The organism is Pseudomonas sp. LBUM1644, assembly GCF_059716195.1.
In genome coordinates this window covers 5,335,832-5,392,567 of the sequence record NZ_CP166812.1, presented here as the reverse complement: position 1 = coordinate 5,392,567, position 56,736 = coordinate 5,335,832, and the positions used below count along the sequence as shown (strand labels likewise).

The following is a 56,736-nucleotide window of genomic DNA, read 5'->3' as shown; positions in this document are numbered from 1 at the left end:
GGCAATAGCGAGTCGCTTTGATAAAACGCGGACACCCCGACCAGTTCAGTCTGCGGCAACCGGGCCAGCGCCTCGACGGCGCTGCGCAGTTGTTCGACGGGGGCAGCGAGATTGCTGCCCATGCCGATGTAGATGCGTTCCATGGATTACTCGCCCGTAGCGCTCGGTGCGCCGGCAGCGCGTTTGCGCTTGGCACCGCCGCTGCGACGACGTTTGCGGGGCGCGCCGGTGCCGTCATCCTTGCCGCTGAGGTCGCGGATCATGTCGCGGCGCTCGCTGTCGTTGGCGTCCTGATAGTCCGTCCACCATTCGCCCAGCCCATCGGTCTGCTCGCCCGCACTTTCGCGCAGCAGCAGGAAGTCGTAGCCGGCGCGGAACCGTGGATTGTCCAGCAACAGGTCGGCGCGCTTGCCGCTGCGGCGTGGCAAACGCTCCTGCATGTCCCAGATCTCGCGGATCGGCATGGTGAAGCGTTTGGGGATCGCAATCCGTTGGCACTGTTCGGCAATCAGTTCGTGCGCCGCTTCCTGCATCGCCGGAATCGGCGGCATGCCGCGCTCTTGCAGGCGCAACACGCGGGCCGGCAGGGCAGGCCACAACAGGGCTGCAAACAGGAACGCCGGGGTCACCGGCTTGTTCTGCTTGATCCGCAGGTCGGTGTTGATCAGCGCTTCGCTGATCAGGGTGTGGGTGTACGTCGGGTTGTATTCCAGCGCCTCGGCACTGGCCGGGAACAGCGGATCGAACAACTGCAAGTCGACCAGCATCTCGAAGGTGTCCGCGGCATGGCCGGAAAGGAACAGCTTGAGCACTTCTTCGAACAGGCGGGCCGATGGGATCTCGCGCAGCATCGGTGCCAGGTCGCGGATCGGCAGGGCGCTGTGTTTTTCGATGCCGAAATTCAGCTTGGCGGCGAAACGCACGGCTCGCAGCATCCGCACCGGGTCTTCCTGGTAGCGTTGCTTTGGATCGCCGATCAGCCGGATCAAGTGATTGCGAATGTCGTGTACGCCGTTGGCGTAATCGAGAATGCGCTCGCTGACCGGGTCGTAATACAGGGCGTTGATGGTGAAGTCGCGACGTTGCGCGTCTTCTTCCAGCGTGCCGTAGACGTTATCGCGCAGGATGCGTCCGCTCTCGTTGCGGGAAGACTGGTTGCTGTCTTCCTCTTCATCGTTTTGCGGGTGATTGGCGCGGAAAGTCGCCACTTCAATGATTTCGCGACCGAAGTGGATGTGCACCAGTTTGAAGCGGCGACCGATGATACGCGCGTTGCGGAATTCGGCCCGGATTTGTTCTGGTGTAGCGCTGGTAGCAACGTCGAAATCTTTGGGCGTGATGCCCAACAGCATGTCGCGCACGCAGCCGCCGACCAGATAGGCCTGGTAACCGGCGTTCTGCAGGCGTTCGACGATGTTCACCGCATAACGGCTGAATTGGCCCTTCTGCAGCGAATGTTGGCCGCTGTTGAGCACTTCAGGCGTACTGCGAATGTGTTGCGTATGACGCTTGGGAGAACGGAGTGACTGGAACAGCTTCTTCAGCATGGGATGCACTGTTTGAAGGAATGTTCGGCCAAAACGAAGAATGACCGCATGATGGGCGGGGATTCTAGCATTTAGTCAGGGGATGGTGTAGGAAGCTGCGCAAGCGCTTGAAGGGGATGTCTAAAAGATTTGGCTACTGTAGGAGCGAGCTTGCTCGCGAAAGACGTGAACGATAACGCGTGTTTCCTGAATGTACGCGGCGCGCCTGAATTCATCGCGAGCAAGCTCGCTCCTACAGTACGCAGGTTTTTCGAATCGCAGAAACTACAAGGGGAGCCGAAGCTCCCCAAGAAAGTAGTTGCATGTTCTATTTTTGTTATTGGTTTCGGGCTTTTTGTTTTTGTTGAGTGCCCGCGTCATGAAGTGTTTCTTTCATGACCCTCCCAATCGGGAGCCAAGAGCAAACGGATTGCTTTGGTCGCTGTGCTGCAGTGATCTTGCGATCCAACCAGTTCAGGCTCTGTCTTAAGACAGTTTTTTGTTGTTCTCGGCCTGGTCGTGGGGCAAGCCCCAAATACAACGCCTCTCCAAAAGAATCAGTTAGCTGCGCCTCTCGCCGTCTTGTTTTTATTGTGCGTGAGTCGATTCGTCTTATTTTTATTGTCTTGTGCATTACTTGTTATTGTTCTTGTACTGAACATATAGCAGGGTGCGTGCCAACTTTTGCGAACCCCAGTAAATAAAGGGCTTAGGTCGTATGGTGGCTTTGCAGGGGGCCAAAAAAAGCCGGGGCTTCGTTACCGTAAGCCCCGGCTTCTGTTACGTGAAAAAGCTGAGGTAACAGTTTTTTCACATTGTCACGTGTTACCCACACCTTCGACAGGCGAGGTTCAGCTCTCGCTGGCGACCCCTGTCTTGCGCCGTGGAATGCCCAGGCGTTGACGACGTTCCCACAGGCATTTGCGACTGACCCCGAGTTTGCGCGCCAACTCGGTTTCGGTCATATGGTCCTGATGCTCGAGTACGAAGTGCTGGAAGTAGTCTTCCAGTGACAGGTCTTCGGTGGGCTCGTGACTGTTGTTACTGGCGCTGTTGCCCTGTTGCGGCGCCAGGCCGATGAAGTCGTCGTCTTCCAGGTCGCTCAGCTCGATATCGATACCCAGCAGCTCGGCGGAAATCTCCGGGCTCTCACACAGGATGACCGCGCGCTCGACGGCGTTCTCCAGCTCACGAACGTTACCTGGCCAGGTGTAATGACGAATGGCCTGCTCGGCATCCGGAGCGAATTTCAGGTCGGTGCGGTTGACCCGCGCGCTCTGTCGCGCCAGGAAGGCATTGGCAATTTCGTTAACGTCGGCGCCGCGTTCGCGCAGGGCCGGCAATTTCAGGGCGATAACGTGGAGGCGGTAATAAAGGTCTTCACGGAACTGGCCAATCTTCGCCAGGCTCTTGAGGTCCCGGTGAGTGGCGGCGATCAGGCGTACATCGACTTTCTGCGATTGCACCGAGCCCACCCGGCGAATTTCACCTTCCTGCAATACACGCAGCAGGCGAGCCTGGGCTTCCAGTGGCAGTTCGCCGATTTCGTCGAGGAACAAGGTGCCGCCGTCCGCTGCTTCCACCAGGCCTGCGCGCCCGGCGCTGGCGCCAGTGAACGCACCCTTTTCGTGGCCGAACAGTTCGGATTCGATCAGGCTTTCCGGGATGGCCGCGCAGTTCACCGAAATCATCGGCGCCTTGGCGCGCTTGGACAGGTTGTGCAGGGCCCGCGCCACCAGTTCTTTACCGGTGCCGGATTCGCCCTGGATCAGGACATTGGAGTCGGTCGGTGCGACTTTGCGGATCTTGCTGTACAGATCCTGCATCGGCGGGCAGGACCCGATGATGCCGATCTCTCCGTTGCTGTTGTCGACGCCCGCCTTCGCGGCGCCATTGGTGGCTTTGCCAACGACAGGCTCGCCGCTGGCTTGCACCGATTGCCGGTCACGCAGGATTCGCGCGACGGCCTGAAGCATTTCGTCGTGGTCGAAAGGCTTGGCGATGTAATCCACCGCGCCCATCTTCATTGAGTCGACGGCAGAACGCAGGCTGGCGTAGCTGGTCATGATCAGCACCGGTGTGCCCTGGCCGAGTTTGATCAACTCGGTACCCGGCGCGCCCGGCAGGCGCAGGTCGCTGACGATCAGGTCGAACGTGGGAATAGTGAAGCGTTCTTGTGCTTCCTGCACTGAACCGGCTTCGCTGACCTGATACTGGTTACGTTCCAGCAGGCGGCGCAAGGCGGAGCGGATAATTGTTTCGTCTTCGACGATCAAAATGTGCGGCATTGATTCGATACTCTCGACGGTCTCAGTTCACAGCGGACGTCGCTTCGACATGACGCGGTAAAGTCACCCGGATACGGGTGCCGCGTTGGCTTTGAACATCAGCCGGGCTGTCGATGGTGATTTGTCCATAATGCTCTTCAACGATGGAATAGACCAGTGCAAGGCCCAGACCGGTGCCTTCACCAGGGTCCTTGGTGGTGAAGAAAGGTTCGAACAATCTATCCATGATGTTCTTCGGAATGCCGCTGCCTTCGTCTTCCACGATCAGGTCGACCGTGTGTTCGCCGGCTTCGCTCTTGACCCGTACCGCACTGCCGGGAGGCGAGGCGTCGCGGGCGTTTGAGAGCAGGTTGATCAACACTTGGGCGAGTCGTTGCGGGTCGCCTTCGACCCAGTGATCGGGGTCGCACAGGTTGTAGAACTGCACTTCGAAATTGCGTCGGTTCAGGGCCAGCAGGCCTATCGCATCCTGGGCCACTTCGGCCAGACAGACGGGCTCGTCACTGTGCTGATGACTGCCGGCATGGGCGAAACTCATCAGCGATTGAACGATGCGCGATACGCGTTTGGTCTGCTCAAGAATCTGCCCGCTGATTTCCTTCAGCTCGCCATCGTCTTCCCGTTCTTCGCGCAGGTTTTGCGCGAGGCAGGCGATCCCGGTGATGGGATTGCCGATTTCATGGGCTACCCCGGCGGCCAGTCGACCGATACTCGCCAGACGCTCGGAATGCACCAGTTTGTCTTCGAGCATCTGGGTTTCGGTCAGGTCTTCTACCAGTAACACCAGGCCGCTGTTACCAGGGGCGAGTGGTTCATCGATTGCCGCTTTGTGCAGGTTCAGCCAGCGGGTCTGGCCATCGAGCGCCAAGTGCTGTTTGTGCAGGTGTTCGTCCGGCAGATTGATGAAGCCTTGCAGCAGTTCTTTCCACGGATCGGCAATGGTGCTCAACCGCGAGCCGACCACACGCTGTGCGGCTATCCCGGTCAGTTCCTCCATGGCTTTGTTCCACATGAGGATTTCCTGATCCTTGGCCAGCGAGCAGACGCCCATCGGCAGTTCCTGCAAGGTCTGGCGGTGGTAGCGGCGCAGCGCATCGAGTTCGGCGGCCAGGCCGGTCAGGCGCGAGTGGTAATCCTCAAGGCGACTTTCGATGAAGTGGATGTCTTCCGTGACATAGTTTTCGCCGCCAGCCTTATAAGGCAGGAACGTCTCGACCATGTCCTGGGCCACGCTCGGCCCCATCAAGCCGGAGAGGTTGGCCTCGATCCGGTCGCGCAAGCGGCGCAAGGCATACGGCCGGCGCTCGTCGAACGGCAAATAAAGATCGCGCAAGGCCTGCTCGACTTCTTTCTGTGCCGCCTTGGCGCCCAATGGTTTGGCCAGTTGCGTGGCGAATTCCTGAGGCGACGCCGCGTGCAATTCGCGGCGCTGGGGGCGACGCACGTTGTCCACGGCGCAGGCTTCGGCGGCGCTGGCCTCTTCGGTGCTGGCGTTGGTGAACAGCGAGATCAGGGTGAACATCAGCACGTTGGCGGCCAGCGAGGCAATCGCTGCCATGTGCCAACTGGTGTCGTCCAGCACGTAGATCATGTTCAACAGTGGAATGTAGAAGCCTTGCAGATTGCCTACCAGCGGCAACAGCATGGTCACCAGCCAGACCAGAATCCCCGCCAGCAAACCCGCGATGAAACCACGACGGTTGGCGGTCGGCCAATACAGGACCGAGAGTACGCCCGGCAGGAATTGCAGGGTGGCCACGAACGCGACGATGCCGAGGTTGGCCAGGTCTTGTTCGGCGCCCAGCAACAGGTAGAAACCGTAGCCAGCCATGATGATGGCGACAATCAGCGCCCGGCGGGTCCACTTCAGCCAGCGGTAGATGTTGCCTTCGGCCGGCGGCTGATACAGCGGCAGCACCAGGTGATTGAGGGCCATCCCCGACAGCGCCAGCGTGGTCACGATGATCAGCCCGCTGGCGGCTGACAGCCCGCCGACATACGCCAAAAGCGCCAGGGCTTTATTGTTGGCGGCGATGCCGATGCCCAGCGTGAAATATTCCGGATTGGTGGTGGCGCCGAGTTTCAGGCCCGCCCAGAGAATCAGCGGCACGGCCAGGCTCATCAACAGCAGGAACAGCGGCAAACCCCAGCTCGCACTTACCAAGGAGCGCGGATTGAGGTTTTCGGTGAATGTCATGTGGTACATGTGCGGCATCACGATCGCCGAGGCGAAGAACACCAGCAGCAGTGTGCGCCAAGGGCCTTCCTGCAGAGGTGTGTGCAGGGCGGCGAGGGCGGTCTGGTTTTGCAGCAGCCACAGCTCGAGCTGTTGCGGGCCGTCGAATACACCATAAAGGGCATACAGCCCGACACCGCCAATGGCGATCAGCTTGATCACGGATTCGAAGGCAATCGCGAATACCAGGCCTTCGTGTTTTTCGCGGGTAGCGATGTGGCGTGAGCCGAAGAAAATCGTGAACAACGTAATCAGCGCGCAGAAGCTCAACGCCACGCGATGCTGCACCGGCTCGCGGGTCAGGATGCCAATGGAGTCGGCCACGGCTTGTATCTGCAAGGCCAGCAGCGGCAGCACACCAATAAACATGAAAATCGTGGTCAGTGCGCCCGCCCAGGTGCTGCGGAAACGGAACGCGAACAGGTCGGCCAGGGACGACAGCTGATAAGTGCGGGTGATTTTCAGGATCGGATACAACAACACCGGTGCCAGCAGAAACGCCCCGGAAACCCCGAGGTAGCTGGACAGGAAGCCATAGCCATATTGATAGGCCAGGCCGACCGTGCCGTAAAACGCCCAGGCACTGGCATAAACCCCCAGCGACAGGGTGTACGTCAGTGGGTGGCGAATGATCGCCCGGGGGATCATGCCCCGTTCGCTGACCCATGCCACACCGAACAGCACCGCCAGGTACGCGGCGCTGATCAGGATCATCTGGGTCAGGCTAAAGCTCATCGGCATCTTTTTGGCTCTGCAGGATGAAAGTCACGACGATCAGGATCAGCCAGAGCAAATAAGGGCGATACCAGGCGCCAGTGGCGTCGATCCACCAATCCATGATGGCCGGGGAAAACAGATAAATCCCCACTACCAGGAGCAGGACCAAGCGATAGATGTACATCCCGGCCTCTCTTTATTTATGCGCGTGCCCGAAAACGTGCGGCGATGGTAACGGATGGGCGCGCCACTGCAAGCGCGATCACTGCAGTTGCGCCTCGGGCAGGCTCAGTGTGCGCGGGATCTGCAGCGCATCCCAGTGGGTGATCCCCCAGTTCAGCACTTCCCGGGGCGTTGCGTATGCCAGTTCCGGCCCGGGATTCTGGCCCAGTGCGCGTAAGGCACGCAGCAACAACGGTGTCGCCTGATCTTCGGTCAGCGGCGGCGAGCGGTAGGATTTGCCAAGTTTGTTGCCATCGGGCTGGGTAATCAGCGGGATGTGCAGATATCGCGGCTGGCGCAGGCCGAGCAGTTCTTGCAGGTAAAGCTGTCGAGGCGTGGAGTCGAGCAGGTCGGCGCCACGGACGATATCGGTGATGCCCTGCCAGGCGTCATCGAGCACCACCGCCAATTGATAGGCGTAGAGCCCGTCGCGGCGGCGAATCACAAAATCACCGACTTCCCGTCCCAGGTGTTGGCGATATTCGCCCTGCACGCGATCGATGAAGTGGTATTCCAGCTCGGGGACGCGCAAGCGAATCGCGGCATTTTCAGGGCCATGACCGGCGTTGCGGCAAAGCCCCGGATAAATACCCTTATACGGCTCAAGTTGTTTGCGCGAGCAGGTGCAGGCGTAGGCCAGACCGTGATTGAACAGGCGATTGAGGACTTCGGCATAGGCGTCGTGCCGGTCGCTCTGGCGGACCATTTCGCCGTCCCATTCAAAACCGTAGCTTTCCAGTGCCTTGAGGATGGCCACCTGGGCGCCGGGCTCTTCCCGGGGCGGATCGAGATCTTCCATGCGCATCAGCCAGCGGCCGCCCACCGAGCGCGCGTCGAGGTACGAGGCCAGCGCTGCAACCAGAGAACCGAAATGCAGATGCCCACTGGGCGTGGGGGCGAAGCGACCGATGTATGAGGTGGCAGTCATAAGGGCGACGTTACTTTTCCAGGCTTGCGCCAGACCCCTGTGGGAGCGGGCTTGCTTGCGAAAGCGGTGGGTCAGGCAACATAGATGTTGACGCTGATGGCCCCTTCGCGAGCAAGCCCGCTCCCACAGGGTTCGCTGTGGTGGCAAATATCAGAAACAAAAACGGAGCGTTCGCACGCTCCGTTCTTCGTTCAAGTCGAGATTACTTGCCGACTTGCTTTTCCTTGATTTCCGCCAGGGTCTTGCAGTCAACACACATGTCGGCGGTAGGGCGGGCTTCCAGTCGCTTGACGCCGATTTCGACGCCGCAGGACTCGCACCAGCCATATTCTTCGTCTTCGATCAGCTGAAGCGTCTTGTCGATTTTCTTGATCAACTTGCGCTCGCGGTCGCGGGCGCGCAATTCGAGGCTGAATTCTTCTTCCTGGCTGGCACGATCTGCCGGATCAGGGAAGTTGGCTGCTTCGTCTTTCATGTGATCAACCGTACGGTCGACTTCCTGCATCAAGTCCTGCTTCCACTTGTTCAGGATCTTGGTGAAGTGAGCGCGCATGGGCTTGCCCATGTACTCCTCGCCCTTAACTTCTTTGTAGGGTTCGAAGCCGCTGATCGACTGGTTTTGCTGTTGCTTTGCTTGGGTGGACATGAAATAGACCGCCTCTACTCTTGTAATCCATTGCGCAGGATTGCTCCATCACCGACACCTGCCGGCCCTGCGGCTGCAAGCGGGCGAACTTACCAGATCAAATCGGACCGCGCTACTCCCGGATGTCGAGGTAGTGGCCCGGCGGGCTTGCAAATGATTGCAAAGCCTTGTCTGGTGGTGCTGGAGACCTGTTCAAATATTGATTTTAGTCAAACCTGGGGCACACGCTTGAGTCGTTTGAGACCAGAGTTATAAGGGTCTGACCGCTTTAGGTTCTCGCTCGTTCCTGCGCTTGGGTAGAATCGATTTTTTTCCCCGTTGAAGGAAGGCCAATGGCTCAGTCCTACAGTGCCCGCAGTCGCGCAATCGAACCTTTCCATGTGATGGCGTTGCTGGCGCGGGCCAATGAATTGCAAGCGGCCGGCCACGATGTCATCCACCTGGAGATCGGCGAGCCGGATTTCACCACGGCCGAGCCCATCATCCAGGCCGGCCAGGCCGCCCTGACGGCGGGTAAGACCCGATACACCGCTGCGCGTGGCATTCCTGAGTTGCGGGAAGCCATTTCGGGCTTTTATCAGCAACGTTATGGGTTGAACATCGATCCGCAGCGAATCCTCATCACCCCCGGCGGTTCCGGCGCACTCCTGCTGGCCAGCGCCTTGCTGGTGGACCCGGGCAAACACTGGTTGCTGGCGGACCCGGGTTATCCCTGCAATCGCCACTTCCTGCGGCTGGTCGAAGGCGCGGCGCAGCTTGTTCCTGTGGGGCCGGACGTGCGCTATCAGCTGACCCCGGATCTGGTGGCGCGCCATTGGGATCACGACAGTGTTGGCGCCCTGGTGGCGTCGCCGGCGAATCCGACCGGGACAATTTTGACCCGCGACGAGTTGGCCGGGCTGTCCGCCGCTATCAAGCAGCGCCACGGCCATCTGGTAGTGGACGAGATTTATCACGGCCTGACCTACGGCACCGATGCGGCCAGCGTTCTGGAAGTCGATGACAGCGCCTTTGTCTTGAATAGCTTTTCCAAATACTTCGGCATGACCGGATGGCGCCTCGGGTGGCTGGTCGCGCCTGAAGCGGCCGTGGGTGAGCTGGAAAAGCTGGCGCAAAATCTCTACATCAGCGCCCCGAGCATGGCTCAGCACGCCGCGCTGGCCTGCTTCGAACCGGCGACCATCAGCATTCTCGAAGAGCGCCGCGCCGAGTTCGGACGGCGTCGGGATTATCTGCTACCCGCCTTGCGTGAGCTGGGCTTCAACATCGCGGTGGAACCGGAAGGGGCGTTCTACTTGTACGCCGATATCAGCAAATTCGGCGGCGATGCCTTCGCATTCTGCCGGTATTTTCTCGAAACCGAGCATGTGGCGATTACGCCGGGGCTGGACTTTGGTCGCTATCAGGCCGGGCATCATGTGCGCTTTGCCTACACCCAAAGCCTCCCTCGCCTGCAGGAAGCGGTCGAGCGGATTGCTCGCGGCTTGAAGAGCTGGCAAGGCTGATGCGTTTTCATCCTCCCCTCGAAGAAGGTCGCCTGATCCGACGTTACAAGCGTTTTCTCGCCGATATCGAAACCGTTGACGGCGAGTTGCTGACAATCCACTGTCCGAACACCGGCTCGATGCTCAACTGTCAGGTCGAAGGAGGGCAGGTCTGGTTCAGCCGTTCCAACGATCCCAAGCGCAAGTTGCCTGGCACCTGGGAAATCGGCGAAACCCCACAGGGGCGCCTGTTTTGCGTCAACACCGGACGGGCCAACGGCTTGATTGAGGAGGCGCTGCGGGCTGACGTCATCACCGAACTCAATGGCTTTACCGAACTGAGGCGCGAAGTGGCCTACGGTCAGGAAAGTAGCCGCATCGATTTCCGTCTCGATTACCCGGCCGGACCGGCGTATGTGGAAGTCAAAAGCGTGACCCTGGGCTTCGATGGCTCTGCGGTGGCGGCGTTTCCGGATGCGGTGACGCAACGCGGGGCCAAGCATTTGCGGGAACTGGCCCATTTGGCCAGGGACGGGATTCGTGCGGTGCAGTTGTATTGCGTGAACCTCAGCGGCATCGATGCCGTGCGTCCTGCAGAAGAAATCGATTCGGCCTACGCGGCGGCGTTGCGTGAGGCGGTGGCGTGCGGGGTCGAGTTGCTGGCTTACGGTGTGCGCTTGAGCCACGAAGAAATGGTGGTCGATCGGCGGCTCGACGTGTTGATTTAAAGACTGATCCAGACCCCTTGCTCGTCTTCACGGCAGGCGACGGCGGTCAGGGATTGTCCGGCGCACGGACCGGAGACGCATTCACCGTCCTCGATCAGAAACAGTGCGCCGTGGGTGGCGCACTGAATCAGGCTGTTGCTGGGGTCGAGAAACTGGTCGGGTGTCCATTCCAGCCCGACCCCGCGGTGCGGGCATCGATTGATGTAGACATAAACCTGGCCGCCCCGGCGCACGGCAAAAAGCTTTTGACCGTCAATCTCGAAACCGCGACTGCTGTCGCCCGCCAGTTCGGCACCCGTGCAAAGCAACTTCATGTCTATCCTCAAATTTCGCCGCGTCGTAGGAAATGTCTGAGCTTGACGTTCAAATGCAAACAATTATCAAATGGCTGCTTCGCCCGTCGGCGCTAGTGCCGGATGCCAAGGATACTTGGCCTGTCATCTCGATGTCCGGGAAAACCTTTAAGGAAGCTGTTTATGCGCCTGAGTACCCGCGTTGTTGCGCTCTGTGTCGGACTCCTCGTCAGCCATCACGCCGCAGCGGCCGAGTTGCCACAACGCTGGGTCAGTGCCGGGGGCGCGCTGTCGGAGTGGGTCAGTGCGCTGGGCGGTGAGTCGAAACTGGTCGGGGTCGATACCACCAGCCAGCACCCCGAATCCCTCAAGGCGTTGCCGAGCATTGGTTATCAGCGTCAATTGTCAGCGGAAGGCATCTTGAGCTTACGCCCGCAGATTCTGGTCGGCACCGAAGAAATGGGACCACCGTCGGTGCTTTCGCAGATCCGCAATGCCGGCGTGCAGGTTGAACTGTTCTCGGCCCAGCCGGACCTGTCGGCGTTGCAGGGTAATTTGCAGCATTTGGGCAAGTTGCTCGGCGCTGAAGAGCGGGCTTCGCAGATGTACCAGACTTATCAGCAACAGCTCGAACAACAAAAGATCCGGATCACCAAAGCGCAACTGACACAAAAATCACCGGGCGTGCTGGTGCTGATCGGTCACGCGGGCGGCAAGCCGCTCATCGCTGGAAAAGACACCGCCGCCGACTGGCTGTTGCGACAGGCCGGAGGGCACAACCTGGCAACCCATACGGGTTACAAACCGTTCTCTGTCGAGTCCCTGGTCAGCCTGGACCCCGAGGTGTTGGTATTTGCCGATCGTGCATTGACCGGCGACGCTGCGCGTGCGGCGTTGTTCAAGGAAAATCCGGCTCTGTCCTCGACCCGCGCCGCCAAGGATGGACGCGTCATGGAGCTTGATCCGACGCTGCTGGTGGGCGGGCTCGGTCCACGGCTGCCGGATGCATTGAAGAACATCAGTGACAGCTTCTACCCCGGCACTGCCGCCCAATGACCGTCCTGGTAAAACCTCGTACGTTGTTCGTTGGTCTGAGCCTGCTGTGCTTGCTGGCGATCTGGCTGTCGTTGGCGCTGGGACCGGTGAGCCTGCCGCTGCTCGATACCTTGCACGCGGCGTTACGCATGATCGGCCTGCCCATTGCGCCTGACGGGTTGGAACAGGCTGAACTGATCCTCGGGCAGATTCGCCTGCCGCGCACCTTGTTGGGGTTGGCGGTGGGCGGTGTGCTGGCGTTGTCAGGGGTGGCGATGCAGGGATTGTTTCGTAATCCGCTGGCGGACCCTGGGCTGGTGGGCGTTTCCAGCGGTGCAGCACTGGGCGCGGCGATAGCGATTGTCGGCGGCTCGGCCTTCGGTGGTCTGCCTGAATCCTTCGGACCGTATCTGTTATCGCTCTGCGCTTTTCTGGGCGGGCTTGGCGTCACGTCGCTGGTGTACCGACTCGGCCGGCGCAACGGCCAGACCCATGTCGCGACCATGTTGCTGGCGGGTATTGCCCTGACCGCGCTGGCCGGCTCGGCTGTCGGGCTGTTCACCTATCTGGCAGACGACGCGACCCTGCGCACGCTTACGTTCTGGAACCTGGGCAGTCTCAACGGTGCGAGCTACTCGCGGCTCTGGCCGTTGCTGCTGATCAGCGTCGGTGTGGCGCTGTGGCTGCCGCGACGGGCCAAAGCCTTGAATGCATTGTTGCTGGGGGAGTCGGAAGCCGGTCACTTGGGCATCGACGTCGAAGGCCTCAAACGCGAGTTGGTGTTCTGCACGGCGCTGGGTGTCGGCGCGGCAGTAGCGGCAGCAGGGATGATCGGCTTTGTTGGCCTGGTGGTGCCCCATCTGGTGCGACTGCTGGCCGGACCCGATCATCGGGTGCTGTTGCCCGCCTCGGTGCTGGCAGGTGCGAGTCTTCTGTTGTTTGCCGATCTGGTGGCGCGACTGGCCCTGGCGCCGGCCGAATTGCCGATCGGGATCGTCACGGCTTTCATCGGTGCGCCGTTCTTTCTGTATTTATTGCTCAGAGGGCGTGCCTGATGTTGCGAACGCAGAATTTGCAGATCCGCCGGGGTCAAAAAATCGTCCTGGCGAATATCACGCTTGAGCTCAAACCGGGCGAAGTGCTCGGTGTGCTGGGGCCTAACGGCGCCGGCAAGAGCACCTTGCTCGGCGCTTTGTGTGGCGAGCTGCAGGCTGATCAGGGCAGTGTCTGGCTGGATGACCGCGAATTGAGTCATTGGGGCGGCATGCTGCGAGCCCGGCGATTGGCCGTACTGCCGCAGGTGTCGACGCTGGACTTTGCCTTTCGCGTGGAAGAAGTGGTCGGCATGGGGCGTTTGCCTTACCAGAGCGGTCGGGTCCGTGATGATGAAATCGTCGCCGCCGCATTACTCGCTGCCGATGCCAGGCATTTGAGCGGTCGCAGCTACCTGGCCTTATCCGGTGGAGAACGGCAACGGGTGCATCTGGCGCGGGTACTGGCGCAGCTCTGGCCGGGTGAAGCCGGGCAGACCTTGTTGCTCGACGAACCGACTTCGATGCTCGATCCGTTGCACCAGCACACCACCCTGCAAGCGGTGCGCGAGTTTGCCGGCCGCGGCGCGGCGGTGTTGGTGATCCTGCATGATCTAAACCTGGCGGCGCGCTATTGTGATCGCTTGTTGCTGCTCGAAGGCGGGCGCCCGGTGGCGCTCGATACGCCGGAGCAGGTGTTGCGTCCAGAACCGCTCAAGGCAGTGTTCGGGCTGGAAGTGCTGGTGCAGCAGCATCCGGAGCGTGGGCATCCGCTGATCATCGCCCGCTGAGCTTTTCAAGGGAGGTGAGTACATGCGTGGGATCCTGATGCTGGCCTTGCTGTTGTTGAGTGCCTGTCAGCACGCATCGGCGCCACCGCCGATTGCGGGCGAAATTCGCGACTTGCGCAGCGGACAGGTCCTCACGGCGCAGGAGTTGGTGGCCCGATTGGCCGAGCCTGCGCGGCTGATCGTGGGCGAGCAGCATGACAATCGCGATCACCATGCACTGCAATTGTGGTTGCTGAAGTCGTTGGCAGAGCAGCGACCACAAGGCAGTCTGCTGCTGGAAATGCTCACGCCGGATCAACAACTGCGCGTCGATGACGTTCGCCACGCGTCGACACCGCCAGTGGATTTGCCCGCTGCATTAGCCTGGCAACCTGGCTGGGATTGGGAATTGTACGGGCCGATCCTGCGGTTCGCCTTGGCTCAGCCATACCCGTTGCTGGCGGCCAATCTGGACACGGTTGAAGTCCGTAGTGTCTACGCCAAACCTCCGGCGCTGAGTGGGTCGCGCTCCAACGCTGCTTCCGTCAGGGACGAACTGTTGGAGCAAGTCAGCGAGTCTCACTGCGGCCTGCTGCCGCAATCGCAAATGCCGGCGATGCTAGCGGTGCAGCAGCAACGTGATCGGCGGATGGCTGAGCGTCTGCTGGCGGCGCCTACGCCGTCATTACTGTTTGCCGGTGCTTACCATGCGCGAAAGGATGTCGGCGTGCCGATCCATGCGCTGGATCTTGGAGCGACGCAGGCGCCAGTTGTATTGATGCTGGCGCAGCAGGGCGGTGAGGTTACGGCGGCGATGGCCGATTATGTTTGGTACACGCCTGCCACGCCCGTGCAGGATTACTGTGCGCAGATGCGTAAGCAATTCGGTAAATGAGCGGGTGTCGTTTCGACAGGCAAAAAAAGACCCGGCAAGAGCCGGGTCAAATAACCGTGATTAGCCTGATGAGGAGATATCTGAGAGTCCGAACCAAGGGCTTTTCAAATATCGACCAGTCTCGCGACCAGTTGTGATAATCATAGCGATTCTCATTACCAAGTCAACCGCTGATTTCTCAATTACTTGAAATTCGCCACCTGCTCGTTGGAAAGCCCCGTAATCATTGGGCGGCAGGCTGCTGTCTACAGCGCCATTCACCTGTTCAGTTTTTATGGCGCGAAGAAATCGCATCCAGTTGCTTGTTCAGTGCTTCCTTGCGCTCGGCGGGGATGTCGTTCCAATGCACATCCATCAAGGCGCCTTCAATCGCATACAACAACACCTTGGACGCTCTGAATCCGCGCGTGCGCACGGCCCGATAAGCATCCACCGCCCCCAGGCGACGCAAGTCCGAAGCGCTGTGAATGCCCACGGCATGCAGCCACTGCGCCGACGTCTTGCCAAGATTCTTCAGGTGTTGCAATTCATCATTCATCAAGCCTCCTTGCGACAGCCGAACGGAGCGTGGGCGAGCTTCTCAGGAGTGTAGCCATCAGTAGGAAAAGCGTGATTGTTTGGTCGGTTTCGGCGCAAAAGCTTCTAAGCGGCCAACCCTGGCGTGTCAGTAAAATCCGCGAGCGCTGTAGGAAAAGAGGAGAGGGAATCAGCTTTCAGGCGGGCGATGCACAGAGCCCAGCGCGAATCGAAGGGGCGCCGGACTTGTCGGTTGCAGGTCGCTTTTAGCGAGTGCGGTAACGCAGGCGTGTCCCGAAGTTCATCGACATCAGAATCTCATCGGCACTCAGCTCTGGCGGAAAGTAGGCACCGGATATCTGCGCATGGGCCAGGCTCGCGCCTTCAAGAGAGGCATTACGAAAGTCGATGCCGCGCAGGTCGGCAGAGCGGAAGTACGCATCGGTGAAGTCGACACCCTCGGCATTCAATTCGCGAAGATCCAGGCCCCGGAAGTCACCGCCGACCATGTCGATAGGGCCGTCCAAGGGACGCTCCTTGTTAAAACCTGTGATGTCGTCTTTGTGCAGCAAGGCATAAAGCGGAGTGTCGAGAAGTTTGGGCTGGCTCATGTCACATCACCTGATGGTTTTATGACGCCAGTATAGTGCCACTATTTGACAGCCGTGAAGCCGGCGAGGGCTACACGGCTGAAATACTTTCTCAGAGGCCCGGCAGGCGTTGGCGGATCTGTGCCACGACGGTGTCGAGAGTCCCGCTTTCATTGGTTTGCACGCGTTTGCTGCAGAGAATTTCTGCCGGTGTCAGCGCTTCGCGACTCGCCTGCTGTGCTTCGATAACGGCCAGGTTGGCGTCGGACGGATCCTTTTTGTCTGCCTGGCGCAGGGCCAGCCAGGTCTCGATCACCGCTTGCGGCGCATTGCAATCGAGGATCAGGAACGGCGCGCCGGTGGCCTCGGCAATTTTCGCTGCGCCATCGCGCTGGTCACGCTTGAGGTAGGTGGCATCGATCACGACCGGGAAACCGGCGCGCAGGATCACGGCGGCGATTTCATGCAGGCGAGTGTAAGTGGCGGCGCTAGCGTCAGCACTATAGATGCCGGCCTGTGGGTCGTTCGCGACGGTTTGCTCGCCGAACAGGCGTTTGCGTTCTACATCGGAGCGCAGGCGAATGGCGCCCAGCGCTTCAACCAGACGCATGGCCACGTGGCTCTTGCCGACAGCCGAAACACCGTGGGTGATGGCCATGAAGCGCGAAGGAATGGTGCTGTAGCTTTCTGCGAGGTTGGCATAGTTGCGGTACTGGCGCAGGGTGGTGGCGCGCTGCACGGGGTCGGCCTCGGCCGGCATGCTGAACAGGCTGACCTTGGCGCGAACCAGTGCACGGTAGGCTTTATAGAAGTTCAGCAACTCAAGACCCTGGTAGTCGCCGGTCAGCTCCAGGTATTGGCTGATGAAGCGACGTGCCAGGCTTTTCAGGCCGCGGTCTTCCAGGTCCATCGCGAGGAAACCGGTGTCGGCATAAACGTCGGTGAAGCGGAACGGTTCGTTGAACTCGATGCAGTCGAAGATCACGACCTTGCCATCGATCACGGTGGCATTACCCAAATGGATGTCGCCGTGGCATTCGCGGATAAAGCCGTCAGCCTTGCGTTGGGCGAACAGTGGCTTGAGGCGTTCGAAGCTGCTTTCAGCCCAGGCTTGCAGGGCGTCGAGTTGCAGCAGATCGGCCTTGTCGCTGAGGAATGGGCGGATCTGGTCGAAATTCTGGCGCACTGGCGCCATCACGCTGTCCGGAGTGCCGGCTTCGTGTTCGGCCGGTACTTTCGGGGCCGTAAGATGGAATTGAGCAATCTGTACCGCCATCTCGTCGATGTGCGCGGTGGTCAATTCGCCGTTGGCCTGCAGCGTGCTCAGCAGCTGGCTCTGTGGGAACTGGCGCATTTTCAGGGCGTAGTCGACGACCGGGCCATCACCGCCCAGTTGTGGCGCTTCGGCGCTTCCGGTGATCGGCAATACTTCGAGGTACAAATCATTGGTCAGGCGCTGGTTCAGACGCAGCTCTTCACCGCAGAAATGCTCACGGGCATCGAGGGTGGTGAAGTCGAGGAAGCCGAAATTCATCGGCTTCTTCACTTTATAAGCAAAGGGACCTGTGAGGATGACCCAGGAAATATGGGTTTCGATAACCTGGAATCCGTCTACAGGATGCGGGTAGAGGGCAGGGTTTTGCAGGGCGGCGATCAGGGACTGGCTCACAGGCGATCCTTCAGAGTCTAAGAAATTCGAGGCCGCCATTATGGCTGCAAGTCCGTCTGACGCAAACCTCGGAGGGCGCCTGTTGAGTATGAATAAAGTGCGTATAATCCGCCGCCATGACTCGTACTCGATCCCCCCGCACTCCCAAAAAACCACCTTCCAAGGGCCTGCGCCCTTGGCTGGGCTGGGCCCTTAAACTCAGTCTGGTCGGCCTTGTGGTGCTCGCCGGGTTCGCGGTTTACCTCGACGCCATCGTCCAGGAGAAGTTCTCCGGCAAGCGTTGGACGATCCCGGCCAAGGTGTATGCGCGCCCGCTGGAGCTGTTCACCGGCCAGAAGTTGAGCAAGGATGACTTCCTTACCGAGCTCGACGCGTTGGGTTATCGACGCGAAAGCGTGAGCAACGGCCCCGGCGCTGCGGCGGTCAACGGCAATACCGTCGACTTGAATACCCGTGGCTTCCAGTTCTATGAAGGTCTGGAGAAGGCTCAACCGGTGCGTGTGCGTTTCTCCGGTGACTACGTGGCCGAACTCTCGGCGACGAACGGTTCAAAGCTTTCCGTGGTGCGGCTGGAACCGCTGCTGATCGGCGGGATTTACCCGAAAAATCTCGAAGATCGCATTCTGATCAAAATTGATCAGGTCCCGCCGTATCTGCTGGAAACCCTGGTCGCCGTGGAAGACCGGGATTTTTATAGCCACTGGGGCGTGTCGCCCAAGTCGATTGCACGAGCCGTCTACGTCAACACCTCTGGCGGCAAGATGACCCAGGGCGGCAGTACGCTGACGCAGCAGTTGGTCAAGAACTTCTACCTCACCAGCGAGCGCAGCCTGACCCGCAAACTCACCGAAGCCATGATGGCGATGTTGCTTGAGCTGCATTACGACAAACGAGAAATCCTTGAGGCTTACCTCAATGAAGTGTTCGTCGGTCAGGATGGTCAGCGGGCCGTGCACGGTTTCGGCTTGGCTAGCCAGTTTTTCTTCGGGCAGCCGTTATCCGAGCTGAAATTACAACAGGTAGCCTTGCTGGTGGGCATGGTCAAGGGACCGTCCTATTACAACCCGCGGCGCAATCCTGAGCGGGCGCTTGAGCGGCGCAACCTGGTGCTTGATGTGCTTGAGCAGCAAGGCGTCGCCAGCGCCGAGCAGGTCGCTGCTGCGAAGAAAATGCCATTGGGTGTCACCACTCGCGGCAAACTGGCCGACAGCTCGTTCCCGGGTTTTATCGATCTGGTTAAACGTCAGCTTCGCGAAGACTACCGCGACGAAGACTTGACTGAAGAAGGCCTGCGGATCTTCACCAGCTTCGATCCGATCCTGCAAATGAAAGCCGAAGCGTCGGTCAACGACACCTTCAAGCGTTTGTCCGGGCGCAAAGGCGCGGATGATGTGGAAGCGGCCATGGTCGTGACCAACCCGGAAACCGGCGAAGTCCAGGCCATGATCGGCAGTCGTCAGGCGAGTTTTGCCGGTTTCAACCGTGCGCTGGATGCCGTGCGACCTGTCGGCTCGTTGATCAAGCCGGCGGTGTACCTGACCGCCCTTGAGAAGCCGAGCCAGTACACCTTGACCAGTTGGCTGTCGGACGAGTCGTTCTCGGTCAAGGGCGCTGACGGTCAGGTCTGGAAACCACAGAACTATGATCGTCGCTCCCATGGCACCGTTTTCCTGTACCAGGGCCTGGCCCATTCCTACAACTTGTCGACCGCGCGTCTCGGGTTGGCGGTAGGTGTGCCGAACGTCTTGAAGACCCTGGGGCGCCTGGGCGTGACGCGCGAGTTCCCGGCCTTCCCGTCGATGCTGCTGGGTGCGGGTGGAATGACTCCGATCGAAGTGGCCACCATGTACCAGACGCTCGCCAACGGTGGTTTCAATACGCCAATGCGCGGGATCCGCAGCGTGCTGACCGCCGAAGGAGAGCCGCTCAAGCGTTACCCGTTCCAGATTCAGCAGCGTTTCGATCCGGCCTCCATTTACCTGATCCAGAGCGCCATGCAGCGGGTCATGCGTGAAGGGACCGGCAGTTCGGTTTATAACGTCTTGCCGAAGACCCTGACGCTGGCTGGGAAGACCGGTACCAGTAACGATTCGCGAGACAGTTGGTTCGCCGGTTTCAGTCAGGATCTGCTGGCGGTGGTCTGGCTGGGCCGCGACGACAACGGCAAAACACCGTTCACCGGTGCAACCGGTGCGTTGCAGGTCTGGACCAGCTTCATGCGCAAAGCCGATCCGCTGCCGCTGGACATGCCGCAACCCGACAACATTGTTCAGGCGTGGGTCGATTCCCGTACCGGACAAGGCTCTGATGCCAACTGCCCAGGTGCCGTGCAGATGCCGTATATTCGCGGCAGTGAACCGCCTCCCGGTGCTGCTTGCGGTGGCGAAAGCCCTGTTTCCGGCGAAACGGTGATGGATTGGGTCAAGGGCTGGATGAATTAAGCAAAGAGGGTTTCAAGTGAACAAGTGGTTGATTCCAGCAGTTACCGTAGTGGCGTTGCTCAGCGGTTGCTCCAGCGTACAGCGCGGTTCGATTCCGGTTGTGGATTCCGGTAGCGCCGTTTCGAACAGTGAACGTGTTTCGGCAAATGGCGGTTACCGTCAGACGACGACCAAACGTCCTGTGCAAGCCCAGACTCAGGCGATCCCGCAAGGCGATACCGGCGTGGTTGTGATGGTGCCAGGTGGCGGTGCAGTGACATCGGCGCCAATCAGCACTGCGCCGATCACCCCTGGCCCGATTACCCCGGGGCCGATCGATACCTCGCCGGTCCAGTCCGCTCCGATCAATCAAGGCAGCTACAGCATGCCGTCGACGCCGAGTGGAATTCCTTCGGCCAGTACCGGCGGCGGCCTGTCTGCGGATGAGCAGCTCGATGGTCCGGTATTGGCGCTGTTGACCACCGCTCAGCAGCAACAGGCGGGCGGTGACCTCAATGGTGCCTCGTCCAGCCTTGAGCGCGCCCAGCGGGTTGCGCCGCGTGAGCCGCAAGTGCTTTATCGTCTGGCTCAGGTACGCATGGCTCAAGGCGATGCGGCACAGGCCGAGCAGTTCGCGCGTCGTGGTTTGACGCTGGCCAATGGTCGTCCGGATCTTCAAGCCAGCCTGTGGGGTTTGATCGCTCAGGCACGTGAGAAGCAGGGCGATTCCGCCGGCGCTGCACTGGCTCGTCAGAAGGCCAAGGTTTCGCTGTGATGGATGCTCGTTTTCCGAAGATTGCCGAGCAGCTGCTGTTGATCGAGCGCGAGCTGCGAATTCAGGGCTGGTGGGACGAAGTCTCGCCCTCCGCTGAGGCGCTTTCCAGTGTCGAGCCATTCTCGGTCGATACACTGGATTTCGAGCAGTGGCTGCAATGGATCTTCCTGCCGCGCATGAAGACTATCCTGGAGCAGGATCTGCCGCTGCCCAACGCATCGGGAATTCAGGAGATGGCCGAAATGGTTTTCGCCGCCCGCAATGTCCAGGGCAGGGATCGGCAATTGCAGGTCCTGCTCAAAGAATTCGATCTGCTGATCACCGCCTCCCGCTGACGCCGATAGCTGTGTAGGACTTGTAGGAGCTGCCGAGAGAAACGAGGCTGCGATCTTTTGATCTTGTTTCTTAAAAAGCAAAATCAAAAGATCGCAGCCTCGTTTCACTCGGCAGCTCCTACAGCTCCTACAGCTCCTGCACAGTTCTCCGCTATCTGTTTCTGTGCTTCGGTAATGCGCTCCTGACGTGTTTGGTCGGTCAAGCGGCGCATCTCGCCATCAACCTCTTCCCGTAGTCGCGGATTGTTCTGCAGTTGAGCCAAATTTGTCCGGGCCTGCTCGCAAAACACCTTTAGCTGGGCCTGCTGCTCGGCCACCTGTTTTTTCACAGTGTTATCGATGGCCCCTTGATCGCCGATGGCGCTGTCGCGTGGTGGCGCGGCCGGTTTGCCGGCAGGCGAGGAGGGCGTCACCAGCGTCGTCGCTGCCTGGCCTTGAGGTGGTTGTGCGTCGAAGTGGGTGACGCCTTGGGCGTCGACCCATTTGTAGATCTGGCCCGCCATGCACCAAGGGCTGATGAGCAGACCGACCATGAAGAGCTTTCGCATGTCATTTCCTTGCCATGAGTTGCGCAATTGAAGCTAACACAGTTGATGTTTAGCGGTTTTTTCTTGCTTTCTCATGTGCTTACTTCAATAAAGCACATAGACGACTTGACTTGCGGGGGACGAAACAGAAGAATCCAAAGTCCGCTGTAGAGGGACTGCCAGAAGCAGGCCCACTCGGCAGATCATGAGGCGCACATCCGCGCCGACCTGTTACACCCGCAACGCGTTACCTCGCGCTGGGTGGGAAAGGCCCGCAACACTTGGGACGATCCCAATACTTGCTCAGTCAGTGCTGACGTAGTCGGCGACCACCGTCGCTCATGCTCTGCTGAGAAGTAAACCTATTAAGACCCGTCCCCTTGTGTGTGGACGGTATTCTGGCGTTTTAGAGGTGAACAACGTGGAGCTTTTATCTGGCGGTGAGATGCTCGTCCGCTTTTTGCGTGACGAAGGCGTCAAATATATCTATGGGTACCCGGGCGGTGCCGCATTGCATATCTATGACGCGCTGTTCAAAGAACCAGCCGTTCAACATATTCTCGTTCGTCATGAGCAAGCAGCCACTCACATGGCTGACGGCTATGCGCGTGCAACCGGCAAGGCCGGCGTCGTACTGGTGACCTCCGGTCCCGGCGCGACCAACGTCATTACCGGTATTGCCACCGCGTACATGGACTCGATCCCGATGGTCATCCTGACCGCCCAGGTGCCTAGCACCATGGTCGGTACCGATGCGTTCCAGGAAACCGACATGATCGGTATCTCCCGGCCAATCGTGAAACACAGTTTCATGATCAAGCATGCTTCCGAAATCCCGGAAATCATGAAAAAGGCCTTCTACCTGGCGCAGTCCGGTCGTCCTGGTCCCGTCGTTGTCGACATTCCAAAAGACATGACCAACCCGGCCGAGAAGTTCGAATATATCTTCCCGAAAAAAGCCAAACTGCGTTCCTACAGCCCGGCGGTTCGTGGTCACTCCGGCCAGATCCGCAAAGCCGTGGAAATGTTGCTGGCGGCCAAGCGGCCGATCATCTACGCCGGCGGCGGCGTCATCCTGGGTAACGGCTCCGCGCCGTTGACCGAGTTGGCGCAACTGCTGAACGCGCCGGTGACCAATACGTTGATGGGCCTTGGCGCCTATCCGGGCAGCGACCGCCAGTTCCTTGGCATGCTCGGTATGCACGGCAGCTACACGGCCAATCTGGCGATGCACCATGCGGACGTGATCATGGCCGTAGGCGCGCGTTTCGATGACCGTGTTATCAACGGTGCGTCGAAGTTCTGCCCAAGCGCCAAGATCATCCACATCGATATCGACCCGGCTTCGATCTCCAAGACCATCAAGGCCGACGTTCCTATCGTAGGGCCGGTGGAAAGCGTATTGACCGAAATGGTCGCTACCTTCAAGGAGATCGGCGAGACCCCTAACAAGGATTCGGTCGCTGCCTGGTGGAAGCAAGTGGAAGAGTGGCGCGGTGATCGCGACATGTTCCCTTACAACAAGGGTGACGGCAGCATCATCAAGCCGCAAACCGTGATCGAGACCCTTCATGAAGTGACCAAGGGCGACGCCTATGTGGCTTCGGACGTCGGTCAGCATCAGATGTTCGCCGCCCAATACTACCGCTTCAACAAGCCAAATCGCTGGATCAACTCCGGTGGCCTGGGCACGATGGGCTTCGGTTTTCCGGCAGCAATGGGCGTGAAACTGAACTTCCCGGACGCTGACGTGGCGTGCGTTACCGGTGAAGGCAGTATCCAGATGAACATCCAGGAGCTGTCGACCTGTCTGCAGCATGACCTGCCGGTGAAGATCATCCTGCTCAACAACGGCGTGCTGGGCATGGTCCGTCAGTGGCAGGACATGAGCTACGGCGCGCGTCACTCGCACTCCTATATGGAATCGTTGCCGGACTTCGTCAAGTTGGCGGAAGCCTATGGTCACGTCGGTATGCGCATCACCGACTTGAAAGATTTGAAGCCGATGATGGAACAAGCGTTCGCCATGAAGGATCGCCTGGTATTCATCGATATCAAGGTCGATGCCGCCGAGCACGTCTACCCGATGCAGATCAAAGACGGCTCCATGCGCGATATGTGGCTGAGCAAGACGGAGCGTACTTAATCATGCGGCACATTATTTCCTTGCTTCTGGAAAACGAACCCGGTGCTCTGTCTCGTGTAGTCGGCCTGTTCTCGCAGCGCAACTACAACATCGAAAGCCTCACTGTGGCGCCAACCGAAGACCCGACTCTGTCGCGTCTGACGCTGACCACGGTTGGCCACGATGAAATCATCGAGCAGATCACCAAGAACCTGAACAAGCTGATCGAAGTGGTCAAATTGGTCGACCTGTCGGAAAGTGCTCATATCGAGCGCGAACTGATGCTGGTCAAGGTCAAGGCCACCGGCGCCCAGCGCGCTGAGATCAAGCGCACTACCGATATTTACCGTGGGCAGATCGTCGATGTCAGCGCTAGCGTGTATACCGTTCAACTGACCGGTACCAGCGACAAGCTCGACAGCTTCATTCAGTCCATCGGCACCGCCTCGATTCTGGAAACCGTCCGTAGCGGCGTAACCGGTATCGCTCGCGGCGATAAAGTACTCAGCATCTAAACCAAATTAGCGAATGGCCTGAACGGCCTGGATATATAGGGGAATTTCATGAAAGTTTATTACGAAAAAGACTGCGACCTGTCGATCATCCAGGGCAAGAAAGTTGCCATCATTGGTTACGGTTCCCAGGGCCACGCTCAAGCGTGCAACCTGAAAGACTCCGGCGTTGACGTTACTGTTGGTCTGCGTAAAGGTTCGGCGACTGTTGCCAAAGCCGAAGCTCACGGCCTGAAAGTGACCGACGTTGCTTCCGCTGTTGCTGCTGCCGACCTGGTCATGATCCTGACCCCGGACGAGTTCCAGTCTGCCCTGTACAAAAATGAAATCGAGCCGAACATCAAGAAAGGCGCCACCCTGGCCTTCTCCCACGGCTTCGCGATCCACTACAACCAGGTTGTTCCGCGCGCCGACCTCGACGTGATCATGATCGCGCCGAAAGCACCGGGTCACACCGTGCGTTCCGAGTTCGTCAAAGGCGGCGGCATTCCTGACCTGATCGCGATCTATCAGGATGCTTCCGGCAACGCTAAAAACGTTGCACTGTCCTACGCTGCTGGCGTGGGTGGCGGCCGTACCGGCATCATCGAAACCACCTTCAAGGACGAGACCGAAACCGACCTGTTCGGCGAACAAGCCGTTCTGTGTGGCGGTACCGTTGAACTGGTCAAAGCCGGTTTCGAAACCCTGGTTGAAGCTGGCTACGCGCCGGAAATGGCCTACTTCGAATGCCTGCACGAACTGAAACTGATCGTTGACCTCATGTACGAAGGCGGTATCGCCAACATGAACTACTCGATCTCCAACAACGCTGAATACGGCGAATACGTGACCGGTCCGGAAGTGATCAACGCCGAGTCCCGTCAGGCCATGCGCAACGCCCTGAAACGTATTCAGGACGGTGAATACGCCAAGATGTTCATCAGCGAAGGCGCTACCGGCTATCCTTCGATGACCGCCAAGCGTCGTAATAACGCCGCTCACGGTATCGAAATCATCGGCGAGCAACTGCGCTCCATGATGCCGTGGATCGGTGCCAACAAGATCGTCGACAAAGCCAAAAACTAAGTCGCGCACTTGTACGGAAAACGCGGCCTAGGCCGCGTTTTTTCGTTTGGGTGGCCGGTTCTGGTATAAAGCTGCATCGTTTGCGGCCGAACCGTCGTCCCAGACACCTGTCGAAACTTTCCACCCCGTTGCAAGGTAATGTCCATGAGCGAACGTCCCGAAGAGCCAAACCAGGCTTCTGACGCCGAAAGCCTGCTGCCCATCGATGAACACATCGAAGAAGGGCACGACGCTGAAGGCCGTAAAGTCCGGCATCGTGGTATCTATCTTCTGCCGAATCTGTTCACCACTGCGAACCTGTTCGCAGGGTTTTATTCCATCATCAACTCGATGAGTGCCCAGGCGGCGTTGAGCGCAGGTGATTCAGTCAACGCGAGCAAGTATTTTGCTTTTGCGGCGATCGCGATTTTCGTTGCCATGGTGCTCGATGGCCTCGATGGTCGCGTCGCCCGTATGACCAATACCCAGAGCGCGTTTGGCGCCGAGTACGACTCGCTGTCGGACATGGTCGCCTTTGGTGTTGCGCCGGCCTTGCTGGCATTCGGCTGGGCCCTGGGAGACATGGGCAAGGTCGGCTGGATGGTCGCCTTCATCTATGTCGCCGGCGCTGCGTTACGCCTGGCGCGCTTCAACACCCAGGTCGGCACCGCCGATAAACGCTACTTCATTGGGTTGGCCAGTCCGGCTGCCGCAGGTGTGGTTGCAGGTATTGTGTGGGCGTTCAGTGATTACGGGATCCAGGGATCCAAGATGTCTTTCCTGGTGGCGCTGATGGTTGCGGCTGCCGGTATGCTGATGGTCAGTAACATCAAGTACAACAGCTTCAAGGAGCTGGACTTGAAAGGGCGGGTTCCCTTTGTTGCGATCCTCGCTGTGGTATTGGTGTTTGCAGTGGTGTTCAGCGATCCTCCGCGTATCCTGCTGCTGGTTTTCCTCGCCTATGCGGCCTCTGGTCCGGTTCAATATCTGTTACGCCTTCGTCGGAACAAGAACGCGTAATTTCCCTCATACTCCGCAGTCTATTGGTGCATCTGTCCTCCAATGCTGCGGAGTTGCCATGCTGATCAAAGTCCCCAAGTCGTCTGACTGTCATGAGTCGGACGTCACGCCTGAATCCTTCTATCTGTCTCGTCGTAAAGTGCTCGGTGCTGCCGTTGCTGGTTTGGCCGTGGGCGGTCTTCCGGGTTGGGCCTCTGCCGATGATGCTGCGCGTTATGCCGATGTCGAGCCTGGCAAGGCGCCTTCCTGGTTTACAGAAAAGCTCCCTTCTACCAAGTGGGGTGCTATCAGCGTCAAGGATGAAGCGATCACGCCATTCAAGGACGCGACCCACTACAACAACTTCTATGAGTTCGGCACCGATAAAGGTGATCCGGCCGCCAATGCTGGCGCCCTGAAAACTGAGCCATGGAGTGTGGTGATTGACGGTGAAGTGGGTAAGCCGGGGCGGTATGCGCTGGAGGACTTCATGAAGCCTTATCAGTTGGAGGAGCGGGTCTATCGTCTTCGTTGTGTGGAGGCCTGGTCGATGGTCATCCCATGGATCGGATTTCCCATCTCGGCCTTGCTGAATGTCGTCGAGCCGACCTCCAAGGCGAAATTCATTCGCTTCGAGACACTGCAGGATCCAAAAGCCATGCCGGGGCAGCGCTCCGGTTTTGCCTTGATAGAGTGGCCTTATGTAGAAGGGCTGCGTCTGGATGAGGCGATGAACCCGTTGGCGATTCTTGCGGTGGGGATGTACGGACGAGAGTTGCCGAATCAGAACGGCGCACCTTTACGCTTGGTGGTGCCTTGGAAGTATGGCTTCAAGAGCGTCAAATCCATCGTGCGGATCAGTCTGGTTGCCGAGCAGCCGAAAACCACTTGGCAGAGCATTGCAGCCGATGAGTATGGTTTCTATGCGAATGTGAATCCTGCGGTTGATCACCCGCGCTGGACTCAGGCCCGCGAGCGACGGTTGCCGAGTGGTCTGTTCAAGCCCAATGTGCGTGACACGCAAATGTTTAACGGGTACTCGGATGAAGTCGCTTCTTTATATGCAGGGCTCGATCTGCGGAAGAACTACTGATGCGATATCCGCTCTGGCGCTTGGGTATTTTCATCGCGGCTTCGATTTGGCCTTTGCTCTGGTTGTATCAGGCTTGGGCGGATGTGCTCGGGCCTGATCCGGGCAAAGTGCTGGTTGATCGGCTCGGGCTGGGGACGCTTGTCCTCTTGCTTATTACATTGAGCATGACGCCTCTGCAGAAAATGACCGGATGGGCAGGGTGGATTGCTGTTCGGCGGCAGCTGGGCCTGTGGTGCTTTGCTTATGTAGTTTTGCATCTGAGCGGCTATACAGCGTTTATTCTCGGGTTTGACTGGTCGCAACTGGGGGTCGAGTTGCGCAAGCGGCCGTATATCATTGTCGGGACACTGGGGTTTCTGTGTTTGCTGGCAATGGCGGTGACCTCAAATCGCTACAGTCAGCGACGTCTGGGTTCGCGCTGGAAGAAGCTGCATCGGCTGGTTTATGTGATTCTCGGGCTTGGATTACTGCATATGTTGTGGATTGTGCGTGCCGACCTGAAGGAGTGGGCAATCTATGCCTCTATAGGGGCGGTGCTGTTGATACTGCGTATACCAGCGGTTACCCGCCGAATCCCGCGTCTAATGGCTAAAAAGGCACCCTCCACAAGAAAGGCATAATTAAGGCTTGACGGCAGATTCTGAACCTCTATAATTCGCCCCACTTCCGGCGCAGTCGAAACGGAAAACTCCTTGCTAAACAAAGAGTTACGCAGTTTTCGACAGTGAGTTGCTTCAGGTCATCGAAGCCGAAAGGGAGTTGAAAAAGAGGTGTTGACAGCAGCGAGTAACGCTGTAGAATTCGCCTCCCGCTGACGAGAGATCGAAAGCGCAAGTGGTTGAAGTTGCAGAGGAAACTTTGAAAACTTCGAAAAATAACCGCTTGACAGCAACAGAGGCTGCTGTAGAATGCGCGCCTCGGTTGAGACGAAAGATCTTAACCAACCGCTCTTTAACAACTGAATCAAGCAATTCGTGTGGGTGCTTGTGGAGTCAGACTGATAGTCAACAAGATTATCAGCATCACAAGTTACTCCGCGAGAAATCAAAGATGTAACCAACGATTGCTGAGCCAAGTTTAGGGTTTCTTAAAAACCCAAAGATGTTTGAACTGAAGAGTTTGATCATGGCTCAGATTGAACGCTGGCGGCAGGCCTAACACATGCAAGTCGAGCGGTAGAGAGAAGCTTGCTTCTCTTGAGAGCGGCGGACGGGTGAGTAATGCCTAGGAATCTGCCTGGTAGTGGGGGATAACGCTCGGAAACGGACGCTAATACCGCATACGTCCTACGGGAGAAAGCAGGGGACCTTCGGGCCTTGCGCTATCAGATGAGCCTAGGTCGGATTAGCTAGTTGGTGAGGTAATGGCTCACCAAGGCGACGATCCGTAACTGGTCTGAGAGGATGATCAGTCACACTGGAACTGAGACACGGTCCAGACTCCTACGGGAGGCAGCAGTGGGGAATATTGGACAATGGGCGAAAGCCTGATCCAGCCATGCCGCGTGTGTGAAGAAGGTCTTCGGATTGTAAAGCACTTTAAGTTGGGAGGAAGGGCAGTACATTAATACTGTGCTGTTTTGACGTTACCGACAGAATAAGCACCGGCTAACTCTGTGCCAGCAGCCGCGGTAATACAGAGGGTGCAAGCGTTAATCGGAATTACTGGGCGTAAAGCGCGCGTAGGTGGTTCGTTAAGTTGGATGTGAAATCCCCGGGCTCAACCTGGGAACTGCATTCAAAACTGTCGAGCTAGAGTATGGTAGAGGGTGGTGGAATTTCCTGTGTAGCGGTGAAATGCGTAGATATAGGAAGGAACACCAGTGGCGAAGGCGACCACCTGGACTGATACTGACACTGAGGTGCGAAAGCGTGGGGAGCAAACAGGATTAGATACCCTGGTAGTCCACGCCGTAAACGATGTCAACTAGCCGTTGGGAGCCTTGAGCTCTTAGTGGCGCAGCTAACGCATTAAGTTGACCGCCTGGGGAGTACGGCCGCAAGGTTAAAACTCAAATGAATTGACGGGGGCCCGCACAAGCGGTGGAGCATGTGGTTTAATTCGAAGCAACGCGAAGAACCTTACCAGGCCTTGACATCCAATGAACTTTCCAGAGATGGATTGGTGCCTTCGGGAACATTGAGACAGGTGCTGCATGGCTGTCGTCAGCTCGTGTCGTGAGATGTTGGGTTAAGTCCCGTAACGAGCGCAACCCTTGTCCTTAGTTACCAGCACGTAATGGTGGGCACTCTAAGGAGACTGCCGGTGACAAACCGGAGGAAGGTGGGGATGACGTCAAGTCATCATGGCCCTTACGGCCTGGGCTACACACGTGCTACAATGGTCGGTACAGAGGGTTGCCAAGCCGCGAGGTGGAGCTAATCCCAGAAAACCGATCGTAGTCCGGATCGCAGTCTGCAACTCGACTGCGTGAAGTCGGAATCGCTAGTAATCGCGAATCAGAATGTCGCGGTGAATACGTTCCCGGGCCTTGTACACACCGCCCGTCACACCATGGGAGTGGGTTGCACCAGAAGTAGCTAGTCTAACCTTCGGGAGGACGGTTACCACGGTGTGATTCATGACTGGGGTGAAGTCGTAACAAGGTAGCCGTAGGGGAACCTGCGGCTGGATCACCTCCTTAATCGACGACATCAGCTGCTCCATAAGTTCCCACACGAATTGCTTGATTCATTGAAGAAGACGATAAGAAGCAGCCCGAAATTGGGTCTGTAGCTCAGTTGGTTAGAGCGCACCCCTGATAAGGGTGAGGTCGGCAGTTCGAATCTGCCCAGACCCACCAATTTTTGTGTGGGAACCTGTAGCAATACGGGGCCATAGCTCAGCTGGGAGAGCGCCTGCCTTGCACGCAGGAGGTCAACGGTTCGATCCCGTTTGGCTCCACCACTACTGCTTCTGTTGTTGAAAGCTTAGAAATGAGCATTCCATCGTGATGATGGTGAATGTTGATTTCTAGTCTTTGATTAGATCGTTCTTTAAAAATTTGGGTATGTGATAGAAAGATAGACTGAACGTTACTTTCACTGGTAACGGATCAGGCTAAGGTAAAATTTTTGAGTTGCTCTTAATTGAGTATTATCGAATTTTCGGCGAATGTCGTCTTCACAGTATAACCAGATTGCTTGGGGTTATATGGTCAAGTGAAGAAGCGCATACGGTGGATGCCTTGGCAGTCAGAGGCGATGAAAGACGTGGTAGCCTGCGAAAAGCTTCGGGGAGTCGGCAAACAGACTTTGATCCGGAGATGTCTGAATGGGGGAACCCAGCCATCATAAGATGGTTATCTTAAGCTGAATACATAGGCTTAAGAGGCGAACCAGGGGAACTGAAACATCTAAGTACCCTGAGGAAAAGAAATCAACCGAGATTCCCTTAGTAGTGGCGAGCGAACGGGGACTAGCCCTTAAGTGGCTTTGAGATTAGCGGAACGTTCTGGAAAGTACGGCCATAGTGGGTGATAGCCCTGTACGCGAAAATCTCTTAGTCATGAAATCGAGTAGGACGGAGCACGAGAAACTTTGTCTGAATATGGGGGGACCATCCTCCAAGGCTAAATACTACTGACTGACCGATAGTGAACTAGTACCGTGAGGGAAAGGCGAAAAGAACCCCGGAGAGGGGAGTGAAATAGATCCTGAAACCGTATGCGTACAAGCAGTGGGAGCCCACTTTGTTGGGTGACTGCGTACCTTTTGTATAATGGGTCAGCGACTTATTTTCAGTGGCGAGCTTAACCGAATAGGGGAGGCGTAGCGAAAGCGAGTCTTAATAGGGCGTCTAGTCGCTGGGAATAGACCCGAAACCGGGCGATCTATCCATGGGCAGGTTGAAGGTTGGGTAACACTAACTGGAGGACCGAACCGACTACCGTTGAAAAGTTAGCGGATGACCTGTGGATCGGAGTGAAAGGCTAATCAAGCTCGGAGATAGCTGGTTCTCCTCGAAAGCTATTTAGGTAGCGCCTCATGTATCACTGTAGGGGGTAGAGCACTGTTTCGGCTAGGGGGTCATCCCGACTTACCAAACCGATGCAAACTCCGAATACCTACAAGTGCCGAGCATGGGAGACACACGGCGGGTGCTAACGTCCGTCGTGAAAAGGGAAACAACCCAGACCGTCAGCTAAGGTCCCAAAGTTATGGTTAAGTGGGAAACGATGTGGGAAGGCTTAGACAGCTAGGAGGTTGGCTTAGAAGCAGCCACCCTTTAAAGAAAGCGTAATAGCTCACTAGTCGAGTCGGCCTGCGCGGAAGATGTAACGGGGCTCAAACCATACACCGAAGCTACGGGTATCACTTAGGTGATGCGGTAGAGGAGCGTTCTGTAAGCCTGTGAAGGTGAGTTGAGAAGCTTGCTGGAGGTATCAGAAGTGCGAATGCTGACATGAGTAACGACAATGGGTGTGAAAAACACCCACGCCGAAAGACCAAGGTTTCCTGCGCAACGTTAATCGACGCAGGGTTAGTCGGTCCCTAAGGCGAGGCTGAAAAGCGTAGTCGATGGAAAACAGGTTAATATTCCTGTACTTCTGGTTATTGCGATGGAGGGACGGAGAAGGCTAGGCCAGCTTGGCGTTGGTTGTCCAAGTTTAAGGTGGTAGGCTGGAATCTTAGGTAAATCCGGGATTCTAAGGCCGAGAGCTGATGACGAGTTACCCTTTGGGTGACGAAGTGGTTGATGCCATGCTTCCAAGAAAAGCTTCTAAGCTTCAGGTAACCAGGAACCGTACCCCAAACCGACACAGGTGGTTGGGTAGAGAATACCAAGGCGCTTGAGAGAACTCGGGTGAAGGAACTAGGCAAAATGGCACCGTAACTTCGGGAGAAGGTGCGCCGGTGAGGGTGAAGCATTTACTGCGTAAGCCCATGCCGGTCGAAGATACCAGGCCGCTGCGACTGTTTATTAAAAACACAGCACTCTGCAAACACGAAAGTGGACGTATAGGGTGTGACGCCTGCCCGGTGCCGGAAGGTTAATTGATGGGGTTAGCTAACGCGAAGCTCTTGATCGAAGCCCCGGTAAACGGCGGCCGTAACTATAACGGTCCTAAGGTAGCGAAATTCCTTGTCGGGTAAGTTCCGACCTGCACGAATGGCGTAACGATGGCGGCGCTGTCTCCACCCGAGACTCAGTGAAATTGAAATCGCTGTGAAGATGCAGTGTATCCGCGGCTAGACGGAAAGACCCCGTGAACCTTTACTATAGCTTTGCACTGGACTTTGAATTTGCTTGTGTAGGATAGGTGGGAGGCTTTGAAGCGTGGACGCCAGTTCGCGTGGAGCCAACCTTGAAATACCACCCTGGCAACTTTGAGGTTCTAACTCAGGTCCGTTATCCGGATCGAGGACAGTGTATGGTGGGTAGTTTGACTGGGGCGGTCTCCTCCTAAAGAGTAACGGAGGAGTACGAAGGTGCGCTCAGACCGGTCGGAAATCGGTCGTAGAGTATAAAGGCAAAAGCGCGCTTGACTGCGAGACAGACACGTCGAGCAGGTACGAAAGTAGGTCTTAGTGATCCGGTGGTTCTGTATGGAAGGGCCATCGCTCAACGGATAAAAGGTACTCCGGGGATAACAGGCTGATACCGCCCAAGAGTTCATATCGACGGCGGTGTTTGGCACCTCGATGTCGGCTCATCACATCCTGGGGCTGAAGCCGGTCCCAAGGGTATGGCTGTTCGCCATTTAAAGTGGTACGCGAGCTGGGTTTAGAACGTCGTGAGACAGTTCGGTCCCTATCTGCCGTGGACGTTTGAGATTTGAGAGGGGCTGCTCCTAGTACGAGAGGACCGGAGTGGACGAACCTCTGGTGTTCCGGTTGTCACGCCAGTGGCATTGCCGGGTAGCTATGTTCGGAATAGATAACCGCTGAAAGCATCTAAGCGGGAAACTAGCCTCAAGATGAGATCTCACTGGGACCTTGAGTCCCCTGAAGGGCCGTCGAAGACTACGACGTTGATAGGTTGGGTGTGTAAGCGCTGTGAGGCGTTGAGCTAACCAATACTAATTGCCCGTGAGGCTTGACCATATAACACCCAAGCAATTTGTGAACTCGAAAGAGGCCAGATTGCGGTGTGTGAAGACGAAACGAACCGAAAGTTCGAGATACTCACAAAGCACCAAGATCTATCACATACCCATTCGCTGGAGCGTGATCCGCAAGGAGAACGAGCCGGCTACCGAATTTCTTGACGACCATAGAGCATTGGAACCACCTGATCCCATCCCGAACTCAGCAGTGAAACGATGCATCGCCGATGGTAGTGTGGGGTTTCCCCATGTGAGAGTAGGTCATCGTCAAGATTAAATTCCGAAACCCCTATCTGCGTACGCAGGTAGGGGTTTTGTTTTGCCTGGAATAAAAGCACGATCCAGGTACAGCAAAAATTTGCACAGTTATTTTCGATTCTGGACACTAGAATAGGTCCACCTTTTTCGGAGCCAGAGCCCTTATGCCAGATCCGGTTGACGCCCCTGGGCTGTCAGAATTACCGCTGGACGACTTGGTGGCGTGTCATGAGTGCGACTTGCTGATGCGCAAGCCCGAGCTCGCTCAAGGCGAGAAAGCCCTGTGTCCACGCTGCGGATACGAGCTCTACGCCCATCGACACAATGTTGTGCAGCGCAGTCTTGCCTTAGTCATTGCCGCATTATTGTTGTATATCCCGGCGAACTTTTTACCCATCATGCAGCTCCATCTACTCGGGCAATCGTCGCATGACACTGTCTGGACCGGCGTTGTCGGCCTGTTCGATACCGGCATGCAAGGCGTTGCAGTCGTAGTCTTCCTCTGCAGCATGGGGATCCCGCTGCTCAAGTTGCTCTGCCAACTGGTCGTGCTGTTGAGTATCCGTTTTGATATTGGCCGCAGCTATGGCCTTCTGCTCTACCGCATTTATCACCATCTACGAGACTGGGGGATGCTTGAGGTCTACCTCATGGGTGTACTGGTAGCAATCGTAAAGCTGGCAGATATGGCAGCAATTACCGTAGGCCTCGGTCTGGCGTGCTTCATCAGTTTGTTGTTGGTTCAGGTCTGGTTGGAGGTGGTGATGTCGCCTCATCAGATCTGGCAGGCTTTATCAGGAGAGGATGCCCATGCGGGCGATTGATGCAGGCATTCTGATTTGTACCGAATGCCACGAATTGAACAAGCAGGAAGCTGATAGCGATGAACAGACCTGCACCCGTTGCGGTGCGTTGGTGCACGCGCGTCGCCCGAACAGTCTGGCGCGCACGTGGGCACTTCTGGTCACCGCTGCCATTCTCTACATCCCGGCAAACGTGCTGCCAATCATGACGGTCAGTTCCTTGGGGCAGGGTGACCCCAGCACCATCATGTCCGGCGTCATTCAACTGGTTCAGCACGGCATGATTCCAATCGCTGCCGTGGTTTTTATCGCCAGTATCCTGGTCCCGACGTTCAAGTTGGTAGGCATCGCGCTTCTGCTGTTTTCGGTGCAGCGCCGCCAGCCGCTCTCGGCTCGTCAACGTATCTGGATGTACCGCTTTATCGAGTTCATCGGCCGCTGGTCAATGCTGGACATCTTTGTGATCGCGATCCTGGTGGCGGTCGTGAATTTCGGACGGCTTGCCAGCGTCGAAGCCAATCTTGGTGCTATCGCTTTCGCCAGTGTGGTGATTCTGACGATGCTTGCCGCAGTTACTTTCGATCCCCGACTGATTTGGGATAACACGGAGTCGGACGACGACTATGACTGATTTGCCTACAGCTAAAACCCGACCGGCTTCGAACTGGTCTGCCATTTGGGTGTTGCCCCTGATTGCCTTGATCATCGGTGGCTGGCTCGGCTGGCGTGCCTACAACGAAACGGGCATCGAGATTCAAGTGCGTTTCGAAAGCGGCGAAGGCATTCAAGCCAACAAGACTGAAGTCGTCTACAAAGGCATGTCGGTCGGTAAGGTGAAAGCCCTCAAGCTCGACGACGAAGGTGCCGCCAAAGGCGTGATCGCCACCGTCGAGATGAACAAGGACGTGGAGCAATACCTCAGGACCAGCACGCGCTTCTGGCTGGTCAAACCGAGCGTGACCCTGGCCGGTATCACGGGCCTGGAGACTCTGGTGTCGGGCAACTACGTGGCCATCAGCCCCGGCGAAGGCGAACCTACGCGCAAGTTCAAGGCCCTGGCCGAAGAGCCGCCGCTGTCAGATGCGAAGCCCGGCCTGCACCTGACTATCAAGGCTGATCGCCTCGGTTCGCTCAACCGCGGCAGTCCGGTGTTCTACAAACAGATCAAGGTCGGTCAGATCAAAAGTTACCTGCTGTCCGAAGACCAAAGCACGGTTGAGTTAAAAGTCTTCATTGAGCCCACTTACGCCAAACTGGTGCGCAAACACACGCGTTTCTGGAATGCCAGCGGCATCAGCATCGACGCTAACCTGTCGGGTGTGAAAGTGCGCAGTGAGTCTTTGGCCAGCATTGTCGCGGGCGGTATTGCCTTCGCCACACCGGAAAACCGCAAGGACAGTCCTCCCACCGATCCAAGCCTGCCGTTCCGTCTGTATGAAGACTTCGACGCAGCTGCTGCCGGCATCCGGGTCAAGGTCAAACTCAGCGACTTCGAAGGCTTGCAAGCTGGCCGAACCCCCGTGATGTACAAAGGCATCCAGGTCGGCAACCTGAAAGCGCTGAAGATCGATCCGGACCTGTCCGGCGCCACTGCTGAATTGACGCTTGATCCGTTGGCCGAGGATTACCTGGTAGAGGGCACGCAGTTCTGGGTGGTCAAGCCGTCGATCTCCCTTGCGGGGATCACTGGCCTGGAAGCACTGGTCAAAGGTAACTACATCGCCGTTCGTCCCGGCGACAAAGGCGCAGCGCCACAACGCGAGTTTGTAGCACGGCCCAAGGCCCCGCCGCTGGATCTGCGGTCACCAGGATTGCACTTGGTGTTGTTCACCGAAAATCTTGGTTCGCTGGAGGTTGGCAGTCCAATACTCTACAAGCAGGTCAAGGTCGGTTCGGTCCAGAGCTATCAATTCTCCAAGACCAAGAAACAACTGGTCATCGGTGTCCACATCGAGAAGGAGTATGAAGGGCTCGTCAACGCCTCGACCCGTTTCTGGAATGCCAGCGGAATTACGCTTACCGGTGGATTGACTGGCGGAATCCAGGTCAAAAGCGAGTCGCTGCAAAGCCTGATGGCCGGCGGTATCGCTTTTGAAACGCCGGAAGCCAAGGCACCGTTACAGAAGCGGATCCCACGTTTCCGTCTGTTCGCCAGTCATGATGATGCGACGCAAAAAGGTGCGGTGGTGACCATCAAGGTTGATCGCGCCGACGGCTTGCGAACCGGCACGCCGATTCGATTCAAAGGTCTGGATGTCGGCAAGATTGAAGACGTCGATCTCACTGACGACCTGCAATCGGTGATGCTCACCGCGCGGATTACCGAAGTGCCGGAGCGCATTGCTCGGGTAGGAAGTCAATTCTGGGTGGTCAAGCCTGAGCTCGGCCTGATCAAGACGTCCAACCTCGAAACCCTGGTTACCGGGCAATACATCGAAGTACAACCGGCTGCGAAAAACCTCGGGCCACAGAAGAACTTCGTGGCCCTGGCCAACCCGCCGGAGACAGCCAAGTCTGAACCCGGATTGAGTCTGGTCCTGAGCGCCGCTCGCCGTGGTTCGCTGAAAACCGGAGTGCCAGTGACCTACCGTGAGGTCACCGTGGGCAAGGTGACAGGTTATGAACTGGGTCAGACCGCTGACCGTGTGTTGGTGCATATTCTGATCGAGCCGAAGTACGCGCCGCTGGTGCGCAGCGGCACGCGTTTCTGGAATTCCAGTGGCTTCGGTTTTGACTATGACTTGTTCAAAGGTGCCACAGTGCGCACCGAATCGCTGGAGACGCTGATTCAGGGCGGTATCGCTTTTGCCACGCCGGACGGTGACCGCATGGGTAGCCCGGCACGACCGGAGCAGACGTTCCCGTTGTTCGATAAGTTCGAGGATGAATGGCTGACGTGGGCGCCGAAGATTTCGCTCGGTAAATAGTCTATCGGCGTCTGTGACGACGCCTTCGCGGGCAAGCCCGCTCCCACAGTGGCCAGCGTCGTAAACAGATTTTGTATACGACACAGATCAAATGTGGGAGCGGGCTTGCTCGCGAAGAGGCCCTAAAGCTCACTACAAATCCCACACCATGAAAAAGGCCGCGATCCATTGGGTCGCGGCCTTTTCGTATCTAACGGTTTAACTCAGACCGCATCGAGCTCCGGTTCATCCGCTTCAACATTCACGGAAGCCTTCACTTCATCGTGCCGGCGAATGTACTTCCAGTCCGCCTCGTCGATGTAAATCCCGTTCGGCCCGCTGCCGCCTTCCAGGTCAATCGCAACACTGGCGCAGACCTGTGGCTTCACACTCGCCAGGATCGGCACGAAGCCCAGTTGCAGGCTGGTTTCCAGCAGCGCGGCCTGGTTCTTCTCGTCGATGTCCGCCGCTTCGTCGAGGTAGTACGGCAAACGCACGCGACCGGCCTGGTCGCGGTCCATCAAGTGCAGCAACAAGTACATGTTGGTCAGCGCCTTGATGGTCATCGTGGTGCCGTTGGACGCAGCGCCGTCGATGTCGGTGTGGATAACCGGCTGGCCGTTGACCTTGGTGATCTCGAACGCCAGCTCGAACAAATCCTTGAGGCCGAGCTGGTTGTGGTTTGCCGCCACCAGGCGCGCCAGGTATTCCTTGGCTTCTTCGTTCTTGTTGTCCTGATCGGCGCTTTGGCTCAGGTCGAAGACCGAAAGGGTTTCGCCTTCTTCATACTGGCCGGCGCTGTGGATGATCTGGTCGATGTGCTTGAGCGCTTCCTTGTTCGGCGCAAGCACGATGCGGAAGCTCTGCAGGTTGGAGACCTGACGCTTGTTGATCTCGCGGTTGAACAGCGCCAGTTGATGCTCGAGGCTGTCGTAGTCGCTGCGGATGTTGCGCAGGGTCCGGGCGATGTCGGTCACCGCCGCACGGCGTGCCTTGCCAAGGGTCAGGGCTTCGTCGGTGCGGTGCGCGTACGCGTTGATCAGCAGTTGCAGGCGACGCTCCATATCGTCTTCGCTGTCGAACTTGGCCACGCCCTTGAGACGAACCTGCGCGTACAGCGCCTCGATCTGACCATCGCTGCGCTGCAAACCCTGCCAGCTGTCCTGATAGTCATTGAGCAGCGGCAGCAGGTTATCCATGGAATCGTCGATCGGGTCCATGAACGGCGTGCCGAACGGCAGGTCTGCCGGCAACAACTGACGGCGGCGCAGGGCGTCGTCGAGGGTGCGTTGCTTGGCTTCCATGTCGCCAATCTGCCGGCCGACCAATTGCAGCTTGGCCGACAACTGCTGGACGCGCTCGGTGAAGGCGTCGCTGGAACGCTTCAATTCTTCCTGAGCAGCTTCCATCTGTGCCAGTTGCTCAAGCTTGTCGTCTTCCTCGGCGCTCAGGGTTTGCGCGCGGCGGAAATCTTCCAGGGCTTTCTGCGCATCCAGCACTTGCTGGTACAGCGCTTCGGTCTGGGTTTTGCTGGCCGCGCGGTCTGCTGCCACGGCCGCTTGAGTTTTAAGCTGCTTGAGTTCTTTTTCCAGACGCTCTTTCTGATCGCGCAATGCGGCGCGATCGGCCAGGGCTTGCAGAGCGGGCGGCTCGATGTGCGAGATGTCGATGGACAACCCCGGCACTTCGAAGCGCTCGCCTTTGAAGCCGTCGAGGATCAGTTCCATGGATTTGACCCACCGGCCGTCCTCGTCCAGCGTAATGCCGTGCTCACCCAGCGGCAGGCTGAACAGCGCACTGTTGAACAGGCGCATCAGGCGCTCGACGTCTTGTTGCGAGAATTCTTCGCGCAGACGGGCGTAGCTGTTGTTGTCGGCGTGATCGAGTTGCTGCTTGACCGATTTCAGGCGCTTTTCCAGATCCCGCAGACGTTCTTCCAGGTCTTCGGCACTGAACTGTCGCGACTGCGCCAATGCGCCGGCCAGTTCATCGTGCGCGTCCTTGGCCGCGAGCAGTTGCTGCTCCAGGACTTTGACGTCATCGACTAAAGCGAAGCGATGCTTGAGCACCGCCAATTCGCCGAGCCAGCGCTGGATGCCGGTGATTTCCCGCTCCAGTCGCATCAGTTCCTGAGTGCCGCCGCGCTGGTCGTTTTGCAGCGCGTCTTGCTCGTTGCGGTAATGCTCGGCTTGAATCGTCAGCTCTTCCTTGCGTGCACTGGCGTAGTCCGACCAGGTGCCGAGCAAGGAATCGAGCAGCGGCGAGATCCGGTGCAGTTTGCCGCGCAGGATGTTGCGCTGGGTCACGCCGGCGGCGAGGGCTTCGACTAACGGGCCGGCCGTGACCAGCGAGTTGTAGTCCTGCTCCATGCGTCGTACATCGCGGAACGCTTCTTCGCACGCGGCGATGTAATCGACGCTACCGGAACGCAAACTGTGTTCGAACGCATCGAGGAACAGCTGCTTAAGCTTGGCCGCCGTGATTTCGCGCATGTGCAGCAGGTTGATGAACAACGCGCGGAACGTCTTCAGGCTTTGCTCACTGGTGGAACGCAGCGGGATCAGTGTCAGGTCCAGCGGAATCGAGGTGTGACCACCGACCAGCAAGCGACGCAGTTCATCCGGCTTGAGTTCGTAGGCTTTCAGGCCTTCGCGCTCAAGGTTGGTGAATAGCTCTTTCTGGCGCAGGCAGGTGTCGTTTTTCTGGTAGTGGGCCAGATCCAGTTTGCCGGCGTAGGCAAAGAACTGGTGACCGAAACCACCACCCGGGCCGCGACCGACCACGCCGATTACATGCGGACCGTGGGGCAGCGAGACCTCAACGAGGATGTAACTGGTGTCCGAGGCGAAGTAGAAACGCCGGGATTGTTCCAGGCTGTACTTGCCGAAGCTCATGTCCGACATGCGCGCCAGGATCGGGAACTGCAAGGCGTTGATCGAGGCGGATTTACCGAGGTTGTTCGCGCCGTAAACCGACAACGGCTCTTCCAGCGGAAACAAGCCGAGGCTGTAACCGGCGGTGTTCAAAAGGGCGAAGCGGCGAATGCCGTAGCGTTCCTTGCTCATGCGTCGGTCTCCTGTTCTTCGGCGATGGCGCGGGCCATGGCGTCTTCTTCGCTTTCTTCTTCGAAGTCGCTAAGGTCCAGCGGGTCATCGGTTTCCAACAGCTTTTCGTCGCTGTCGTCATCGATCAGCACTGGCGCTGGCAATGGCAGCACGCTGTGCAGACTGGCGGCCAGATCGCGATCCTGCTGAACCGACAGGCAGACATCGAGGAAGCGGTGCATTGGCGGCAGGAAACGGTAAACGCCGTTTTCTTCACCGGCGAAACCGAGTTGGGTCATGCGGCGCATGATTTTTTCTTCGAGTTCTTCGACGGTCTGCACTTCGGCCTGGATGAACAGGTCGCGGTACTTTTCCAGCAGCGACGGCAATTCATCGCGACCGAGGCTGCCGCCGTCGAGCACGGCGACCGGGTCACGGCCCTGATCCGCCAGGTGCTCGACGAGGATAAAGGTGAACAACGCCAGGCGCTGGGCAGTCTTGTTCACCGCCGCCGCGGCCAGATCCGGCACGAAGTAGTAGAAACCACGGGTGTCACAGACCAGTTCAAAACCCAGCGCCTTGAACAGCGTGCGGTACTGGTCCTGGAAGTTTGACAGTTGCGCGTACAGCTCGGGATCGCGGCGGCTGACGTGGTAGCCCTTGAACAGCTCGCGAAAGATCGGCGCCAGCTGGGACAGTTCGGATAGATCAAAATGCATGTGGAATGCTCGCAGAATTCTCGGCGGCGCTGTCGCCGGCCGAGAGCAGGGCGAAGGAGCGCAGGCTGACCTGGTGCTCATGAGTGTGGTAATCGCGGCGTTCCAGACGCTCGCGTTTGAAGCGTTTCTCGCGAGACAGGCGCGAGAACCAGTACAACAATTCGTCGGTGGCGCCGTTCGGTTCCTGCTCCAGCAGCCAGGTCATCAGGTCCGGCATCGGCAGGGCGTCTTCGCAGCGTTCGAGCATTTCCCGAACCGTACGCGGCGCGCGCGGTGTTTCGCCTTTTTGAGTCTTGTGGGCCTTGGGGAAACGTGCCGGTTTCGGCTCGAATCGGGCCAGCGCATAGACGTAGGCTTCGACCTGACTGGCGCTGCCAAGGAAGGTGCTTTGCGGGCGGGTGAACATCGGCATGGCGGCTTGCGGCACCGCATCGAGGCCTTTACGGCGGATGGCCGACAGGGCCAGCGCCGCGCCACGAGTCACAGCGTTATGACGACGGGCCTCTTCACGCAGCGGCAGTAGCAGCTCGCGGGCGTGGCGCAGGGTCAGTTGGGCGCTGGTCTGCATTTCGAGGATGCGCGCGTGGGTGCGCAACAGCATGTCGTCATCGACCAGATGGCCGAGGCGCTGCTGCTCGGTGAGCATTTTCAGCAGGACGTTTTCGACTTTGCGCACGCCTTGTTCGAAAGCGCCGTCGGCGTTCACCAGCTGGATCATCGGCTCGACGTATTCGTCCCAGGTCGCCAGCACTTCGGCGTAGCGCTGGCGCAGCGGAATCTGCCGGTCGCTGGTCTTGGCGCGTTCGGCGACGGCCACCAGTGCCTGTTCGTCGTTGGCGAGCTTCTTCAGAACATCGCGCACTCGCATGTCGAGCAAACGCAGCTGACGCGCAAGATCGTTGCCATCGCGAATGTCGAAGGCATCCTGGATGTAACCGGCCAGGCGCTCGAGGTGGCGCAAATAGGCTTCGATTTCCAGGCACAGGCCCAGACGGTGCTCACGGCGCAGGTAAGCGAGGAAGTCGTGGATCTGCGCGTTGAGCTCGAAACGGTTCGGGCTTTTCGCCACGGGAACCAGAATGTCGAGGCGGATCCACACGTCCAGCAGGCTGGTGATGTCCTGCGGCGTACTGTCGAGCTGCTGGGCGGCCAACTGTGAACGCAGTTCGTTGAGGCTCAGGGTGCCCTGGTCGAAATGCTCGCACAGTGGCTCCAGAAGTGCCCAGTGTTCAGCGAGGGCGCGCAAGACGCGCTTGGGTTCGATCATCGGAATGGCCGGCTGGTTGGCAATTAAAAGCCGCGATTGTACTGCATCGCGGCCGATGCGATTCACTCTCGGGACGGGCTGTCACATTTTTCATAGGTGGAAAGACTATCGGTGAAGTCTATCGATCAACAGCGCGGGCGATCTTGAGCGAAGGGCGGTAGAATCACCGCACTTTAGTTATCCACAAGTGGCCGACCTTTGCTTATCGAGTCCCGCCGCCGCGCCTATTTGACCGCCATGCAGGTGGTCAACTGGCTGCCGCGCACCGAATTGCCCTTCGCCGCGCCCTCGCGCCCAGAGCTGCTGGAGATGCCCGAGCCGTTGGTCGTCGCCCCGTTTGCGCCCGCGCCTGTGGCCGATGCGCCCGTGGAGCCTGTGGTCAAACAGGCCGAACGGGTGAAAGTCGAGGTGCCGCGCCCATCGCTGGCCAGCACACGCACCAATGCCAAGGTCGAAGAGGAGGCACCGGTCGCGGTCAAGGCGCCGGTCGTGCCACCACCGCGTTTTGCCCTGCAATTGCTGCGCGCCGGGCGCTGCCTGCTGCTGGTGGAGTTACCCACAGGCGAATCCTTCCAGACCCGCGATCCCGCCTATCTGTTGCTCAAGGACATGTTGCGCGCCGCCGGTCTGCCGGACAGCCCGCAAATCGTCGGCGAGCCCGTGCGCTGGCCGTTGCTGGCTCGGGGCACCATGGATCAAGGCCCGGAAGCGGCCCGCGATTTTGTGCAAGGTTTTCTCTCGGCCCGGCTGGAAGACGCTCCGTGCGTTTGCGTGTGGCTGATCGGCCTGCCGGCGGTGCGGTTTGCCGGTGAGGCGAACGCCGAGTCCTTCAACCGTGAACTCCAGGTCGAAGGCCTGGGCTCGGTCTGGGCCCTGCCGGGCCTGGAATTATTAATGGAAGAGCCACAGCGTAAGGCTGATGTCTGGCAAGCCATGCGTCGGCTGATGGCGCGCTGGAAAGAATCGAATGAGTGACGCTGTATCGTTTCGCCCGATGACCGAGGCGGACCTTGACGCTGTATTGAAAATAGAATTTGCGGCCTATAGCCATCCCTGGACCCGCGGGATTTTTCTTGATGGGCTGGGCAAGTACCAGATCTGGCTGATGTTCGAAGGCGAGCAGCAGGTCGGTCATGGTGTGGTGCAGATCATTCTGGACGAGGCGCATCTGCTGAACATCACCGTCAAGCCGGAAAACCAGGGCCGTGGCCTGGGCTTGACGCTGCTGGAACATCTGATGTCCCGGGCGTATGACGCCAAGGCCCGCGAGTGTTTCCTGGAAGTTCGCGACAGCAACCGTGGCGCGTTTCGATTGTATGAGCGCTATGGCTTCAATGAAATCGGGCGTCGCCGGGATTACTACCCCGCCGTCGGCGGCCGGGAAGATGCGGTCGTCATGGCCTGCACCCTGGTCGATTGAACACCTTGTAGGAGCTGCCGAAGGCTGCGATCTTTTGATCTTTGTTATCGCGATACAGAAAAATCAAAAGATCGCAGCCTTCGGCAGCTCCTACAGGCCGGTCCATCCGATAGATCAACGGTGTTCATTTACAGTCCGGTCCATCCGATAGATCAACGGTGTGCGTTTAGGCCGATTGTTCAACGATTACCGTCCATCGGATCCCGCTGTGCCATTTCGGCCTCATCCAACCCATTGCCCCCGCCAATGTCGTCTTCGTCGACAATGCTCAAATCCCAGTCCGCCGGCTCACTTTCCCCGGCCTCTTGGGCATCCCTTGCACCATCTTCATGGATCAATGTTTCCGGGCTCATGTCGTCATCGGTGGATTCATGGTCAGCGGTCGAGGCGCCTGTCATGCCCGCTTCACGCACGCGTTCGCTGGGCATAAGCTGTTCGCGTTGGTTTTCCGGCAGCTCGTCGCCGATTTTGGCGCTGGGTTCTTCCTCGTCGAAATCCAGCTCATGCATCGAACCCATGCGGTCTTCGTTGTCGTCGATGGGTTCGGGTTGCGTCGCATCGAAAGGACGTCGTGAATCATTCATGGCAATTCCTCATACTGTGGGCCTTACTAGGGTGGACCCACAGGGTTCTGCAGAATTCCAACGCAATGGAGCCCAGGTAACAGGCATCATCGGCAATCTGCATCGCGCGCGTGACCCCGACGGACGGTTGGCTGTCAAAGCAGCGCATCATTCACGAGGCTTCATTGCATGAACGAATTACAAGATCTGATTGATAACAACGAACGCTGGGCTGACGCGATCACCAAAGAAGATCCTGACTTCTTCGCCAAGCTGGCCCGTCAGCAGACGCCGGAGTTCCTCTGGATCGGCTGCTCTGACGCCCGTGTGCCGGCGAACGAGATTGTTGGCATGTTGCCCGGCGATCTGTTCGTGCACCGCAACGTGGCTAACGTGGTCTTGCACACCGACCTCAATTGCCTGTCGGTGATTCAGTACGCGGTGGACGTGCTCAAGGTCAAACACATCCTGGTCACCGGTCACTACGGTTGCGGCGGCGTGCGCGCCTCGATGCAGGATCGCCAGCTCGGCCTGATCGACGGTTGGTTGCGCTCGATTCGTGATCTCTACTACGAAAAACGCGAAGAGCTGGCGGAGTTGCCGACCGAAGAAGAACGGGTCGACCGCCTCTGCGAACTTAACGTGATCCAGCAGGTGGCCAACGTCGGCCACACCAGCATTGTGCAAAACGCCTGGCATCGCGGGCAGAAGCTGTCGATCCACGGCTGCATCTACGGCATCAAGGACGGCCGCTGGAAAAGCCTGAACACGACCATCAGCGGTTTTGAGCAGTTGCCACCGCAGTATCGCCTGCGTCCGGTCGAGGCCCAATAAGGTTTCGGGTTTTACAGCGCAGGTGCGGGAACCGCAGTCACCGGCGCCGGGGTCGCCAGCTGTTTGAGCTGGGACTTTATCGGCGCCGTTGCGCATTGGGCCACGGCCTGTTCGGGCGTCAGGTTGCGGATCGAGGTGTAGAACAGTTCGCAGGTTCTTTCTTTGCGGGTGACTTGCCAGGTCTGAGTGCAGCTTTTCAACTGGGCGGCGGGATCGCTTCCCGGTTTGCTGCCCATTCCGGCTTGCCAGCACGCGGCGCTCAAATCCTGTCCCATGACTTTCAGGCCTGCGGCGTCGGCCTTGGCTTGTGCATCATCACCGGTGTAAGTCGCAGGATCGGCGGCGTACCAGATATAGCTCGGATGATTGGAACCCAGCACGGGCACTTTCACCCCTTCGCTCGGGCTGATCGTGGCCAGTCCAAGCACATTGACGGTTGGCCCGTATTGCGCCTTGATCCAGTTACGCACCGGCGCACCGAAGGCGACCATGGGCAGTGTCGCGCCGCTGGCGGTCCGGCTGATTTCCTTGACCATGGTGGTCTGGTAGGCCTTGAAGTGGTCGTAGACGCCTTCCAGATCCTTGCCAGCGCTGGCCGGCGCCGCAATCGGTGCGATGTCGATGATGGTCTGGTAACCCGGCGTCTGATCGGCAGGGATGCCGTTGTCGGTGAGCAGCGTGGCCCAGCGATCCGTGGTGGCTGATCGCAGGTAATCCTGGGCCTGGGTCAGCGAATAATCTGGCGGGAAGTGCAGAAGTTCGACGCTTTTGCGGTTTTCCAGGGCCATGCCCAATGGCAGGAACAGGTACCAGTTGTAGGCCCATTTGCCGTCGGTATTCAGCTTGCGGGCACCGGAGTAGGCCAGGTCGCCTGCATCGAGCAGCGCTGCCAATGGCTTTTGATAGCCATGGGGCACGCCGCTGATTTCAGCGTAGAGATGATCGTTATCGGTTTTGACCCGGACTTTCGCCGCACTGTAGCCATCGCGTTGCACGCTTTGGGTCAGGTAGTGCTCGACGGTTTGTTCCAGCGTCCAGTCGCGAAAACAAATCACATTGCAGTTGTTGGGGTAGGCGAACAGTCGAGTGACACGTTCGGTACTGCCCAGGCTCACATCGACATCGGCGTGGGCGGCGGTACTCAGGGTGAGGGTGGCGAGAGTCAGTCCTGCAAGTTTGAACATGCTCAGATCCTTTTCAGCGTGTGGGCTCCTGGAAGGGAGGGGTACAGTGGGATGTGACAGGCGGGGTTACAAGTGGTGCAGTGTTTACCACTCTCAAGCACTGCTAGACTGGCGCAATACTGCACTCGGTAAAGGTGGAATATGAAGCCCTCCACCGCTCTTGATCTACAGCGAGCAGCCGTTCGCGAGGTTGTAGGCCGTTTTCGTACAGCCAATCCCCGTGTATTCGGTTCGGCACTGCTCGGTTCGGATAAGGAGGGGAGTGACCTTGATTTGCTGGTAGATGCTTTACCAGGTGCCACGCTTTTTGATCTGGGCGGACTTCAGGTTGAACTTGAGGATTTGTTGGGGGTGAGCGTAGACCTGCTGACTCACGCCGCGCAGAACACTCAAGTGCCATGGCGCAGCATGCGGGGTATGCGTAATCGCATTGCTCATGGCTACTTCGATATCAATCTAGACGTAGTTTGGGAGACCGTTCAGGCGGCATTGCCTGAGCTTCTGAAGGTGTTGCCCACCGATCAAGCCTGATTGCACCTGCTTCATAGCAGGTGCAATCAACTCTTTTTACGGCATCACAGGCGCCGTATACGTCAGCGTCGTCCCCAGCGCCCACAGCAGGAACAACACCAGCGGCGTGTGCACCAGCAACTGCACGAACGAGAATCCGATCAAGTCCCGTGCCTTCAATCCCAGTACGCCGAGCAGTGGCAGCATATAGAACGGGTTGATCAGGTTCGGCAGGGCCTCGGCGGCGTTGTAGATCTGCACGGCCCAGCCCAGGTGGTAATTCAGGTCGGTGGCCACTTGCATGACGTACGGCGCTTCGATGATCCACTTGCCGCCGCCGGACGGGATGAAGAACCCAAGGATGGCCGAGTACACGCCCATCAGCAGCGCATAGGTGTCATGGGACGCGATGCTGACAAAGAAGGTCGAGATGTGGTGAGCCAGGGTCTGGGCGTCGGAACCTTTGACGGTGGTCATCAGCGCAGCGATCGAGCCGTAAAGCGGGAACTGGATCAGCACACCCGTGGTGGTCGGCACCGCACGGGCCACTGCGTCGAGGAAGCTGCGCGGGCGCCAGTGAAGCAGTGCGCCGAGCATCAGGAACAGAAAGTTGTAGGTGTTCAGGCCCGAGATGGCACTGATCGCCGGTTTTGTCGAAAACTCATGGAACAGCCAACCGGCGGCCAGCAGCACCAGCAGAATGGTCAGCAGCGGACTGTGTTCCAGCCATTCGCCGGGCCGGGTGCGCGGTTGCAGCGGCGGCAGGTTGAAACTCGGGTCGATGCCACACGCTTTGGCATCACGCGCCGTGTTCGGGCCGGGGGCGGTGGCGTAGGCGATGATCAGCGAAATGATGATCAAGGCCAGCAACATCACGCCGGACTGCCAGAGAAAAATGGTTTGCGTGAAGGGAATCACGCCGGTGATCGACAGGATCGAGGGTGGCAGGCTGGCCGGGTTGGCCTGCAATTGCGCGGCCGACGACGACAGGCCCAGGGCCCACACCGCGCCGAGGCCAAGATACGCCGCAGCGCCCGCGGCGCGATAGTCCATTTTCAAATCGGTACGGCGGGCGAGGGCGCGTACCAGCAAACCGCCAAACACCAGCGACAGCCCCCAGTTCAGCAGCGACGCGACCATGGAAATCAACGCCACCCAAGCCACGGCGGAACGGCCGTTTTTCGGGATGCGCGCCAGACGATCGATCAGTTTCACCGCCGGCGGCGAACTGGCCACCACATAACCACCGATGACCACGAACGCCATCTGCATCGTGAACGGGATCAGGCTCCAGAACCCGTCACCGAAGGCCATGGCGGCATCGGTGGGCTTGGCGCCCATGGCCATGGTCGCCACCGCGACAATAATCACCGCCAGCGCGGCAAACACCCAAGAGTCGGGAAACCACTTTTCAGCAAAACTTGAACAGCGCAGGGCAAAGCGGGCATAGCGGCTATCTTCGATGTCAGCGGCCACGGGAATACCTCGAGTTTTTATGTTTGTAGTGGTCTTCAGGGCGGCAAACGCCCATTTGGACAGGTGCCCACAGTAAAACAATAGGATGCTTTTTGCGGCGCCGTTTCAGGCGTTTAGGACTATGGTCTAACGGGTTGTTCGTGGGCGCGTTTGCGTAGACCATGGACGCCTTGGTTTTTTGCCTATGCCAGAGTTCTCTTCATGACTGCCAACACCCACTCGCGCCCGACGCCCTTCAGCCGCTCGGACTACAAAACCCTGGGGCTCGCGGCCCTCGGCGGGGCGCTGGAAATTTACGATTTCATCATTTTCGTATTTTTCGCCCTGACCCTCAGCCAGCTGTTCTTTCCACCGGAAATGCCCGAATGGCTGCGGCTGCTGCAAAGCTTCGGGATCTTTGCCACCGGCTATCTGGCGCGGCCACTGGGCGGGATTCTGATGGCGCATTTCGCCGACAGACTGGGGCGCAAGAAGGTTTTCAGCCTGAGCATCTTGATGATGGCGCTGCCATGCCTGCTGATCGGCATCATGCCGACCTATGCGCAAATCGGCTATTTCGCACCGCTGTTGTTGCTGGCGCTGCGCATTCTCCAGGGCGCGGCGGTCGGCGGTGAAGTACCGAGCGCCTGGGTGTTCGTCGCCGAGCACGCGCCGGCTGGCCATCGCGGGTATGCCCTGGGCTTTTTGCAAGCCGGGCTGACCTTTGGTTATTTGATCGGCGCATTGACGGCGACGTTTCTGGCGCAGGCATTTACCCCGGACGAAATCCTTGATTACGCCTGGCGTTACCCGTTCCTGCTGGGAGGCGTATTCGGCGTGATCGGTGTCTGGTTGAGGCGCTGGCTCAGCGAAACGCCGGTGTTCATGGCCCTGCAGGCTCAGCGTGAAGCGGCCGTCGAATTGCCGCTACGCACTGTCCTGCGTGAGCATCGACTGGCCATGCTACCAGCGATCATCCTCACCTGCGTGCTGACGTCAGCGGTGGTGGTGTTCGTGGTGATCACGCCGACCATGATGCAGAAAACCTTCGGCATGACGGCCGGCCACACGTTTGCCCTCAGCGCCTTGGGCATTGTTTTCCTGAATATTGGCTGCGTGTTCGCCGGATTGCTGGTCGACCGCATCGGCGCCTGGCGTACCGTCATGTTGTATAGCCTGTTGCTGCCGCTGGGGATCGGCGTGCTCTATAGCTGCCTGATTGGTGGAGGCAACTGGATTGGCCTGGCGTACGCGGTGGCGGGTCTTGGTTGTGGGGTCGTCGGCGCGGTGCCGTCGGTCATGGTCAGCCTGTTCCCGGCGCGGATTCGCGTCTCGGGCATTTCCTTCACCTATAACATTGCCTACGCCGCGTGGGCGAGTATCACACCGCTGTTGTTGATCGGTCTGATGCCGTGGAGTCCGTGGATCTGCGTGATTTTTTGCGCGGTGATGGGCGCGGTGGGCGTGGGCAGCGCCGCGTATTTTGGCGCGCGGATGCCCAGAGCGGGAGGCTGCCCGGCCGCTGGCGCGATCTGATTGAAGGCGGCAGCGTGCTTGCCGCCATTATTTTTGTAGGACAAACCGCAGACGCTCTTCAGAAAATATGTTCAGCGCCGATGGCTAGGCTGCATTCCGCTTTCTATCCCTGTCCATCGGTGCTTTCCCATGTTCAACAAACGCTTGAAGCAAGAGTTGTCGGCTCTTCGCGAAGAACTCTCCAGCCTTCAGCAAGTGAAGGAAAGTCTGGAAAGCGAGATGCTGGTTCTGACCCTCGATCCCGATGGCCGGATTTTATCGGCCAACCAGAATTTTACCGGCGAGATGCTCTACAAGAGCGGCGATCTGATCGGTCGACAGCTCGAAGACATCGTCCCGGCCCACGTAAAATCCGACGACTTTCACCGCCGCTTCAAGACCGCGCTGACCCGCGGCGAGCACTTTGCCGGCGCAGTGCGTTTGTTGCGCGGCAATGGCCAGGAAGCCTGGTTGCGTTCGATAGTGCAGCCGGTGCGCGGCGCGGACAGCCGGATCAGGCACTTCTCGGTCTACTCCAGTGACCTGACTCGCACTATCGAGGCCTCCCGTGAACACGAGAACCTGATCGGCGCGCTGGTGCGCTCGACGGCGGTGATCGAGTTCGATCTCAATGGCAACGTGCTGACGGCCAACGACCGGTTTCTCAACGGCATGGGTTACAGCCTGGCGCAGATCAAGGGCAAACATCACCGTACGTTCTGCGTACCGGAAGATTACAACAGCGCCGAGTATCAAAACTTCTGGCGCCGCCTGAACGCCGGCGAGTTCGTGGCCGCACGTTTCAAACGCGTCGACAGCCACGGTCGTACGGTTTGGCTGGAGGCTTCCTACAACCCGGTGGTCGATGCCAACAACAAACTCTACAAAGTGGTGAAGTTCGCCACGGTGATTACCGATCAGGTCAATCAGGAGCAGGCAGTGGCCGAAGCGGCCAACATCGCCTACAGCACTTCACAGCAAACCGATAACAGTGCTCAGCGCGGCAATGCCGTGGTGACACAAGCGGTGAATGTGATGCGTGACCTGGCCAAGCATATGCAAACCGCTGGCGAAGGCATCGAAGCCCTGAACGAGCAATCGCTGGTGATTGGCACCATCGTCAAGACCATCAGTGGCATTGCCGAACAAACCAACTTGCTGGCGCTCAACGCCGCTATCGAAGCGGCCCGGGCAGGTGAACAAGGACGTGGTTTTGCCGTGGTGGCGGACGAGGTCCGACAACTGGCTTCGCGTACCAGCCAGGCCACCGATGAAATTGTTGGCGTGGTGCGGCAGAACCAGGACATGGCCCGCAACGCCGTAGCCCTGATTACCGATGGCAAGCTTCAGGCCGAACATGGCCTGGCGCTGGCGGCAGAGGCCGGTACAGTGATCGTCGAGATTCAGGACGGCGCGAAGAAAGTGGTGAACGCGGTCGGGCAGTTTGCCAATCAGTTATCGACTTGAGTGCGCGCGTTTAGCGGTTAAAAGATCGCAGCCTTCTGTAGGAGCTGCCGAAGGCTGCGATCTTTTCCGCGTCTCGCCGGATATCGCTACAATCGGCTCTTTTCCAGGAGCAGCCAGCATGAGCGTTTCCCATCGCCGCCCGGTTCCGTTGTCCAAGGCTTATCGCCTGCTCAATCATGGGCCGACCGTGCTGGTCAGCGCGGCCCATGACGGCCAGCGTAATATCATGGCCGCCGCCTGGGCCATGCCGCTGGATTTCGAACCACCGAAAATTGCGGTGGTGCTGGACAAGTCCACCTGGACCCGTCAACTGCTGGAAGCCTCGGGCACGTTCGTGTTGAACGTGCCCTGCGCGGCCCAGGCCGATATCGTGCAGACCGTCGGCTCGACGTCCGGCCTTGAACTGGCTCAGGACCAAGGCCGGGACAAGTTCCAGGTCTATGATTTGCCAACCTTCAGCGCCGAGTTGATCGATGCACCGATGCTCGAAGGCTGCGTCGCCTGGCTTGAATGCCGGTTGCTGCCGGAACCGGATAATCACCAGCAATACGATCTGTTCCTGGCCGAAGTGATTGCCGCTCAGGCTGACGAACGCGTCTTCAGTGACGGTCGGTGGCACTTCGAGGGGCAAGACGCACTGCGCACCTTGCATCACGTCGCTGGCGGGCACTTCTTGAAGATTGGCGACCCGGTGGACGGCAAAGCCTTGCAGGCGTAAGCCGCTGGCTTTTCACACCGGGTAGAAAACCGAGGGGGAATGTTGCAATGTGTTCCACATCTCTGAATCCACCACGGCGACCCGCATCATGGAAATCTCTGACCTGAGCTACGCCACGCCATTGTTGTCGCTGGCGCTACTGTGGACGGTTGCGGTGGTAACACCAGGCCCGAACTTTTTCAACATCGCACAACTGGCTGCCAGTCATTCCAAGCGTCACGGCGTAGTGGCCGCGCTGGGCGTGGCAACGGGCACGGTGCTTTGGGGGCTGGCGGGCGGGTTGGGGATCAAGTCGCTGTTCAGCGCGGCGCCGACGCTTTACCTGAGCTTCAAGATTGCCGGAGGCTGTTACCTGATCTATCTGGGCCTGAAGCAGTTCAAGCGCAAATCGCGAATCGTTGCAGGTGATACCGGCTCGATTGATGGAGCGGGACGTACGTTGTTGTCGGTGTACGGCCAAGGTTTCCTGGGCAACATGACCAACCCGAAATCCGCATTGTTCGTCGCGACCATCTTCGCGACAGCCATGCCCTCGTCGGTCCCACCCACGTTGCTGGCGCTGGCCGTGCTGACCATGGCGAGCTTGTCCTTCAGTTGGTATTGCGGCGTCGCGCTGCTGTTCTCCAGTCGTCGGATGGCGGGGGCTTACGAACGTTCGCGCAAATGGCTGGATCGCTTTGCCGGCAGTTGCTACCTGCTGTTCGGTGTGCATCTGGTGGCCAATCGCTGAGGAGTTTTTGACCGTCGTGCATTGTGGCAGGCCACCGGCATGAGCTATAGCGAACTGGTCAGCCGCTTGATCGAGCTGGCGCTGGAGAAACACAAGGTGCGGCAGGTGCTGGAGATCTCTCGGTAGGTTGTATCAAACAATAATTCGAGGCGATAACGTCATGAAAGTCAGTGCACGTAACGTATTCAAAGGCACCATCAGTCAACTGCAGCCTGGCGCCGTCAACGCCGAAGTCTTGCTGAAACTGCCAAGTGGCAATGAGCTGGTGGCCGTGGTGACCATGGAAAGCGTGAAGAATCTCGGCCTGGCGGTCGGCAAGGAAGCGGTCGCGCTGGTCAAGGCCCCGTGGGTCATGCTGATGACCGAATCCAGCGACATTCGCCTCTCGGCCCGCAACTGCCTGGAAGGCAAGGTCACCAGCGTCATCGATGGCTCGGTGAACGCCGAAGTCGTCATCCAGCTCGACGGCGGCACCGAGGTCTACTCGATCGTGACGCGCCAGGCGGTTGCGGAGCTGGGGCTGGCGCCAGGCGTGAGCGCGACGGCGGTGATCAAGGCGTCGCATATTATTTTGGGTGTGCCGGCTTGATGCATTTTTGTGGGTAGGAAGAGCGAGCATGGCTTATCCGACCGGTATTTGTAGAAGCGAGCTTGCTCGCGATGGTCGTTAACGGTAATGCGTGTTTTGTGGGATAAACGCGTTGTGCTTGAGTCCATCGCGAGCAAGCTCGCTCCTACAAGCATTATGCCTCCTGGTATGACGCTTCTATGTTGCATAGGACTCAATCCCCCAACGCTTTCCCCTCGCGCCGTGGATCAGCCCCTCCCGCCAACGACGCTTTCCCCTGCGCATCCTTGACCCGAACAATCGCCTGGGTGCCGCTGGTCATGTCGATCTCGCTCACGCTGTGCCCCTTGTCCTTTAGCGCCTGAATCAATCCCGGGCTGAACTGGCCCTGCTCCAGCTCGGTCGGGCCGTTGCGGCTGCCGAAGTTGGGCAGGCGGATGGCGGTTTGCGGGTCGAGGTTCCAGTCGAGCAGGCCGATGGTGGATTTGGCCACGTATTCGATGATCTGCGAGCCGCCCGGGGAGCCAAGGGTGGCCAAGAATTCGCCGCTCTGGCGGTCGAAAATCAGGGTGGGGGCCATGGACGAACGTGGGCGCTTGCCGGGTTCGACGCGGTTGGCGACTTTTTGGCCGTTCTCTTCAGGGATGAACGAGAAGTCGGTCAGCTGGTTGTTGAGCAAAAAGCCCTGGACCATCAAGTGCGAGCCAAAGGCAGATTCGACGGTGGTGGTCATCGACACGGCGCCACCCTCGTCATCGACCGCCACCACTTGCGAGGTGGAGATTCGCAGCGGTGAGCGGTCCGGTGCGTAGGCAACCTCGATGCCTGGAGGCGTGCCGGGTTTGGCCGTGCCCATGCTGCGATCGCCGATCAGGGCGGCGCGGCTGGCCAGGTACGTCGGGTCCACCAGGCCTTTGACGGGGACGGGCACGAAGTCCGTATCGGCGACGTACTGCGCCCGATCGGCGTAGGCCAGGCGCTCGGCTTCGGAGATCAGGTGCACGGCCTCGGCGGGCGGTTCGATACCCGCTGGTGTGTCGGTCTTGAGCGGTTTGAGCGGTGCCAGGGCAAAGCGCTTATCGCGCGCCTCCAGCGCTTGCAGCGTGCCGAGGATCTGCGCCACGGCGATCCCGCCGGACGACGGCGGCGGCATACCGCACACCTGCCAGCGTTTGTAGTCGGTACACAGCGGTGCGCGCTCTTTGGCGCTGTAGCCTTTCAGATCGTTCAGCGACAGGCTGCCGGGATTGGCATGGCCCTGAACCTTGGCGACGATCTCTTGCGCGATCGCGCCGTTGTAGAACGCATCGGGTCCTTCCGTGGCGATGCGTTTCAACACCACGGCCAGCGCCGGATTTTTTAGCCGCGTGCCGACGGCTTTCGGACTTCCATCAGCATTCAGGAAGTAAGCCATCATGTCTGGTGAGCGCTGCATGGACGAATCCGAGGCGATCAACTGATGCAGGCGCGGCGAGATGGCGAAGCCTGCTTGCGCCAGGTTGATGGCCGGTTCGAACAGCTTCGCCCACGGCAGGCGACCGTGTTTTTGATGGGCCAGTTCAAGCGCTCGCAACACGCCCGGCGTGCCCACCGAGCGACCTCCAATCTGCGCCTGGGTGAACGGCATCGGTGTGCCGTCGGCTTGCAGGAAAAGCTTCTCGGTGGCACCGGCCGGGGCGGTTTCACGACCATCGTAAGTGCGTACAGACTTGCCATCCCAAAGCACGATCAACGCACCGCCACCAATGCCGGAGGACTGCGGCTCGACCAGGGTCAGCACAGCTTGCATCGCAATCGCCGCATCAATCGCCGAACCGCCACGACGCAGCATCTCCCGCCCGGCTTCGGCCGCGAGCGGGTTCGCCGCTGCCGCCATGTACTTCGATGCGTGGCGGGTGTGCAGGTCGGTGCGAAAGCCCGAGCCGGCTTCCGGCGCAACCGGCAGCGTCGACGCGGGAGGGGCGTTGCACGCCGCGAGGGTCAACGCACTGGCGATCAGCGCAAATGCTGACAGGCGGCAGCGGCTCGGGTGAAAGGCTGAGAACACGTGGGGGCACTCCGTCCGTGGGAAAACATCAGGGGACTGTATCGGCCGACAGGAGGGGACGCAAACCACGGGTCGCTTTTGTCCTTCATCCGTTGACGGATTTTCTGTAGGGTCGAGGGCAACAGGCAGACCAGAAAATCAACAAGAGGCAGACATGCACAACGACTTTCCTACTCAGCCGAGCTATCTCACCCAGCGTGAACAGTTTCTGGCGGCAGCGAGCGCGGCCGGCGCGACGTTGACCGAGTATCCGCACCCGCTCAAGGGGCCGTTCGGTGAGGCGTTGAGCACCGATGTGGCCGTGCTCGGTGATCCGGGCGCCAAGCACTTGCTGATCGCGTTGAGCGGCACCCACGGCGTCGAGGGTTTCTACGGTTCCGGTTGCCAGATCAAGTGGCTGCAGGAGTTGGGCAAGCGTTCATTGCCGGCGGATGTCGCGGTGGTGTTCGTTCACCTGATCAACCCCTGGGGCACGGCGTGGCTGCGTCGGGTCAACGAAGACAACATCGACCTGAATCGCAATCACCTGAACTTCGACGGCCCGCTGCCGGACAACCGGGCCTACGCCGCACTGCATGAAATTTACGCCTGTCGCGAGCTGCAAGGTCCCGAGCGAGATCGTGCCGATGCGTTGCTCGAAAAGCAGATACGCGCACATGGCTGGCCGGCGGTGATGTCGATTGTCGAGGGCGGCCAGCACAGCCATCCCGATGGATTGTTTTACGGCGGGTTGGCGCCGAGCTGGTCGAATCGCACGCTGCAGCGAATTCTGAAGAAACATGTCGCCCATGCCGACGTCGCCATGTGCTTCGACCTGCACACCGGTGCCGGGGAATATGGCCACCCGATGTTGCTGACCATCACCGAGTCGGCCTATCCGGCGCTCCCGGAAGCGCAGGGCATTTATGGGCCGTGGCTCTACACGCTGCTGACCGGCGCCAACACGCTGAGCGAAACCGGCGTTGCAGCCACCGCGACCGGGTACACGTCGCAGGCGCTGATCAACGCGCTGCCGCAGGTGCGATTGATGCCTTTCGTGATCGAGTGCGGAACGTATCCGGGGGCTGACGTGCATCGTCATTTGCGCGATGACCATTGGCTGCATCTGTACGGCAACCCGCTTGATGCGGTGGGGCGCGGGATTAAGCTGAACCTGCTGGAACAGTTCTATCCCGCCGACAACGACTGGCAGGCAATGGTCTGGCTGCGGACGTGGCAGATCTGGGAGCGGGGGTTGTCTGCGTTGGCGTCGACGCGATTGTGACAGACACA

48 protein-coding genes, 2 tRNA genes, 3 rRNA genes and 1 pseudogene (1 of these 54 running past the window's edge) are annotated in these 56,736 nt (G+C 58.6%); 35 read left to right on the top strand and 19 right to left on the bottom strand.

What is annotated here, in order from left to right; genetic code table 11:
- Both folK and ACA052_RS24700 read right to left on the bottom strand, forming a co-directional pair.
- On the bottom strand, positions 1–143 hold the start of the coding sequence (gene folK, locus ACA052_RS24705; RefSeq protein ID WP_497647197.1) for a 2-amino-4-hydroxy-6-hydroxymethyldihydropteridine diphosphokinase. 343 nt of this gene lie to the left of the window's left edge; 143 of the gene's 486 nt are visible here — the first part of the coding sequence; the start codon lies at positions 141–143; its stop codon lies beyond the left edge, outside the window.
- 3 nt (positions 144–146) lie between these two features.
- On the bottom strand, positions 147–1,547 hold the full coding sequence (locus tag ACA052_RS24700; protein ID WP_497647196.1) for a polynucleotide adenylyltransferase PcnB: 1,401 nt from the start codon (positions 1,545–1,547) through the stop codon (positions 147–149).
- Between the two features lie 150 nt (positions 1,548–1,697).
- Between ACA052_RS24700 and ACA052_RS24695 the strand changes: the two genes are divergently transcribed.
- Positions 1,698–1,925, top strand: a complete 228-nt coding sequence (locus tag ACA052_RS24695; RefSeq protein ID WP_497647195.1) for a hypothetical protein — start codon at positions 1,698–1,700, stop codon at positions 1,923–1,925.
- 452 nt (positions 1,926–2,377) lie between these two features.
- Here the strand turns inward: ACA052_RS24695 and ACA052_RS24690 are convergent, their stop codons facing one another.
- The 5 genes from ACA052_RS24690 to dksA form a co-directional block, all read right to left on the bottom strand.
- Positions 2,378–3,814: a sigma-54-dependent transcriptional regulator gene (locus ACA052_RS24690; RefSeq protein ID WP_497647194.1), complete on the bottom strand. Its 1,437-nt coding sequence runs from the start codon at positions 3,812–3,814 to the stop codon at positions 2,378–2,380.
- 22 nt (positions 3,815–3,836) lie between these two features.
- The gene (locus ACA052_RS24685) at positions 3,837–6,791 is read right to left on the bottom strand and encodes a sensor histidine kinase (protein ID WP_497647193.1); all 2,955 of its coding nucleotides are present in this window, start codon (positions 6,789–6,791) and stop codon (positions 3,837–3,839) included.
- Entirely contained in the window at positions 6,775–6,951 is a 177-nt protein-coding gene (locus ACA052_RS24680; RefSeq protein WP_003176118.1) for a hypothetical protein, read from the bottom strand. Before ACA052_RS24680 ends, ACA052_RS24685 begins: the two co-directional genes overlap by 17 nt.
- Before the next feature lie 78 nt (positions 6,952–7,029).
- Positions 7,030–7,917: a tRNA glutamyl-Q(34) synthetase GluQRS gene (gluQRS, locus tag ACA052_RS24675; protein ID WP_497647192.1), complete on the bottom strand. Its 888-nt coding sequence runs from the start codon at positions 7,915–7,917 to the stop codon at positions 7,030–7,032.
- 202 nt (positions 7,918–8,119) lie between these two features.
- Positions 8,120–8,563, bottom strand: coding sequence for an RNA polymerase-binding protein DksA (gene dksA / locus ACA052_RS24670; protein ID WP_008153293.1), 444 nt, complete (start codon positions 8,561–8,563; stop codon positions 8,120–8,122).
- A gap of 332 nt (positions 8,564–8,895) precedes the next feature.
- Here dksA and ACA052_RS24665 point away from each other — a divergent pair, with 332 nt between their 5' ends.
- The gene (locus tag ACA052_RS24665; protein WP_497647191.1) at positions 8,896–10,068 is read left to right on the top strand and encodes a pyridoxal phosphate-dependent aminotransferase; all 1,173 of its coding nucleotides are present in this window, start codon (positions 8,896–8,898) and stop codon (positions 10,066–10,068) included.
- Entirely contained in the window at positions 10,068–10,775 is a 708-nt protein-coding gene (gene sfsA, locus ACA052_RS24660) for a DNA/RNA nuclease SfsA (protein WP_497647190.1), read from the top strand. Before ACA052_RS24665 ends, sfsA begins: the two co-directional genes overlap by 1 nt.
- Here sfsA and ACA052_RS24655 read toward each other — a convergent pair.
- On the bottom strand, positions 10,772–11,089 hold the full coding sequence (locus tag ACA052_RS24655; RefSeq protein WP_497647189.1) for a Rieske (2Fe-2S) protein: 318 nt from the start codon (positions 11,087–11,089) through the stop codon (positions 10,772–10,774). The genes sfsA and ACA052_RS24655 overlap by 4 nt on opposite strands.
- A 162-nt stretch (positions 11,090–11,251) precedes the next feature.
- Between ACA052_RS24655 and ACA052_RS24650 the strand changes: the two genes are divergently transcribed.
- The 4 genes from ACA052_RS24650 to ACA052_RS24635 are packed head-to-tail and all read left to right on the top strand — an operon-like array spanning position 11,252 to position 14,799.
- Positions 11,252–12,124, top strand: coding sequence for a heme/hemin ABC transporter substrate-binding protein (locus tag ACA052_RS24650; protein WP_497647188.1), 873 nt, complete (start codon positions 11,252–11,254; stop codon positions 12,122–12,124).
- Between the two features lie 50 nt (positions 12,125–12,174).
- The gene (locus tag ACA052_RS24645; RefSeq protein WP_497650393.1) at positions 12,175–13,158 is read left to right on the top strand and encodes a FecCD family ABC transporter permease; all 984 of its coding nucleotides are present in this window, start codon (positions 12,175–12,177) and stop codon (positions 13,156–13,158) included.
- Positions 13,158–13,925, top strand: coding sequence for a heme ABC transporter ATP-binding protein (locus tag ACA052_RS24640; RefSeq protein ID WP_497647187.1), 768 nt, complete (start codon positions 13,158–13,160; stop codon positions 13,923–13,925). Before ACA052_RS24645 ends, ACA052_RS24640 begins: the two co-directional genes overlap by 1 nt.
- Before the next feature lie 22 nt (positions 13,926–13,947).
- Positions 13,948–14,799: a ChaN family lipoprotein gene (locus ACA052_RS24635; RefSeq protein ID WP_497647186.1), complete on the top strand. Its 852-nt coding sequence runs from the start codon at positions 13,948–13,950 to the stop codon at positions 14,797–14,799.
- A gap of 265 nt (positions 14,800–15,064) precedes the next feature.
- On the opposite strand, the gene ACA052_RS24630 is transcribed toward ACA052_RS24635, so the two are convergent.
- The 3 genes from ACA052_RS24630 to ACA052_RS24620 all read right to left on the bottom strand — a co-directional run bounded on the left by ACA052_RS24630 (position 15,065) and on the right by ACA052_RS24620 (position 17,574).
- Positions 15,065–15,337: a TfoX/Sxy family protein gene (locus ACA052_RS24630; protein WP_009050884.1), complete on the bottom strand. Its 273-nt coding sequence runs from the start codon at positions 15,335–15,337 to the stop codon at positions 15,065–15,067.
- A gap of 244 nt (positions 15,338–15,581) precedes the next feature.
- A complete protein-coding gene (locus tag ACA052_RS24625) occupies positions 15,582–15,926 on the bottom strand; it encodes a pentapeptide repeat-containing protein (protein ID WP_497647185.1) in 345 nt (114 codons plus the stop codon).
- Between the two features lie 91 nt (positions 15,927–16,017).
- A complete protein-coding gene (locus ACA052_RS24620; RefSeq protein ID WP_497647184.1) occupies positions 16,018–17,574 on the bottom strand; it encodes a bifunctional aminoglycoside phosphotransferase/ATP-binding protein in 1,557 nt (518 codons plus the stop codon).
- 116 nt (positions 17,575–17,690) lie between these two features.
- On the opposite strand from ACA052_RS24620, the gene mrcB reads away from it, so the two are divergent.
- The 3 genes from mrcB to ACA052_RS24605 are packed head-to-tail and all read left to right on the top strand — an operon-like array spanning position 17,691 to position 21,104.
- Positions 17,691–20,015 carry a penicillin-binding protein 1B gene (mrcB, locus tag ACA052_RS24615; RefSeq protein ID WP_497647183.1) on the top strand — a complete coding sequence of 775 codons (2,325 nt, stop codon included), beginning with the start codon at positions 17,691–17,693 and terminating at the stop codon, positions 20,013–20,015.
- A 16-nt stretch (positions 20,016–20,031) separates the two neighbouring features.
- The gene (locus ACA052_RS24610; RefSeq protein WP_497647182.1) at positions 20,032–20,769 is read left to right on the top strand and encodes a tetratricopeptide repeat protein; all 738 of its coding nucleotides are present in this window, start codon (positions 20,032–20,034) and stop codon (positions 20,767–20,769) included.
- Complete coding sequence (locus ACA052_RS24605) at positions 20,769–21,104, top strand: YqcC family protein (protein WP_497650392.1); 336 nt, start codon at positions 20,769–20,771, stop codon at positions 21,102–21,104. Before ACA052_RS24610 ends, ACA052_RS24605 begins: the two co-directional genes overlap by 1 nt.
- Positions 21,105–21,208: 104 nt before the next feature.
- On the opposite strand, the gene ACA052_RS24600 is transcribed toward ACA052_RS24605, so the two are convergent.
- On the bottom strand, positions 21,209–21,652 hold the full coding sequence (locus tag ACA052_RS24600) for a DUF4124 domain-containing protein (RefSeq protein ID WP_497647181.1): 444 nt from the start codon (positions 21,650–21,652) through the stop codon (positions 21,209–21,211).
- 400 nt (positions 21,653–22,052) lie between these two features.
- On the opposite strand from ACA052_RS24600, the gene ACA052_RS24595 reads away from it, so the two are divergent.
- From ACA052_RS24595 to ACA052_RS24530, 14 genes are all read left to right on the top strand, one after another.
- Positions 22,053–23,777: an acetolactate synthase 3 large subunit gene (locus tag ACA052_RS24595; RefSeq protein WP_497647180.1), complete on the top strand. Its 1,725-nt coding sequence runs from the start codon at positions 22,053–22,055 to the stop codon at positions 23,775–23,777.
- 2 nt (positions 23,778–23,779) lie between these two features.
- Positions 23,780–24,271, top strand: coding sequence for an acetolactate synthase small subunit (gene ilvN / locus ACA052_RS24590; protein WP_003205610.1), 492 nt, complete (start codon positions 23,780–23,782; stop codon positions 24,269–24,271).
- A gap of 48 nt (positions 24,272–24,319) precedes the next feature.
- Positions 24,320–25,336 carry a ketol-acid reductoisomerase gene (gene ilvC / locus ACA052_RS24585; RefSeq protein WP_007948647.1) on the top strand — a complete coding sequence of 339 codons (1,017 nt, stop codon included), beginning with the start codon at positions 24,320–24,322 and terminating at the stop codon, positions 25,334–25,336.
- A gap of 144 nt (positions 25,337–25,480) precedes the next feature.
- Positions 25,481–26,335, top strand: a complete 855-nt coding sequence (gene pssA / locus ACA052_RS24580) for a CDP-diacylglycerol--serine O-phosphatidyltransferase (protein ID WP_497647179.1) — start codon at positions 25,481–25,483, stop codon at positions 26,333–26,335.
- 58 nt (positions 26,336–26,393) lie between these two features.
- On the top strand, positions 26,394–27,407 hold the full coding sequence (msrP, locus tag ACA052_RS24575) for a protein-methionine-sulfoxide reductase catalytic subunit MsrP (protein WP_497647178.1): 1,014 nt from the start codon (positions 26,394–26,396) through the stop codon (positions 27,405–27,407).
- Positions 27,407–28,027 carry a protein-methionine-sulfoxide reductase heme-binding subunit MsrQ gene (gene msrQ, locus ACA052_RS24570; RefSeq protein WP_497647177.1) on the top strand — a complete coding sequence of 207 codons (621 nt, stop codon included), beginning with the start codon at positions 27,407–27,409 and terminating at the stop codon, positions 28,025–28,027. Before msrP ends, msrQ begins: the two co-directional genes overlap by 1 nt.
- Before the next feature lie 487 nt (positions 28,028–28,514).
- A 16S ribosomal RNA gene (locus ACA052_RS24565) occupies positions 28,515–30,051 on the top strand.
- Positions 30,052–30,133: 82 nt separating this feature from the next.
- Positions 30,134–30,210 (top strand) — tRNA-Ile (locus tag ACA052_RS24560).
- 28 nt (positions 30,211–30,238) lie between these two features.
- Positions 30,239–30,314, top strand: a tRNA-Ala gene (locus tag ACA052_RS24555).
- A 248-nt stretch (positions 30,315–30,562) separates the two neighbouring features.
- Positions 30,563–33,454 (top strand): 23S ribosomal RNA (locus ACA052_RS24550).
- A 159-nt stretch (positions 33,455–33,613) separates the two neighbouring features.
- Positions 33,614–33,729 (top strand): 5S ribosomal RNA (gene rrf / locus ACA052_RS24545).
- The 16S, 23S and 5S rRNA genes sit together here with 2 tRNA genes alongside, the layout of an rRNA operon.
- 149 nt (positions 33,730–33,878) lie before the next feature.
- Complete coding sequence (locus ACA052_RS24540; protein ID WP_497647176.1) at positions 33,879–34,538, top strand: paraquat-inducible protein A; 660 nt, start codon at positions 33,879–33,881, stop codon at positions 34,536–34,538.
- Positions 34,525–35,148 (top strand): paraquat-inducible protein A, encoded by a 624-nt coding sequence (locus ACA052_RS24535; protein WP_497647175.1) that lies wholly within the window; start codon positions 34,525–34,527, stop codon positions 35,146–35,148. Before ACA052_RS24540 ends, ACA052_RS24535 begins: the two co-directional genes overlap by 14 nt.
- Positions 35,141–37,444, top strand: a complete 2,304-nt coding sequence (locus ACA052_RS24530) for a PqiB family protein (protein WP_497647174.1) — start codon at positions 35,141–35,143, stop codon at positions 37,442–37,444. The genes ACA052_RS24535 and ACA052_RS24530 overlap by 8 nt, the downstream gene beginning before the upstream one ends.
- Before the next feature lie 203 nt (positions 37,445–37,647).
- Here the strand turns inward: ACA052_RS24530 and mksF are convergent, their stop codons facing one another.
- From mksF to mksB, 3 genes are read right to left on the bottom strand one after another with little or no spacing between them, the layout of a single operon-like run.
- Entirely contained in the window at positions 37,648–40,488 is a 2,841-nt protein-coding gene (mksF, locus tag ACA052_RS24525) for an Mks condensin complex protein MksF (RefSeq protein WP_497647173.1), read from the bottom strand.
- Entirely contained in the window at positions 40,485–41,186 is a 702-nt protein-coding gene (gene mksE, locus ACA052_RS24520) for an Mks condensin complex protein MksE (protein WP_497647172.1), read from the bottom strand. The genes mksF and mksE overlap by 4 nt, the downstream gene beginning before the upstream one ends.
- The gene (gene mksB, locus ACA052_RS24515; protein WP_497647171.1) at positions 41,176–42,453 is read right to left on the bottom strand and encodes an Mks condensin complex protein MksB; all 1,278 of its coding nucleotides are present in this window, start codon (positions 42,451–42,453) and stop codon (positions 41,176–41,178) included. The genes mksE and mksB overlap by 11 nt, the downstream gene beginning before the upstream one ends.
- A gap of 237 nt (positions 42,454–42,690) precedes the next feature.
- Between mksB and ACA052_RS24510 the strand changes: the two genes are divergently transcribed.
- Both ACA052_RS24510 and rimI read left to right on the top strand, forming a co-directional pair.
- A complete protein-coding gene (locus tag ACA052_RS24510; protein ID WP_497650391.1) occupies positions 42,691–43,428 on the top strand; it encodes an energy transducer TonB in 738 nt (245 codons plus the stop codon).
- Complete coding sequence (rimI, locus tag ACA052_RS24505; RefSeq protein WP_497647170.1) at positions 43,421–43,873, top strand: ribosomal protein S18-alanine N-acetyltransferase; 453 nt, start codon at positions 43,421–43,423, stop codon at positions 43,871–43,873. Before ACA052_RS24510 ends, rimI begins: the two co-directional genes overlap by 8 nt.
- Before the next feature lie 179 nt (positions 43,874–44,052).
- Here the strand turns inward: rimI and ACA052_RS24500 are convergent, their stop codons facing one another.
- The gene (locus ACA052_RS24500) at positions 44,053–44,457 is read right to left on the bottom strand and encodes a serine kinase/phosphatase (RefSeq protein ID WP_497647169.1); all 405 of its coding nucleotides are present in this window, start codon (positions 44,455–44,457) and stop codon (positions 44,053–44,055) included.
- Between the two features lie 168 nt (positions 44,458–44,625).
- Between ACA052_RS24500 and can the strand changes: the two genes are divergently transcribed.
- The gene (can, locus tag ACA052_RS24495) at positions 44,626–45,270 is read left to right on the top strand and encodes a carbonate dehydratase (RefSeq protein WP_497647168.1); all 645 of its coding nucleotides are present in this window, start codon (positions 44,626–44,628) and stop codon (positions 45,268–45,270) included.
- Positions 45,271–45,281: 11 nt separating this feature from the next.
- On the opposite strand, the gene ACA052_RS24490 is transcribed toward can, so the two are convergent.
- Positions 45,282–46,454: a hypothetical protein gene (locus ACA052_RS24490; RefSeq protein WP_497647167.1), complete on the bottom strand. Its 1,173-nt coding sequence runs from the start codon at positions 46,452–46,454 to the stop codon at positions 45,282–45,284.
- A 141-nt stretch (positions 46,455–46,595) separates the two neighbouring features.
- Between ACA052_RS24490 and ACA052_RS24485 the strand changes: the two genes are divergently transcribed.
- Entirely contained in the window at positions 46,596–46,985 is a 390-nt protein-coding gene (locus ACA052_RS24485; protein ID WP_497647166.1) for a HepT-like ribonuclease domain-containing protein, read from the top strand.
- Positions 46,986–47,021: 36 nt separating this feature from the next.
- Here the strand turns inward: ACA052_RS24485 and ACA052_RS24480 are convergent, their stop codons facing one another.
- Positions 47,022–48,440, bottom strand: a complete 1,419-nt coding sequence (locus ACA052_RS24480; protein ID WP_497647165.1) for a short-chain fatty acid transporter — start codon at positions 48,438–48,440, stop codon at positions 47,022–47,024.
- Positions 48,441–48,641: 201 nt separating this feature from the next.
- Between ACA052_RS24480 and ACA052_RS24475 the strand changes: the two genes are divergently transcribed.
- From ACA052_RS24475 to ACA052_RS24450, 6 genes and pseudogenes are all read left to right on the top strand, one after another.
- Positions 48,642–49,955: an MFS transporter gene (locus tag ACA052_RS24475; protein ID WP_497647164.1), complete on the top strand. Its 1,314-nt coding sequence runs from the start codon at positions 48,642–48,644 to the stop codon at positions 49,953–49,955.
- Between the two features lie 129 nt (positions 49,956–50,084).
- Positions 50,085–50,813, top strand: a pseudogene (locus ACA052_RS24470) (PAS domain-containing protein); the annotation flags it as partial.
- Positions 50,793–51,401: a methyl-accepting chemotaxis protein gene (locus ACA052_RS24465; RefSeq protein ID WP_497650390.1), complete on the top strand. Its 609-nt coding sequence runs from the start codon at positions 50,793–50,795 to the stop codon at positions 51,399–51,401. The pseudogene ACA052_RS24470 and the gene ACA052_RS24465, both read left to right, overlap by 21 nt.
- Before the next feature lie 118 nt (positions 51,402–51,519).
- Positions 51,520–52,119 (top strand): flavin reductase family protein, encoded by a 600-nt coding sequence (locus ACA052_RS24460; RefSeq protein WP_497647163.1) that lies wholly within the window; start codon positions 51,520–51,522, stop codon positions 52,117–52,119.
- 88 nt (positions 52,120–52,207) lie between these two features.
- The gene (locus tag ACA052_RS24455; protein WP_497650389.1) at positions 52,208–52,849 is read left to right on the top strand and encodes a LysE family translocator; all 642 of its coding nucleotides are present in this window, start codon (positions 52,208–52,210) and stop codon (positions 52,847–52,849) included.
- Between the two features lie 160 nt (positions 52,850–53,009).
- A complete protein-coding gene (locus tag ACA052_RS24450; RefSeq protein WP_497647162.1) occupies positions 53,010–53,438 on the top strand; it encodes a TOBE domain-containing protein in 429 nt (142 codons plus the stop codon).
- Positions 53,439–53,631: 193 nt separating this feature from the next.
- Here ACA052_RS24450 and ggt read toward each other — a convergent pair whose 3' ends face one another.
- Positions 53,632–55,464 (bottom strand): gamma-glutamyltransferase, encoded by a 1,833-nt coding sequence (gene ggt / locus ACA052_RS24445; RefSeq protein ID WP_497647161.1) that lies wholly within the window; start codon positions 55,462–55,464, stop codon positions 53,632–53,634.
- A gap of 154 nt (positions 55,465–55,618) precedes the next feature.
- Here ggt and ACA052_RS24440 point away from each other — a divergent pair, with 154 nt between their 5' ends.
- The gene (locus ACA052_RS24440) at positions 55,619–56,728 is read left to right on the top strand and encodes a DUF2817 domain-containing protein (RefSeq protein WP_497647160.1); all 1,110 of its coding nucleotides are present in this window, start codon (positions 55,619–55,621) and stop codon (positions 56,726–56,728) included.
- Positions 56,729–56,736 lie beyond the last annotated feature (8 nt).

What these genes read in the sequence shown, in the direction of transcription:
- ACA052_RS24700 (WP_497647196.1), bottom strand. Translation starts at nt 1,547, where the DNA reads ATGCTGAAGAAGCTGTTCCAGTCACTCCGTTCTCCCAAGCGTCATACG.
- ACA052_RS24690 (WP_497647194.1), bottom strand. Translation starts at nt 3,814, where the DNA reads ATGCCGCACATTTTGATCGTCGAAGACGAAACAATTATCCGCTCCGCC.
- ACA052_RS24685 (WP_497647193.1), bottom strand. Translation starts at nt 6,791, where the DNA reads ATGCCGATGAGCTTTAGCCTGACCCAGATGATCCTGATCAGCGCCGCG.
- ACA052_RS24680 (WP_003176118.1), bottom strand. Translation starts at nt 6,951, where the DNA reads ATGTACATCTATCGCTTGGTCCTGCTCCTGGTAGTGGGGATTTATCTG.
- gluQRS (WP_497647192.1), bottom strand. Translation starts at nt 7,917, where the DNA reads ATGACTGCCACCTCATACATCGGTCGCTTCGCCCCCACGCCCAGTGGG.
- dksA (WP_008153293.1), bottom strand. Translation starts at nt 8,563, where the DNA reads ATGTCCACCCAAGCAAAGCAACAGCAAAACCAGTCGATCAGCGGCTTC.
- ACA052_RS24665 (WP_497647191.1), top strand. Translation starts at nt 8,896, where the DNA reads ATGGCTCAGTCCTACAGTGCCCGCAGTCGCGCAATCGAACCTTTCCAT.
- sfsA (WP_497647190.1), top strand. Translation starts at nt 10,068, where the DNA reads ATGCGTTTTCATCCTCCCCTCGAAGAAGGTCGCCTGATCCGACGTTAC.
- ACA052_RS24655 (WP_497647189.1), bottom strand. Translation starts at nt 11,089, where the DNA reads ATGAAGTTGCTTTGCACGGGTGCCGAACTGGCGGGCGACAGCAGTCGC.
- ACA052_RS24650 (WP_497647188.1), top strand. Translation starts at nt 11,252, where the DNA reads ATGCGCCTGAGTACCCGCGTTGTTGCGCTCTGTGTCGGACTCCTCGTC.
- ACA052_RS24640 (WP_497647187.1), top strand. Translation starts at nt 13,158, where the DNA reads ATGTTGCGAACGCAGAATTTGCAGATCCGCCGGGGTCAAAAAATCGTC.
- ACA052_RS24635 (WP_497647186.1), top strand. Translation starts at nt 13,948, where the DNA reads ATGCGTGGGATCCTGATGCTGGCCTTGCTGTTGTTGAGTGCCTGTCAG.
- ACA052_RS24630 (WP_009050884.1), bottom strand. Translation starts at nt 15,337, where the DNA reads ATGAATGATGAATTGCAACACCTGAAGAATCTTGGCAAGACGTCGGCG.
- ACA052_RS24625 (WP_497647185.1), bottom strand. Translation starts at nt 15,926, where the DNA reads ATGAGCCAGCCCAAACTTCTCGACACTCCGCTTTATGCCTTGCTGCAC.
- mrcB (WP_497647183.1), top strand. Translation starts at nt 17,691, where the DNA reads ATGACTCGTACTCGATCCCCCCGCACTCCCAAAAAACCACCTTCCAAG.
- ACA052_RS24605 (WP_497650392.1), top strand. Translation starts at nt 20,769, where the DNA reads ATGGATGCTCGTTTTCCGAAGATTGCCGAGCAGCTGCTGTTGATCGAG.
- ACA052_RS24600 (WP_497647181.1), bottom strand. Translation starts at nt 21,652, where the DNA reads ATGCGAAAGCTCTTCATGGTCGGTCTGCTCATCAGCCCTTGGTGCATG.
- ilvN (WP_003205610.1), top strand. Translation starts at nt 23,780, where the DNA reads ATGCGGCACATTATTTCCTTGCTTCTGGAAAACGAACCCGGTGCTCTG.
- ilvC (WP_007948647.1), top strand. Translation starts at nt 24,320, where the DNA reads ATGAAAGTTTATTACGAAAAAGACTGCGACCTGTCGATCATCCAGGGC.
- pssA (WP_497647179.1), top strand. Translation starts at nt 25,481, where the DNA reads ATGAGCGAACGTCCCGAAGAGCCAAACCAGGCTTCTGACGCCGAAAGC.
- msrP (WP_497647178.1), top strand. Translation starts at nt 26,394, where the DNA reads ATGCTGATCAAAGTCCCCAAGTCGTCTGACTGTCATGAGTCGGACGTC.
- msrQ (WP_497647177.1), top strand. Translation starts at nt 27,407, where the DNA reads ATGCGATATCCGCTCTGGCGCTTGGGTATTTTCATCGCGGCTTCGATT.
- ACA052_RS24540 (WP_497647176.1), top strand. Translation starts at nt 33,879, where the DNA reads ATGCCAGATCCGGTTGACGCCCCTGGGCTGTCAGAATTACCGCTGGAC.
- ACA052_RS24535 (WP_497647175.1), top strand. Translation starts at nt 34,525, where the DNA reads ATGCGGGCGATTGATGCAGGCATTCTGATTTGTACCGAATGCCACGAA.
- ACA052_RS24530 (WP_497647174.1), top strand. Translation starts at nt 35,141, where the DNA reads ATGACTGATTTGCCTACAGCTAAAACCCGACCGGCTTCGAACTGGTCT.
- mksF (WP_497647173.1), bottom strand. Translation starts at nt 40,488, where the DNA reads ATGAGCAAGGAACGCTACGGCATTCGCCGCTTCGCCCTTTTGAACACC.
- mksE (WP_497647172.1), bottom strand. Translation starts at nt 41,186, where the DNA reads ATGCATTTTGATCTATCCGAACTGTCCCAGCTGGCGCCGATCTTTCGC.
- mksB (WP_497647171.1), bottom strand. Translation starts at nt 42,453, where the DNA reads ATGATCGAACCCAAGCGCGTCTTGCGCGCCCTCGCTGAACACTGGGCA.
- ACA052_RS24510 (WP_497650391.1), top strand. Translation starts at nt 42,691, where the DNA reads ATGCAGGTGGTCAACTGGCTGCCGCGCACCGAATTGCCCTTCGCCGCG.
- rimI (WP_497647170.1), top strand. Translation starts at nt 43,421, where the DNA reads ATGAGTGACGCTGTATCGTTTCGCCCGATGACCGAGGCGGACCTTGAC.
- ACA052_RS24500 (WP_497647169.1), bottom strand. Translation starts at nt 44,457, where the DNA reads ATGAATGATTCACGACGTCCTTTCGATGCGACGCAACCCGAACCCATC.
- can (WP_497647168.1), top strand. Translation starts at nt 44,626, where the DNA reads ATGAACGAATTACAAGATCTGATTGATAACAACGAACGCTGGGCTGAC.
- ACA052_RS24490 (WP_497647167.1), bottom strand. Translation starts at nt 46,454, where the DNA reads ATGTTCAAACTTGCAGGACTGACTCTCGCCACCCTCACCCTGAGTACC.
- ACA052_RS24485 (WP_497647166.1), top strand. Translation starts at nt 46,596, where the DNA reads ATGAAGCCCTCCACCGCTCTTGATCTACAGCGAGCAGCCGTTCGCGAG.
- ACA052_RS24475 (WP_497647164.1), top strand. Translation starts at nt 48,642, where the DNA reads ATGACTGCCAACACCCACTCGCGCCCGACGCCCTTCAGCCGCTCGGAC.
- ACA052_RS24460 (WP_497647163.1), top strand. Translation starts at nt 51,520, where the DNA reads ATGAGCGTTTCCCATCGCCGCCCGGTTCCGTTGTCCAAGGCTTATCGC.
- ACA052_RS24455 (WP_497650389.1), top strand. Translation starts at nt 52,208, where the DNA reads ATGGAAATCTCTGACCTGAGCTACGCCACGCCATTGTTGTCGCTGGCG.
- ACA052_RS24450 (WP_497647162.1), top strand. Translation starts at nt 53,010, where the DNA reads ATGAAAGTCAGTGCACGTAACGTATTCAAAGGCACCATCAGTCAACTG.
- ACA052_RS24440 (WP_497647160.1), top strand. Translation starts at nt 55,619, where the DNA reads ATGCACAACGACTTTCCTACTCAGCCGAGCTATCTCACCCAGCGTGAA.